General features: G+C 73.8%; 38 protein-coding genes and 1 pseudogene. 13 read left to right on the top strand and 26 right to left on the bottom strand.

Annotated features, from left to right (window positions below):
• The 11 genes from ABD299_RS19180 to ABD299_RS19130 all read right to left on the bottom strand — a co-directional run.
• On the bottom strand, positions 1 to 774 hold a 774-nt coding region (locus ABD299_RS19180), incomplete at its 3' end, for an S-adenosylmethionine synthetase N-terminal domain-containing protein (RefSeq protein WP_344264044.1).
• Between the two features lies 1 nt (position 775).
• On the bottom strand, positions 776 to 1,018 hold the full coding sequence (locus ABD299_RS19175) for an acyl carrier protein (protein WP_344264042.1): 243 nt from the start codon (positions 1,016 to 1,018) through the stop codon (positions 776 to 778).
• Between the two features lie 13 nt (positions 1,019 to 1,031).
• Positions 1,032 to 1,448 carry a holo-ACP synthase gene (locus ABD299_RS19170; RefSeq protein WP_344264040.1) on the bottom strand — a complete coding sequence of 139 codons (417 nt, stop codon included), beginning with the start codon at positions 1,446 to 1,448 and terminating at the stop codon, positions 1,032 to 1,034.
• Positions 1,449 to 1,500: 52 nt separating this feature from the next.
• Positions 1,501 to 2,349 carry a class-II aminoacyl-tRNA synthetase family protein gene (locus ABD299_RS19165; RefSeq protein WP_344264038.1) on the bottom strand — a complete coding sequence of 283 codons (849 nt, stop codon included), beginning with the start codon at positions 2,347 to 2,349 and terminating at the stop codon, positions 1,501 to 1,503.
• Between the two features lie 51 nt (positions 2,350 to 2,400).
• Positions 2,401 to 3,291, bottom strand: a complete 891-nt coding sequence (locus ABD299_RS19160) for a diiron oxygenase (protein WP_344264036.1) — start codon at positions 3,289 to 3,291, stop codon at positions 2,401 to 2,403.
• 37 nt (positions 3,292 to 3,328) lie between these two features.
• Positions 3,329 to 4,378, bottom strand: a complete 1,050-nt coding sequence (locus tag ABD299_RS19155) for a class I SAM-dependent methyltransferase (protein ID WP_344264034.1) — start codon at positions 4,376 to 4,378, stop codon at positions 3,329 to 3,331.
• Positions 4,375 to 5,214 carry a class I SAM-dependent methyltransferase gene (locus tag ABD299_RS19150; protein ID WP_344264032.1) on the bottom strand — a complete coding sequence of 280 codons (840 nt, stop codon included), beginning with the start codon at positions 5,212 to 5,214 and terminating at the stop codon, positions 4,375 to 4,377. The genes ABD299_RS19155 and ABD299_RS19150 overlap by 4 nt, the downstream gene beginning before the upstream one ends.
• A 45-nt stretch (positions 5,215 to 5,259) precedes the next feature.
• On the bottom strand, positions 5,260 to 5,757 hold the full coding sequence (locus ABD299_RS19145) for a MaoC family dehydratase (RefSeq protein ID WP_344264030.1): 498 nt from the start codon (positions 5,755 to 5,757) through the stop codon (positions 5,260 to 5,262).
• A 100-nt stretch (positions 5,758 to 5,857) separates the two neighbouring features.
• Positions 5,858 to 7,033 (bottom strand): trans-sulfuration enzyme family protein, encoded by a 1,176-nt coding sequence (locus tag ABD299_RS19140; protein ID WP_344264028.1) that lies wholly within the window; start codon positions 7,031 to 7,033, stop codon positions 5,858 to 5,860.
• 182 nt (positions 7,034 to 7,215) lie between these two features.
• On the bottom strand, positions 7,216 to 8,673 hold the full coding sequence (locus tag ABD299_RS19135; RefSeq protein WP_344264026.1) for an MFS transporter: 1,458 nt from the start codon (positions 8,671 to 8,673) through the stop codon (positions 7,216 to 7,218).
• 126 nt (positions 8,674 to 8,799) lie between these two features.
• Complete coding sequence (locus ABD299_RS19130) at positions 8,800 to 8,964, bottom strand: hypothetical protein (protein WP_344264024.1); 165 nt, start codon at positions 8,962 to 8,964, stop codon at positions 8,800 to 8,802.
• 106 nt (positions 8,965 to 9,070) lie between these two features.
• Here ABD299_RS19130 and ABD299_RS19125 point away from each other — a divergent pair, with 106 nt between their 5' ends.
• Positions 9,071 to 9,934: a universal stress protein gene (locus ABD299_RS19125; protein WP_344264022.1), complete on the top strand. Its 864-nt coding sequence runs from the start codon at positions 9,071 to 9,073 to the stop codon at positions 9,932 to 9,934.
• Positions 9,935 to 10,022: 88 nt separating this feature from the next.
• Complete coding sequence (locus ABD299_RS19120) at positions 10,023 to 11,687, top strand: cation:proton antiporter (protein WP_344264020.1); 1,665 nt, start codon at positions 10,023 to 10,025, stop codon at positions 11,685 to 11,687.
• Positions 11,688 to 11,719: 32 nt separating this feature from the next.
• On the opposite strand, the gene ABD299_RS19115 is transcribed toward ABD299_RS19120, so the two are convergent.
• The 4 genes from ABD299_RS19115 to ABD299_RS19100 all read right to left on the bottom strand — a co-directional run bounded on the left by ABD299_RS19115 (position 11,720) and on the right by ABD299_RS19100 (position 14,682).
• Positions 11,720 to 12,355, bottom strand: a complete 636-nt coding sequence (locus ABD299_RS19115) for a class I SAM-dependent methyltransferase (RefSeq protein WP_344264018.1) — start codon at positions 12,353 to 12,355, stop codon at positions 11,720 to 11,722.
• 79 nt (positions 12,356 to 12,434) lie between these two features.
• Positions 12,435 to 12,803 carry a thioredoxin gene (gene trxA, locus ABD299_RS19110; protein WP_344264016.1) on the bottom strand — a complete coding sequence of 123 codons (369 nt, stop codon included), beginning with the start codon at positions 12,801 to 12,803 and terminating at the stop codon, positions 12,435 to 12,437.
• 132 nt (positions 12,804 to 12,935) lie between these two features.
• Positions 12,936 to 14,309: an MBL fold metallo-hydrolase gene (locus ABD299_RS19105; protein WP_344264014.1), complete on the bottom strand. Its 1,374-nt coding sequence runs from the start codon at positions 14,307 to 14,309 to the stop codon at positions 12,936 to 12,938.
• Between the two features lie 46 nt (positions 14,310 to 14,355).
• Positions 14,356 to 14,682 carry a rhodanese-like domain-containing protein gene (locus ABD299_RS19100; RefSeq protein WP_344264012.1) on the bottom strand — a complete coding sequence of 109 codons (327 nt, stop codon included), beginning with the start codon at positions 14,680 to 14,682 and terminating at the stop codon, positions 14,356 to 14,358.
• Positions 14,683 to 14,967: 285 nt separating this feature from the next.
• On the opposite strand from ABD299_RS19100, the gene ABD299_RS19095 reads away from it, so the two are divergent.
• Together ABD299_RS19095 and ABD299_RS19090 are read left to right on the top strand one after the other, a co-directional pair.
• Entirely contained in the window at positions 14,968 to 16,308 is a 1,341-nt protein-coding gene (locus ABD299_RS19095; RefSeq protein WP_344264010.1) for an NfeD family protein, read from the top strand.
• Positions 16,305 to 17,150 (top strand): slipin family protein, encoded by an 846-nt coding sequence (locus ABD299_RS19090; protein ID WP_344264008.1) that lies wholly within the window; start codon positions 16,305 to 16,307, stop codon positions 17,148 to 17,150. Before ABD299_RS19095 ends, ABD299_RS19090 begins: the two co-directional genes overlap by 4 nt.
• A gap of 15 nt (positions 17,151 to 17,165) precedes the next feature.
• On the opposite strand, the gene ABD299_RS19085 is transcribed toward ABD299_RS19090, so the two are convergent.
• Genes ABD299_RS19085 through ABD299_RS19075 form a run of 3 tightly spaced genes read right to left on the bottom strand, consistent with a single transcriptional unit; the run spans position 17,166 to position 19,363 of the window.
• A complete protein-coding gene (locus tag ABD299_RS19085; protein ID WP_344264006.1) occupies positions 17,166 to 18,005 on the bottom strand; it encodes a class II fructose-bisphosphate aldolase in 840 nt (279 codons plus the stop codon).
• 5 nt (positions 18,006 to 18,010) lie between these two features.
• A complete protein-coding gene (locus ABD299_RS19080) occupies positions 18,011 to 18,901 on the bottom strand; it encodes an SIS domain-containing protein (RefSeq protein WP_344264004.1) in 891 nt (296 codons plus the stop codon).
• Between the two features lie 57 nt (positions 18,902 to 18,958).
• Entirely contained in the window at positions 18,959 to 19,363 is a 405-nt protein-coding gene (locus tag ABD299_RS19075; protein ID WP_344264002.1) for a VOC family protein, read from the bottom strand.
• 133 nt (positions 19,364 to 19,496) lie between these two features.
• On the opposite strand from ABD299_RS19075, the gene ABD299_RS19070 reads away from it, so the two are divergent.
• From ABD299_RS19070 to ABD299_RS19060, 3 genes and pseudogenes are all read left to right on the top strand, one after another.
• Positions 19,497 to 19,976 (top strand): cation:proton antiporter regulatory subunit, encoded by a 480-nt coding sequence (locus tag ABD299_RS19070; RefSeq protein WP_344264054.1) that lies wholly within the window; start codon positions 19,497 to 19,499, stop codon positions 19,974 to 19,976.
• A 2-nt stretch (positions 19,977 to 19,978) separates the two neighbouring features.
• Positions 19,979 to 21,070: pseudogene (locus ABD299_RS19065) on the top strand (cation:proton antiporter); the annotation flags it as partial.
• Positions 21,071 to 21,235: 165 nt separating this feature from the next.
• On the top strand, positions 21,236 to 22,657 hold the full coding sequence (locus ABD299_RS19060; RefSeq protein WP_344264052.1) for an FGGY family carbohydrate kinase: 1,422 nt from the start codon (positions 21,236 to 21,238) through the stop codon (positions 22,655 to 22,657).
• A 13-nt stretch (positions 22,658 to 22,670) separates the two neighbouring features.
• Here ABD299_RS19060 and ABD299_RS19055 read toward each other — a convergent pair whose 3' ends face one another.
• The 7 genes from ABD299_RS19055 to ABD299_RS19025 all read right to left on the bottom strand — a co-directional run bounded on the left by ABD299_RS19055 (position 22,671) and on the right by ABD299_RS19025 (position 33,180).
• The gene (locus ABD299_RS19055; protein ID WP_344264000.1) at positions 22,671 to 23,492 is read right to left on the bottom strand and encodes an alpha/beta hydrolase; all 822 of its coding nucleotides are present in this window, start codon (positions 23,490 to 23,492) and stop codon (positions 22,671 to 22,673) included.
• 42 nt (positions 23,493 to 23,534) lie between these two features.
• The gene (locus ABD299_RS19050) at positions 23,535 to 24,560 is read right to left on the bottom strand and encodes an RNA polymerase sigma factor (protein ID WP_425581373.1); all 1,026 of its coding nucleotides are present in this window, start codon (positions 24,558 to 24,560) and stop codon (positions 23,535 to 23,537) included.
• A 205-nt stretch (positions 24,561 to 24,765) separates the two neighbouring features.
• A complete protein-coding gene (gene dnaG, locus ABD299_RS19045; RefSeq protein ID WP_344263996.1) occupies positions 24,766 to 26,697 on the bottom strand; it encodes a DNA primase in 1,932 nt (643 codons plus the stop codon).
• Positions 26,698 to 26,768: 71 nt separating this feature from the next.
• Complete coding sequence (locus ABD299_RS19040; RefSeq protein ID WP_425581371.1) at positions 26,769 to 28,016, bottom strand: PucR family transcriptional regulator; 1,248 nt, start codon at positions 28,014 to 28,016, stop codon at positions 26,769 to 26,771.
• Positions 28,017 to 28,158: 142 nt separating this feature from the next.
• Positions 28,159 to 30,915, bottom strand: a complete 2,757-nt coding sequence (locus tag ABD299_RS19035) for a helix-turn-helix transcriptional regulator (RefSeq protein WP_344263993.1) — start codon at positions 30,913 to 30,915, stop codon at positions 28,159 to 28,161.
• Between the two features lie 176 nt (positions 30,916 to 31,091).
• Positions 31,092 to 32,378: a deoxyguanosinetriphosphate triphosphohydrolase gene (locus ABD299_RS19030; RefSeq protein WP_344263991.1), complete on the bottom strand. Its 1,287-nt coding sequence runs from the start codon at positions 32,376 to 32,378 to the stop codon at positions 31,092 to 31,094.
• Between the two features lie 49 nt (positions 32,379 to 32,427).
• Positions 32,428 to 33,180 carry a sirohydrochlorin chelatase gene (locus ABD299_RS19025; RefSeq protein ID WP_344263989.1) on the bottom strand — a complete coding sequence of 251 codons (753 nt, stop codon included), beginning with the start codon at positions 33,178 to 33,180 and terminating at the stop codon, positions 32,428 to 32,430.
• A gap of 162 nt (positions 33,181 to 33,342) precedes the next feature.
• Here ABD299_RS19025 and ABD299_RS19020 point away from each other — a divergent pair, with 162 nt between their 5' ends.
• Positions 33,343 to 35,529, top strand: a complete 2,187-nt coding sequence (locus ABD299_RS19020; RefSeq protein WP_344263987.1) for a molybdopterin oxidoreductase family protein — start codon at positions 33,343 to 33,345, stop codon at positions 35,527 to 35,529.
• A 115-nt stretch (positions 35,530 to 35,644) separates the two neighbouring features.
• Here the strand turns inward: ABD299_RS19020 and ABD299_RS19015 are convergent, their stop codons facing one another.
• Entirely contained in the window at positions 35,645 to 36,142 is a 498-nt protein-coding gene (locus ABD299_RS19015; protein ID WP_344264050.1) for a gluconokinase, read from the bottom strand.
• Between the two features lie 130 nt (positions 36,143 to 36,272).
• Here ABD299_RS19015 and ABD299_RS19010 point away from each other — a divergent pair, with 130 nt between their 5' ends.
• The 5 genes from ABD299_RS19010 to ABD299_RS18990 all read left to right on the top strand — a co-directional run bounded on the left by ABD299_RS19010 (position 36,273) and on the right by ABD299_RS18990 (position 42,578).
• Complete coding sequence (locus ABD299_RS19010) at positions 36,273 to 37,022, top strand: FadR/GntR family transcriptional regulator (RefSeq protein ID WP_344263985.1); 750 nt, start codon at positions 36,273 to 36,275, stop codon at positions 37,020 to 37,022.
• A gap of 114 nt (positions 37,023 to 37,136) precedes the next feature.
• A complete protein-coding gene (locus ABD299_RS19005; protein WP_344263983.1) occupies positions 37,137 to 38,471 on the top strand; it encodes an NAD(P)/FAD-dependent oxidoreductase in 1,335 nt (444 codons plus the stop codon).
• 1 nt (position 38,472) lies between these two features.
• A complete protein-coding gene (gene nirB, locus ABD299_RS19000; protein WP_344263981.1) occupies positions 38,473 to 41,121 on the top strand; it encodes a nitrite reductase large subunit NirB in 2,649 nt (882 codons plus the stop codon).
• Positions 41,121 to 41,513, top strand: coding sequence for a nitrite reductase small subunit NirD (gene nirD / locus ABD299_RS18995; protein ID WP_344263979.1), 393 nt, complete (start codon positions 41,121 to 41,123; stop codon positions 41,511 to 41,513). The genes nirB and nirD overlap by 1 nt, the downstream gene beginning before the upstream one ends.
• A gap of 186 nt (positions 41,514 to 41,699) precedes the next feature.
• Entirely contained in the window at positions 41,700 to 42,578 is an 879-nt protein-coding gene (locus ABD299_RS18990; RefSeq protein WP_344263978.1) for a universal stress protein, read from the top strand.
• Positions 42,579 to 42,610 lie beyond the last annotated feature (32 nt).

The following is a 42,610-nucleotide window of genomic DNA, read 5'->3' as shown; positions in this document are numbered from 1 at the left end:
GTCCCCCATCGGCCCGCCCACCTCGAACCGCCCGGTCGGGTTCACCAGCAGCCGGTACCCCTCGGTGTCCAGCTTGACGCCGGAGTCCAGCAGTTCCCGGATCTCCCGTTCGACCACGAACTCACGGATGTCCGGGGCCAGCAGAGTCTCCAGACCGATGTCGGGAGCGTGCTGGCTGGAGACCACGACGGTGTCCAGGCGGACGGCCCTGTCCCCGTCGTACTCCACCGTCACCTGCGTCTTGCCGTCCGGCCGCAGGTAGGGGATGGTGCCGTCCTTGCGGACCGCGGTCAGCCGGCGGGCCAGACGGTGTGCGAAGTGCACCGGCAGCGGCATGAGTTCGGGGGTGTCGTCACAGGCGTAGCCGAACATCAGGCCCTGGTCCCCGGCGCCCTGCCGGTCGAGTTCGTCCTCCTCGCCCTCGACTCGGCTCTCGTAGGCGGTGTCGACGCCCTGGGCGATGTCCGGGGACTGTGCCCCGATCGACACCGACACCCCGCAGGAGGCGCCGTCGAACCCCTTCTGCGAGGAGTCGTAGCCGATCTCCAGGATGCTGTCCCTGACCAGCGCGGCGATGGGGGCGTAGGCGGTCGTGGTGACCTCGCCGGCGATGTGCACCTGGCCGGTGGTGATCAGAGTCTCCACGGCCACCCGGGAGCCGGGGTCCTCGCGCAGCAGGGCGTCCAGGACGGTGTCACTGATCCGGTCCGCGATCTTGTCCGGGTGGCCTTCGGTGACCGACTCGGAGGTGAACAGCCTTCCTGTTGCGGCCATGTCACCTCACCTCTGCCCGGAAGTAGTTGTCCTCGATGGCCTTCAGGGAGCGGATGGCGTCGACCTCCAGGGTCTCCATCTCGATGGGCCGTCCGCTGATCTGCTCCAGGTGGAAAACGAATTCGACGAAGGACAGCGAGTCGATCAGCCGGTGCTCGATGAGATCGAGTTCGGCGGGGATGTCGTCGCGGTCCGGGTGACGCTTGAGAATCCAGTCCTTGATCTGCTGGATACCGTCGGCCATGGCAGGCTCCTCACTACTGAGTGTCGGGTCGGGAAGGGGGTGACGGTGGCCCGGTGGGCGGTCCGGGGGCACCGAGGACGGGAGCGGCCACGGCGACCGCGTAGTCCACGTCGTGGCTGATGCTGACGGTGATCTCGGCGATGCCCGCCTCGGCGGCCATGCGGTCTGCCGAGCCGCGCAGTTCGATCAGCGGCCAGCCGCCGGTGGAGCGGCGGATGACGATGTCGCGCCAGGGCAGGACCCGGTCCCGCACCCGGAAGGTCTTGAACACCGCCTCCTTGGCCGCTATCCGGCCGCAGAGGATCAGCACGTCGAGTCCGGTGGAGTTTCGGCAGTCGGCCAGTTCGGCTGGGGTGAGCATCCGCCCGAAGAAGGTCTCGCCGTGATCGTCGAGGAGCCCTCTGACCCGGGTCGCGGACACGATGTCCATGCCGAGATTCGCCCAGACCGGACCGCTGGCCGCGGTGGGTCGGGCCGGCACCTCAGTGCACCGACCTGGCCCGCACGACGGCGGTGGCCGCCTCGTCCCAGCCTCCGTGCCGGCGGACGAGGGCCGAGAGCCAGCGCTCCAGGCCGAAGGCGACACAGCTGGTGAAGGCCGGCCCGCCGGTGGACTCCAGGGTGATGGAGCACCGGTCGCCGAAGAAGTTGCGGTGGGTGTTGACGGAGGCGATGGCCAGGTCCTCGAACAGGAACTCGTGCTTGACCGGGACGAGTCGTTGCAGGACCGCCTTGGCTCCGCCCTTGTCGTAGAAGGGGTCGCAGGCCGCCTCCCGGCGCAGCGGCAGGTCGAGTGCGGCGGCGAACGCGGTGATCCGTTCGGTGAAGGTCCGCAGGTGCTCGTCAGCGTGTTCCTTGCTGCCGATGGCGACGATCTCCCGCATCCGGAAGGAGAGCTGGCGCCGCAGCCCCTCGTACCGGGCTTCCTGCCGGAAGCACCAGGAACACACGGTCACCAGGGTGTCGCCGGGCAGCCGGCGGTTCCGGTTCTCCAGATACACCGCGTAGCAGGCGGCGGACGGCAGTCCCAGCGCGGCCGGCAGGAGCGCGTCGCACGGAAAGCAGCCTGTGTCGCAGCAGAACGGCGAACTGCTGGTGCGTTCCAGGTCGAGCGGCGCTGCCACCACCGCCTGGTGGGGGAAGTTCTCGTAGTAGTCGAGCCGGGCCAGATCGGCTGCCGGCAGCAGCGGCGGCATGGTCACCGCGTCGGCTCCGGCCTCCACTCCCCAGCTTTCGAAGGTGTCGTCGAGGAGCCGCATGAGGGCGGTCGCCTCGGAGCCTAGAGCGTGCAGACCCGCCGCCGGTGTCAGGATGTCGGTCGTGGCGGACATGTTCTGGTGCCACCTCGCAATGGTGGTCGGAGGGTGAGGGGCGGACGGTGCTCAGACGACGGGCAGTTCCTCGTCGGAGAAGATGCCGGTGCGGCGGAAGAAGGCGAGCGGCTTGCGGATGATGCGCCGCTCGATGGGGCGTCGCAGTTCGTCGGCCACCAGGGAGTTGCGCAGCCCCAGAGGGTCGGGGACCCCCGCGTCGCGGTAGACATGCGGGTTGTAGAGCGAGTTGACGCTGAAGACCACGTACCGCTTGAGGTAGGCCTCGACCTCCCGGCAGCGCTCCTCGTCGATGCGCTCCCGCATCCGGTCGTGCAGCAGGGTGACCAGTTCGCGGCCGAAGGCGATGTGCCGGGACTCGTCCTGGTGATGGATGCGGTTGACCTGGCGCACGGTGTCGCACAGCGACGCGTCCTGCGCCATGCGGCTGTTGTAGTGGTCGACCAGTTCCTCGAAGAAGAGGATGCGGGCGAAGACCAGGAAGTTCTCCACCTCGGGTTCCCAGTCGGACTCGGCGCGCATGGCCGTGGAGGAGTAGATCTTGCCTCCGTAGCGGCGGCAGAACTCCGCGAAGAACCACATGTGCTCGTTCTCCTCACCGATGAAGTGGTGGAAGAAGTCCGAGGGCACCTCGAAGCCGGGCATGTGGATGCGGTTGACGACCTCGATGAGCAGTTCCCTGATGCCGTGCACGTTCAGGCTGTAGAAGTTGATGCTCTCCCACTTGGAGAGCCGGATGAGGGTCTCCTCCCCGAGTTCCTCGAAGTGCCGCGTGCCGTAGGGCGTCAGGAGCTCCGGGCTCATCCACAGGCGGTTCTCGTCCAGCCGGTCCGGCCAGTCGAACTGCTGGTACGGGTTGTAGTAGTCCTCGATCGACTTGGTGCTGAGCCGGTCGAGGACCTCTTTGAAGCGGTCGGTGACGGGCAGGGCTGCGACGGGCATGGACGTGTCCTCCTGGTGCTCGTGGCGGGGCGGGGAGTCAGGGCCGGACCTCGTAGACGGCGTTGACGGGGGTCTCGGTGGCACGCCTCCACCTGCTGAAGCCGGCTTCCTTGGCGATGCCTCCGAAGGCCTGCTCCCCGGAGTGATTGCCCAGGGCGTGCGGCCCGCGCTGGGCGACGGCGACGGGGAGGCACATGACGGCCGACAGGCTCATGAACATGCGCGCGGCCGGGCCGGCGCCGCCGGTGACGTGCTCGGGGCCGGCGTTGGTCTCGACGAGCATCCAGGTGCCGTCGGGGTCCAGGGAGCCGCGCACGTGCCGGGCCGCCGCGACCGGGTCGCCCATGTCGTGCAGGCAGTTGAAGAAGGTCACCAGGTCGTAGTCCTGGCCGGGGAAGTCGTCGGCGGAGGCGACCTCGAAGACCACCCGGTCGCCGTGGCCGGCGTCCTCGGCCAGCCTGCGGGCGATGCCGATGGCCTCCTCGGAGTAGTCGTAGCCGTGGATGACCGCCTGCGGAAACGCCTCGGCCATGAGCAGGGTGGTGTGGCCCACTCCGCAGCCCACGTCGGCGACCTTGCCGCCGGCCCGCAGCTTGTCGGTCACCCCGTGCAGGGCCGGCAGCCACTCCGGTATCAGCTTGTGCCGGTAGATGGGCTGGAAGAAGCTGCCCATGCCGGTGTCCAGGGCCGCGTCGTGCTCGGCCCAGCCCACCCCCTCGCCGGTCCGGTAGGCCTCGACGAGCAGGTCCTCGGTGGCGTAGAGGGCCTTGAGGGCGGTGAAGAAGCCGGCGCTGTAGGTGAGCGAGCCGGGGTCGGCGAGAACCGCGGCATGAGCCTCGGGGAGCCGGTAGGCGTCGGCCAGCGGGTCGCGCTCGACGTAGTCGGCGCTGAGCTGGGCGTGCAGCCATTCCTGGGCGTAGCGCTCGGCGATACCGGTGTGTCCGGCAAGCTCGGCCGGCGTGAGTGGCCCGTGCGCTGCGAGGGCCCGGTAGAGGCCGAGCCGCTCGCCGAGCGCCACGGTCAGACCGCGGACCGCGGCTGCCGCGTCGCCGATCACCTGCTGATGGAAGTCCGTGGGGTCGGTCATCGCACTGTCTCCTCGTCGCTGGGCATGTCACAGGTGAACAGGAAGGAGCGCGGCACCCGCGGCACGGAGCGCGGCTGCACGTCGTAGGGCCAGCGGCCGAAGTCCGCGCCGGGGTCGCCGGGCTGCCTGACCTCCCGCACCTGCCAGCCGCACTCGGTCAGGAGGTCCTCGGGTTCTTCGGTGCCGAACAGCCAGGGATTGCCGTCCTCCTCCAGGGCGCGCAGGAAGGGACGGGAGAGCGGGTTGTGCAGGGCCGTGCGGCTGATGACGTCCCCGGCGAGCACCGATCGGGGGGCGCTGTGCTGGGCGAGGGTGGCCAGCAGCGCGCGGACGGCCGGCTCGGGGAGGAAGAACAGCAGCCCTTCCACGACCCAGAGGGTGGCTTCCTCGCTGCGCCAGCCGGCCTCCTTCAGGGAGCCGGTCCATTCCCCGGTGAGGTCCACGGGCACGGGGTGGCGGCTGCGGCCGGCCGGGACGGGTGTCCCGTCCAGGAGCGATTCCTTCGCCTCCAGGAGGGCGGGGCGGTCCAGTTCGTAGACGGTGGTGCCGTCCGGCAGCGGCAGCCGGAAGCAGCGGGTGTCCATCCCCGCGGCGATCATGACGACCTGCCGGATCTCCCGCTCGCGGAGGGCGGCCAGCATCGCGCGGTCCAGATAGGTGGTGCGGATGGCCAGGAACGGCACGGTTCCGGCTCCGGCATACCGGTCCAGCAGGTCGAATCCGGTGCCGGCGGCGACGGTGCGGGCGTAGGGATCGTGGAAGAGCCGGTCGGCCCGCTCGCTCTCCAGAGCACGGGCCGCGGCGGTCCACTGGGCAGTACGGGATACAGCCTCCACGGGAGGTTCCCTTCGGTCGGGGGCTCTGCGGTGGGTGGCCGGCACTCAGCCGCGGGCGGCGTGCACCGGGTCCTGGCCGGCGGGCATCGACACGGAGGCCGAGGCCGGCCGGCGCCGGAAGATGCTGTGCAGGATCATGCTGAAGACGACCGTGCCCCCGTCATCGGTCAGCGTGCACCGCGGGCGCACGATGCCGGTGCCGGGGCTGGTCAGTGACGGCCCGGAGCCGAGAATCTCGACGCGCGCGGTGAGGACGTCGCCGGGGCGCACCGGGCGGTGGTAGCGGATCTCGTCCACTCCCGGCGAACCGGTGCAGTGGCTGTAGGCCAGCAGGCCTTCGACGTAGCGGCGCATGAACAGCGAGGCGGTGTGCCAGCCGCTGGCGATGAGCCCGCCGTAGGGCGTCTCACGGGCCAGGCCGGGGTCGGTGTGGAACACCTGCGGATCGAAGCGCCGGCCGAACTCGACGACTTCCCGCTCGGAGACGGTGACTGTTCCCAGGTCGTGCACGTCGCCGGTCCGGAAGTCCTCGAAGTAGCGCATGGCTCCCCCTTCGCCTCAGGGTTCGATCGGACCATCATGCTTGTCATACACCAAGGTATTGGCGAGCCATTTTTTTTGTCAACCCAAATCTACTGCGAGTTCAGGACAGCTTCAGGGCGTTCTCGATGTCGGACCACAGGTCCTGCGGGTGCTCGATGCCCACGGCGATCCGTACCGTGCCCTCACCGATCCCCGCGGCCCGCAGCTCCGCCGCGTCCAGCTCCCGGTGCGACGTGCTCGCCGGGTGGGCGACCAGCGTCTCCACACCCCCCAGCGACAGGGCGAGCTGAGCGACGCGGACCGACTCCACGAAGCGGCGGCCGGCCTCCCGTCCCCCCGCCAGGTCGAAGGAGAGCATCCCGCCGCCCCCGGACAGCACCCGCCGGGCCGTCTCGTGGGAAGGATGGTGCGGCAGCAGCGGCCACCGCACGGCCGTGACCTCCGGATGCCCGGACAGCCGTCCGGCCAGCAGACCCGCGTTCTCGCAGTGCTGACGCATCCGCAGCGGCAGCGTCTGGATGCCCCTCAGCGTCAGCCAGGCCGCGATCGGGGCGGCGGTGGACCCCAGCTCCACAGCCCGCTGCCACACCTCGCCGTGCAGTTCCCGGTCGGCGAAGACCACCACCCCGCCGATCACGTCGGAGTGCCCTGCCAGGTACTTGGTGGCCGAGTGCACCACGATGTCCGCGCCGAACTCGATGGGACGGCACAGCACTGGAGAGGCGAGGGAGTTGTCCACCACCGAGACCACGCCCGCCTCGCCTGCCACGGTCATCAGGCCGGGCAGGTCCGGCACCTGGGCGGTCGGATTGGCAATCGTCTCCAGCAGCAGCAGACGGGTCTCCGGCAGCAGCACACCGGCCAGCTCCGCCGGGTCGTCGCCGGAGATCCGGTCGACCTCCACGCCGAACCGCTCCTGAAGATCCCGGAGTACGGCGTGAGTACCCCCGTAGAGACAGCGCTGGGCCACCACGTGGTCGCCGGGTCGCAGCAGGGAGAGGAGCACGGCGCTGATGGCTCCCATACCGGAGCCCGTCGCCAGGGCCGCGGCGCCCCCCTCCAGGCCGGCCACCGCCGCCTCCAGCGCCGCCACCGTCGGGTTGCCGCGCCGGCTGTAGACGAATTCGCCCTCGGGACCGGCCATCGCGCGGGCCAGCGCGTCGGCCGAGTCGAAGGCGAAGGCGGAGGACTGGTGGACGGGGGTGCTCAGCGGCCTGCCGGAGGCCGGGGACGCCGGCCTTCCGGCGTGCACGGCGCGGGTCTGCGGATGAAGCATGGGTCACCTCGTTCGTCTCGTTGGTGGACGCGGGAAGCGGCGCACAGGCGGGCCGCCCCGGCGCCGGGGCGGCCCGGAACGGCGAAGGGGCCGCCCGCGCCGGTGAACGGCGCGGGACGGCCCCCAGGTGGTACAGCGGTCCGGTCGGGCTCAGTCGCGCGGAGCTCGGGGCAGCCCACGGGTCATACGCCGACCTGCTCACCCCGGGTGCCGGGGGTGCCGGACCCCTCGGCGGGCCCGCCCGCCGGTGCGGGCCGGTCGCCGCGCATGAACACAGCCGTGAGGACGGCTCCGGCGAACGCGATCCCGGCGGCACCGAGGAAGCCGGCACCGAAGCCCTCGGTCAGTGCGGGGAGATCACCGAGCTGCGAGGCACCCATGGTGGTGGCCACGGCGGTCATGGCCGCCAGCCCCAGCGCGGAACCCACCTGGTAGGTGGTGTTGACGATGCCGGAGGCCAGACCCGCCTGCTCCGGCGGAGCCGCGGACATGGCCGCCATCAGGCCTGGGATGTAGGCCAGCGCCATGCCCAGGGCGGCCACCAGCGAGGCGGGCAGCACATCGACGACGAAGGTGCCGGTCGGCTCGACCCGCGACAGCCACACCAGGCCCAGCGCCAGCACGGCGAGTCCGCCGGTCAGCAGGTTCTTTGTGCCGAAACGGCCCATCAGCCGGGCGGTGATGCCCACCATCACGACCATCAGGAGCGTGGTCATGGGGAGCAGCGCGGCACCGGCGGCGAAGGCACCGTAGCCGAGCACCTGCTGCAGGTAGAGGTTGAGGAAGTACCACATCGGGATCCACGCCGCACCCAGCAGGACCATGGCCAGGTTGGCCGAGGCCAGCCGGGGGGTGCGCCAGATGCTCAGCGGCATGAGAGGAACCTTGATGGTCCGCTGGATGATCAGGAACAGACCCAGCAGGAGCACGGCACCGCCCAGTCCGAGCACGGTCTGCGCCGAACCCCAGCCGATCGCCTCGTCCTCGGTGCGGACCACGGTGAACACCGCAAGCGCCAGACCGCCGGTGACGGCCACGGCCCCGAGCCAGTCCACCGAACCGCGGCGGCTGTCGACGGCGGGCAGCAGGCCGGTGAAGAGCAGCGTGGCGATGCCGATCGGCAGATAGATCCAGAAGATCCACGGCCAGCTCATCCACTCGGTGAACACGCCGCCGAGGAAGACACCGGCGGTGCCGCCGGCGGGTGCGGCCGCGCCGTAGACGGCCATCGCCTTGCCGAGTTCCCTCGGGTCGTGGCTGAACAGCATCATCAGCAGGGTCATCGCGGCCGGTGCGATGAAGGCACCGCCGACGCCCTGGACCGCGCGCCCCAGGATCTCCGCACCGGGGCTCGTCGCCACCGCGGCGATCACCGAACCGGCCATGAGCACGATCCATCCGGCGGTGAACACCTTCCGGGCGCCGAGCAGATCGGACAGCCGGCCACCCAGGAGCAGCAGGCCGCCGAAGGCGATCACATAGGCGTTGATGACCCACTGGAGATCGCCCTGCGTGAAGCCGAGATCTCGCTGCATCTCCGGCAGCGCCACGCCGACGATCGACACATCCATGATGACCATGAACTGAGCGGTGGCCAGGACCATGAGGCCCCACCAGCGCCGGGGATTGACGGTTGACATCTCTCTTCCTTCCCACAATACCCCTGGGGGGTATACCATGCCGGGAAACATAGCATACCCCTGGGGGGTACGTAAGGGTGCCGCCTCACCTCCTCCCCGAATGGATGAAAACCGGCCCGCCGGCGATTACCTGCCGCGGCAGCGGCCGGAGAGCTCGACCCGCAACTGCAGGCAGACCCCCAGCACGCGGCGCAGCAGCGTGATGTCGACGGCCCCGGACGCCGGACGGCACAGCGGCGCGCACGCGCGGCCGGCCTGAGAGGACGTCAGGTCCTTGGTGAACGAAACCATGCCGAGCCTATACCCGGCGGGGGTATAGGCCATGCGTGGGCCGCCGCGGTGGGCGGCAGGTCCCCCGATAGGGTTGGCGGGTTCGAGCCGAGCGGAACGGAACGGGATGACATCGAGCGACACGGCGCCCCCGCGGCACATCCTGGTGGCCACGGACCTGTCCGCACAGTCGGGCCCGGCCGTCGCCAGGGCCGCCCGGCTCGCCGCGCGGCACGGCGCACGGCTGACCGCGGTGTTCGTGGCGGAGCGCGGCACCGATCCGGAGCTGACCGCCTACGCCGCCCGGCGGCTGCGCGAGCACGCCGAGGAGCACGCCACCGGCCTCGGCGCCGCTCCCGCGGAGACGGTGGTGACCGAGGGGCGGACCGCCGCCCGGATCCTGGCCGAGGCCGAGGAACGCGGCGCCGGTCTCCTCGTGGTGGGCGCCCACGGCGCGCACCGGCTGCCCGAGGCCCTGGTCGGCAGCACCGCCCAGAACCTGGTCAGGGCGAGCCACTGCCCGGTCCTGGTCGTCAGGGGCCCGGCCACGGGCGAGTACCGCACGGTGCTGCTGGCCGTCGACACCTCCCGGATCTCCCTGGACGCCGCACGCACCGGGAGCGCGCTCACTCCCGGCGCACGCCACGTCCTGGCGCACGCCGACATCGTGCCCGGCGAGCACCTCATGGTGATGCGCGGTGCCGGCGAGGAGGCCCTCACCGAGCTGCGGAGGGTGAGTACCCGGCGGGCCCGGGCCGCCATCGGCGAACTGGCCGCCGCGCTGGACCCCGCCCCGGCGGAGATCGTGGTGGAGTCCGGGCGGCCGGAGAGCGCGCTGCCCGCCCTGAGCGCCGGGCACGGCGCCGATCTTGTGGTGGTGGGCACCGGCACGCACTCGAAGCTGGGATACGTGCTGCTGGGCAGCGTGGCGGAGCACGTGATCCGGGAAGCCCCGGCGGACGTTCTCGTGGTCCGGGGGACGCGGGCATGATCCACAGCCCGCCCGCTCCGGCCCGGACGGCCGCCCGTCCGCCCCGCCCCCCGTTCGTCCGTCCCTCGTCCTGATCGGCGGAAACCCCATGGACCTGCACGACTTCCCGCTCATCGCCGCCGTCCTGGCCATCTCCGCGCTGGCCGGGCTGCTGGCCACCCGGCTGCGCCAGCCGCTGATCGTCGCCTTCATCGGCGTGGGCATCCTGGTCGGGCCGACCGGCCTGGGCTGGGTCACGGCCGACGGCACCATCGAACTGCTCGCCCGGCTGGGCATCGCCATCCTGCTGTTCCTGGTCGGCCTCCGCCTGGACCTGCACCTGATCCGGACCACCGGGCCGATCGCCCTGGCCACCGGCCTGGGCCAGGTCGTCTTCACCTCGGGCGTCGGCTATCTCATCGCGCGGGCCCTGGGCATGGACAACGTGACCGCCCTCTACGTCGCGATCGCCCTGACCTTCTCCTCGACGATCATCATCGTGAAACTGCTGTCGGACAAGCGGGAGCTGGAGACGCTGCACGGGCGCATCGCCATCGGTTTCCTCATCGTGCAGGACATCGTTGTCGTGCTGGTGATGATCGCGCTGACCGCCTTCGGGCAGCCGACGGGCGAGAGCCTGGGCCACGACATCGCGCTGACCGCCGTGAAGGGCGTCGGCCTGCTGGCAGGCATCGCCGTCCTCATGAAGTGGGTGCTGCCGTGGCTGCTCCCGCACATCGCCCGCTCCCAGGAACTGCTGGTGCTCTTCGGGGTGGCCTACGCGGTGGCCGTCGCGGCGCTGAGCGAGTGGCTCGGGTTCAGTTCCGAGGTGGGGGCGTTCCTGGCCGGTATCTCGCTGGCCACCACGCACTACCGCGACGCCCTGGGGGCCCGCCTGGTCAGCCTGCGCGACTTCCTGCTGCTGTTCTTCTTCCTGGAGCTCGGCGCCGGCCTGGAGTTCGCCGACGCGGCCCGGCAGCTCACCGACGCCGCAGTGCTGTCGGCGTTCGTCCTGATCGGCAACCCGCTGATCGTCGTCGTGATCATGGTGGCGATGCGCTACCCCGCCCGGATCGGATTCCTCTCCGGGCTCACGGTCGCGCAGATCTCCGAGTTCTCGCTCATCCTGGCCGCCCTGGGGCTCAGTCTGGGGCACATCACCAACGCCACGGTCAGCCTGATCACGGTCGTCGGGCTGATCACCATCGGCGGCTCGACCTACCTGATCCTGTACTCGCACCAGATCTACGCCCGGATCGGACACTGGATGTCGCGATTCGACCGGGCCGGCAGCGAGCGGCCGGACGAGGACGGCGCGGACCGCGACGTGGACGTGATCCTCTACGGTCTGGGCCGGTTCGGCGGGCACGTGGCCGACCGGCTGGCCCGCGGCGGCCACCGGGTGCTGGCCGTCGACTTCGACCCCCACCTGGTGACGAACAACGAACGGCCCGGGGTCACCGCGGTGTTCGGCAGCGCGGAGGACGCCCACTTCCTGGAGGCGCTGCCGCTGGGCCGGGCCCGGTGCGTGGTCAGCACGGTCCCCCTGCTGGAGACGAACAAGGCCCTGCTGCACGGCCTGCGGGAGCACGGCTTCACCGGCCGGGTGGCCCTGACCGCGCACACCGCGCGGGACGCCGAACAGCTGCGGGCCACGGGCGCGGACACCGTCCTGGAGCCCTTCGCCACCGCCGCCACCTCCACCGTCGAGACACTGGAGGACCTGATGCGCCGGGAACCGGCCGCCGGGGAGAACTCCTCCGGAAGCCGGTAACCGTTCGCCGGCGGGGGCGGGCCAGGGGGAGGTCAGCTCTTCCCGCCCGGCGGCCGGCGCAGCCGCGCCACGGCGTCGACGGCCTCGCCCGCCGTCCGGCCGGGGCCGGCGGCGACCGGGCGCCGCAGCCGCCCGGCGCTTTCGGTCTCCAGACCGGTGCCCGCCACGTCGGCGAGGACGTCGTCGGAGGTGAACAGCACCCGGGGGTCCTGCGGGCCGCCGGTTCCCTCGGTGAGGTTGGCCATGTCGTGGCCGATGACCAGCAGGGTGCCGCCGGGAGCGACGGCCTCCGCGGCCCGGCGCAGCACGGGCCGCCGCTCGCCCGCCGGAAGGTGCAGATAGGCGATCACGACCAGGTCGTACGCACCTCGCGGGGGCCGGTGGGACAGCACATCGGCCCGCACCCAGGTGAGCCGGCCGGCCGCCTCGCCGGGCAGCGCGGCGGCCAGTTCCCGGCCGCGGTCCAGGGCGACGGACGAGAAGTCCACCACGTCCACCCACCAGCCCCGGCCGGCCAGCCACAGGGCGTTGCGGCCCTCGCCGGCGGCGAGATCCAGGGCCCGCCCGGGCGGCAGGTCCGCGGTCTCGCGGGCGATCCAGGCGTTGGGTTCTCGCCCCCAGACCAGTTCGGTGGCGGTGTACCGCTCGTCCCACGCTCCGCTGTCCATGTGTCCTCCGTTTTCCGCGGTTTCCGCTGTCACTGGCCCGGACGGCTGCCGGCGGTCACCGGCAGCCGTCCGGTTGCGCTCACTTCGCCGCCGACTGCGCGGCCAGCTGCCTGCGGACATCCTCCATGTCGACCGCACGGATCTTGCCGATCAGCTCGTCCAGCGCCGGTGCGGGCAGCGCCCCGGGCTGGGCGTAGAGCACGACGTTGTCCCGGATCGCCATCAGCGTGGGGATCGAGGAGATCTGGAAGGCGGCGGCCAGTTCCTGCTGAGCCTGGGTGTCGACCTTGCCGAAGACGATGTCCGGGTTGTTCTCCGCCGCCTTCTCGAAGATGGGGGCGAACATCCGGCACGGCCCGCACCAGGCGGCCCAGAAGTCGATGAGGACGGTCTTGTCGCCGGAGACGATCTCATCGAAGTTGTCCTTGGTCAGCTCTACCGATGCCATGGGCGTTCCCTTCTCTATACCCCTACGGGTATAGCAACCGCATCCGGGCCGGAAGTGTTCCCGGACGGCCCCGCGCCTTCTCCCGGTCTCCCCGTCGAGGGCGCGGCCCGCCCGGGACCGTGCGTCCCGGTGTCACGCGGCGGCGGACTCCAGGACGGCTCCGGCCTGCGCGGCGTTGGCGAACTCGTCGTTGACGGCGACCACGTCGCGGCCGTTCGCGGCCAGCAGGGAGGCGGCCGCGGTCGCCCGGTAGCCGGACCCGCAGTGCACCCAGACCCGGCCGGGCGGCACCTCGTCCATCCGGCGCAGCAGCTGGTGCAACGGGATGTGCACGGCGCCCAGCAGGTGACTCTCGGACCATTCCAGGTCGCGGCGGACATCGAGCACCACCATGCCCTCGTCCCGCCCCTCTGTCCGGGCCTCGACGAGGTCACCGAAGGAGGCGGTGGGCAGGACGCCCGGCGGGCGCCCGCCGGTCCACTCCTCCGGAGTTCCGGTGGCGCCGCCCGCCGACCGGTCGATGCCGATGCGGGCCAGCTCGCGCTGCGCCTCCTCGATCTGCTCCGGGGTCTCGCCCAGCAGGGTCAGCGGGGTGCCCCAGGGGATGATCCAGCCGAGGTAGGTGGCGAAGCTGCCGTCGAGGCCGAAGGAGAGCGAGCCGGGCAGATGTCCGGCCGCGAAGGCGGTGCGGGAGCGCAGGTCCACCACCCACTCCCCCGCCTCGATGCGGGAGCGCAGCTCGGCCGGGTCGGCCGGTTCCGGCGGTGTGAGATCGGGGGCACCCGGGCCCGCGAGATTCGCGGGGGCCATGTGCGCGTAGTAGGCGGGATAGGCGTCGAGGCCCGCCAGCAGGTCGGCGACGAAGTCGGCCTCGCTGCTGGTCAGCACCGGGTTGACCCGCTTCTCGTGGGCGATGGTCGAGCTGACCCCCTCGGCCTGGGTGGAGGAGCAGAAGCTGCCGAAGCCGTGAGTGGGGAAGATCTCCGCGTCCTCCGGGATCTCACCGGCCAGCCGGTGGGCGGACCGGTACTGGGCCCGGACCAGGGTGTCGGTGTGCTCGGGGCCGAGCAGGTCGGGACGGCCGGTGGACCCGAAGAGCAGCGACCCCCCGGTGAACACCCCCACCGGGCGGCCGTCCGCCCGGAGCTCGTAGGAGAGGTGGGTGTGGGTGTGGCCCGGGGTGGCGATGGCCCGGACGGCGAGGACCGGCGAGACGTCGACGATCTCGCCGTCCGAGACGGGCATCCGCTCGAAGTCGACCGGGTCCTCCGCGTTGACGTGGTAGGCGGCGCCGGTCTCCTGCGCCAGCGCGTGCCCTCCGGTCACGTAGTCGTTGTGGATGTGGGTCTCGAAGACGTGGCCGATGCGGACCCCGGCCTCCCGGGCCGCCTCCAGCACCCTGTCGATGTCCCGCTGCGGGTCCACGACCAGCGCCGTGGTGCCGTCGTGGACGAGGTAGCTGCGGTCGCCGAGCGTGGATGTGTCGATCGGTTGGACGGTGTACATGATGTCGGGCCCTCCTTGCTGTGTGCCTGGCGGGCGGCATCCGGGCTCAGGAGACGTTCTGGCTCCGCCCGGTCTCCAGCGGCCGGCCGGACCGGGCCCAGGCGCCGGTCCCGCCGGCCACCGAGTGCGCGTCCACCCCTTGGGAGCGCATCCAGTCGGTCGCGCTCCTGCTGCGGTTGCCGCTGGCGCAGATGACGTAGACCGGACGGCCCCTGGGCAGCTCGGGGATACCGGCCGGAACGGTGGCCAGCGGCATCAGAACCGCCCCCGGGACGTGTCCGGAGGTGTATTCGCCCACCTCGCGCACATCCACGACGAAAGCGCCCTCGGCGTGAGCGGCGGCGAACGTGGTCAGATCGACTTCGGGTGTCATGTCCCAAACCTTCCCTTTATACCCCCGGGGGTATGCTCCCCCTTCCGAAGATAAGGACCGCGCCGCGCGATGGCAAACACGCGCGGGATCTGCGCCTCCGGGCGGGTGCCCGGCGCCGCGGGGCATACACCGCACAACGGCGCCGAAGCGGGCACCGGCTCACCTTCACGCGGAGCCGGCGCACCTTCCGGCACACAAGGGGCGTGGCGGGGTTTCAACACCGCCCCGGCGAGGCAACCGTCACTTTCCCGGCATCACGGCCATTCGGGGTGACGAGCGGAGCACATGAACGCCACGACATCCACCGGACCGCCGCTGCGACGACTGCTCACCGGGCTGCTCGCGGTGGCCTGGCTGGTGCTTGTCCCGGCCGGTGCGATGGCCCAGCAGCCGACGGTGCTGCTCGCCCGCGTCGACGGCACCATCACCCCGGTGATCAGCGACTACCTCGCCGAGGGCGTGGACCGGGCCGCGGAGGAGGGACACGCCGCCCTGCTGGTGGAGATGGACACCCCCGGCGGGCTGGACACCTCGATGCGCGAGATCGTCCAGGAGTTCCTGGACGCCCCGGTACCGGTCGTGGTGCATGTGACCCCGCCGGGGGGCCGTGCGGCATCCGCCGGGGCGCTGATCACCTTCTCCTCGCACGTCGCGGCGATGGCGCCGGGCACCACCATCGGCGCCGCGACCCCGGTGGACATGGAGGCCGGCGAGGCGGCCGACGAGAAGATCATCAATGACACCGCCGCCTACGCCGCGTCGGTCGCCGCCGAACGGGGCCGCAACGTGGAGTTCGCCGAGCAGACCGTGCGCGAGGCCCGCTCCGCCACCGCCCGGGAGGCCGTGGACATCGGCGCGGCCGATCTCCTGGCCGAGAGCAGGGAGAGCCTGCTGTCGGACATCGACGGCCGCGAGGTCACCCTCGCCACCGGCGAAACGGTCGCACTGGACACCGCCGACGCCCGGGTGGTGAGCCATGACATGGGCTTCCTCCAGAGTCTCCGGCAGCTCCTGGCCGACCCGAACCTGGCCTTCCTCTTCCTGTCCCTCGGCACCCTGGCGATCATCTTCGAGTTCGCCTCCCCGGGCATGGGCCTGGGCGGGGCCATCGGCGCGGTCCTGATCGTCCTCGGCTTCTTCTCCCTGGCCGTCCTGCCCGTGCACGCCGCCGGTCTGGCCCTGCTGGTGCTGGCCGGAGCGCTGTTCCTCGGCGAGGTGTTCACCCCCGGCGTGGGGGTGTTCGCCGCCGGGGGCTCGATCGCCCTGCTGTTCAGCGGCCTGTTCCTGTTCGAGGGACAGATGGAGGTCGACCCGGTGGTGCTGATCCCCACCGTGGTGGTCATCGGGCTGGGAGCGGTGCTCGCCGGCCGGCTCGCCTGGCGCGCCCGGCGCTCCCGGCCGGTCAGCGGCTACGAGGCGTTCCTCGGGCGGGAACTCACCGTGGACACCGCCGAGGGCGACAGTGGCCAGGCCCGGTTCGAGGGCGCCTGGTGGCGCGTCCGCAGCGGCGACGGCGAACCGCTTCGTCCCGGCACCACCGCCCGCGTCGTCGCCGTGGACGGCATCACCCTGATCGTCGAGACCCTCCCCGCGGCGGACGCGGGAGGAGAAGAGGAGCAACCGTGAACAACTCCGTGATCGCCTGGGTCCTGCTGGGCCTGGTGCTGGTGATCCTGCTCGCCGCGGCGGTCCGCATCGCCAAGGAGTACGAACGCGGCGTGACATTCCGCCTGGGCCGGGTGATCGGCGCCAAGGGACCGGGGCTCTTCTTCATCATCCCGGTCGTGGACAAGGTGGTGAAGGTCTCGCTGCGGACCGTGACCATGGACATCCCCGCCCAGGACATCATCACCAAGGACAACGTCACCATCCGGGTCAACGCCGTGACGTACTTCAACGTCGTGGAACCGGTGCGCTCGGTGGTCGCCATCGAGAACCACATCCAGGGCACCTCCCAGATCGCCCAGACCACCCTGCGCAGCGTCCTCGGCCAGACCGACCTGGACGAGTTGCTGGCCAGGCGCGACGACATCAACCAGCGGCTGCAGGAGACCATCGACAAGGTCACCGACCCGTGGGGGGTGAAGGTGACCCTGGTGGAGGTGAAGGACGTCGAGCTGCCGGAGTCGATGCGCCGGGCGATGGCCCGGCAGGCCGAGTCCGAGCGGGACCGGCGGGCGAAGGTGATCCACGCCCACGGCGAGTTCGAGGCGGCGGACACGCTCGGCCGCGCCGCGGAGGTGCTGGAGGTCCACCCGGCGGCCATGCAGCTGCGGCTGCTGTCCACCCTCACCGAAGTCGCCGGCGAGCGGAACTCCACGCTGATCTTCCCGCTGCCGATGGAGGTCCTGCGGCTCGTCGATCACCTCGGCGCCCGCGCGGCGGGCCAGGCGGCCCCCGAGGGCGCGGCCCCCGGCCCGGCCGGCGCCGGAGGCGAACAGGACGAGCGTCCGCCGAAGGCCGCCTGAGCACCGCCCCCGGTGTCAGGAGGCGGGGGCCAGAACCGTCAGGAGCCGGGCCACCTCGGCGGCGACCGCCTCCCGGGCGGGGGCGAACCAGCGGCGCGGGTCCATCAGCGCCGGGTCGGCCGCCAGGGCGGAGCGGACCGTCCCGGTGAGCACCCGGTTGAGGTGCGTGGCGATATTGATCTTGAGCATGCCGTGCCGCACCGCCGAGGCCAGCCCGGCGTCCGGAACCCCCGAGGAGCCGTGCAGCACCAGGGGAACCGGCAGGCGGGCGGCCAGCTCGGCGATCAGCCGGTCGTCCAGCACCGCGTCCCGGGTGGCCATGGCGTGCGAGGAGCCGACCGCGACGGCCAGCGCGTCCACCCCGGTGGCGCGGACGAAGTCCGCGGCCTCCCCCGGGTCGGTGCGCACGCCCGGGGCGTGCACGCCGTCCTTGCCGCCGATCTCGCCCAGTTCGGCCTCCACCCACACCCCCTGTTCGTGGCACCAGGCGGCCAGCTCGGCCGTGCGGCCGGTGTTCTCCCGGTACGGCAGCGCGGAGGCGTCCACCATCACCGACCGCACCCCCAGCTCCACGGCCTGCCGGACCAGTGCGGGACGGGTGGCGTGGTCCAGGTGCACCACCGCCTCGGCCTCCATCTCCTCGGCCAGGCGCAGCAGCGCCAGCAGCAGCGGGCCGGGGGAGCCGTGGTAGTCCACGGTGTTCTCGGAGACCTGGAGCACCACCGGCAGACCCGCCCGGCGCGCGCCCTCGGTGATCGCCTCGGCGTGTTCGAGCTGGACGACGTTGAACGCCCCCAGCCCGCGGCCCGCCCGGCGGGCGGCGGCGGCCACCGCCCGCATCGGCACCAGTGGCACGGCGTTCAGCCGAGGACGACGGAGCGGGACAGGTGCCGCGGGGCGTCCGGGTCCAGGCCGGCCGCCCGCGCCCGCACCAGGCACAGCCGGTGCACTCGCACCAGCTCGGCCATCGGATCCACGCCCGGGGCGTGCTCGAAGTGGGCGCCCGTCGCCCGGACCTGATCGGCGAGCCCGTCCGGCACCTCTCCGAGCGCCCACGTGACCCGGCCCGGCCCTGCGATGCTGATGGGGCCGTGCCGGTACTCCGTGGCCGGATAGCTCTCGGCCCACGCCTGCGCGGACTCGCGCAGTTTCAGGGCCGCCTCGGCCGCCAGCCCGCAGGTCCACCCCCGGCCGAGGAAGGTCACCTGTCCGGCCGTGGCCGCCGGACCGAGGCTCTCGGGACCGGCGGCCAGTGCGGCCGCCGCGTCGGCGGCGGCCGGGGCGATGTCCTCCCCCAGCGAGGCGCGCAGCAGCGCCAGGGCGGTGGTCGCGAAGCGGCTCTGGACGACGGACCGCTCGTCCGCCTCCGGCAGGGCGATCGTCGCGGCGAGTGCCGTGGCCGGGGCATCCGGGACAGCCGTGATCACCGTGCGGGGCACGCCGTCGGCGGCCCGAAGGGCACGCAGCACCTCGGTGGTGGTGCCGGAGCGCGTCAGGGCCAGGACCCGGTCGTAGCCCCGGGCCAGCCGGTGCTCGCCGGCCGGCCAGGCGTCGGTCAGCCCCTGGCCGGCGTCCTCCCGCAGGGCGGCGTAGCACTGCGCCATGAAGAAGGAGGTGCCGCAGCCCGTCACCGCCACCCGCTCCCCCGGCCGCGGCAGCAGCTCCCGGTGGACGGCGGCCCGGGCCGCCCCCGTGTGCCAGTCCCGGGGCTGGGTGGCGATCTCCCGGGCCAGATGGCTGTCGTCGCTCATGCCCGCAGCGTCCTGTGACGGAGCGGGACTGTCAATATCCCCGCTGGTCCGGGCAGTTCACTCGTCCTCTCCGGCGCCGGGCAACTCCGCGGCCACCAGCACATTGCCGTACAGGTCGGCGAAGTGAAGCGAACGGCCGGCGCTCCCCTCCTGCTCCGCCCACACCCGCACCCCGCGCTCCCGGAGCCGGGCGCCCACCGCGGCGGCGTCGGAGGTGTAGAGCACCAGCAGCGGCTGCCCGCCGCTCTGCCGGCCCACCAGCGCGCGCTCCCGCTCACCGCCGGGCTCCATCAGCCACAGCCCGGCGCTGTCGCCGGGCAGGCCGATGTGGAGGTAGCGGTAGCCGCCGGTGGTCTCGTCGTGCAGGACCCGGAAGCCGAGCACGTCCCGGTAGAACGCCAGGGCGGCGTCCTGGTCGTCGGCGAGCAGGACCGTGCGGGCGAGGGAGGAGAAGCCGTTCATGCGGGCGACCCCAGCGCCGGCCGCTGACAGCGCCGCCTGCCGGGAAGGCGCGGCGGACCTGCCGCGTTATGCTCACCGCGACCCGCGCCGGGCGATCCCGGGCGGAACCGGTCCGGACCCCCTGGAGGCCATCGTGGGCACCCGCCGCACCCCGCTGCCCGGCGTCGGCACGCAGTACGACATGGAGACCCGGGCCGGCGGCCACATCTCCGTGGTCGCGCACGAGGACGGCCGGCGCTTCATCGGCTTCTACGAGGCCGACGACCCGGACGCCTGCCGCGCCACTGTTCCGCTGGAGCCCGAGGAGGCGGGACGGCTCGCCGCCCTGATACTGCCCGAACCCGAGGCGGGCGGACTTCCCGACGGCGTGCCCGGGCTCGACCTGGTGACCGAGCGCATCCCGCTGGGAGCCGACTCCCCCTACCGCGGCCGACCGCTGGGCGACACCCGCGCCCGGACCCGCACCGGGGCGTCCATCGTGGCCGTGCTGCGCCGCACCGGGGCCCACCCCTCCCCCACCCCGGCCTTCCGGCTGGAGACCGGGGACACACTGCTCGTGGTCGGCACCCGGGAGGGTGTGCGGGACCTCGCCGAGATCATCTCCGGAGCCTGACCGTGCACGACACGACGATACTGCTCATCGAACTGGGGGCCGTCGTCCTGGGCCTCGGCCTGGTCGGGCGGCTGGCGGGACGCTTCGGCCTGTCCCCGATCCCGCTGTACCTGCTGGGCGGGCTCGCCTTCGGCAACGGCGGGCTGCTGCCGCTGAGCGCCAGCGAGGACTTCTTCCACATCGGCGCCGAGATCGGCGTGATCCTCCTGCTGCTCATGCTGGGTCTGGAGTACAGCGCCTCGGAGCTGGTGGACAACCTCAAGAAGCAGTACCCGTCGGGCCTGGTCGACTTCGTGCTCAACGCGACGCCCGGCGCGGTGGCCGCGCTGCTGCTCGGCTGGGGGCCGGCCGGGGCCCTGGCGCTGGCCGGCGTCACCTACATCTCCTCCTCCGGTGTCATCTCCAAGGTCCTCACCGACCTCAAGCGGCTCGGCAACCGCGAGACCCCCGTGGTGCTCAGCGTCCTGGTGATCGAGGACCTCGCCATGGCCGTCTACCTGCCGGTCCTGACGACCGTGCTGGCCGGGATCGGGCTGGCCGGCGGCAGCGTCACGCTGGCGGTGGCGCTGGGCACCGCCGGGCTCGCGCTCTACGTGGCCCTGCGCCACGGCCGGCTGCTGAGCAGGGCGGTCTCCTCGGACAACCCCGAGATGCTGCTGCTGGTGGTGCTGGGCCTGACCCTCCTGGTGGCCGGCATCGCCGAACGCCTCCAGGTCTCCGCCGGGGTGGGCGCGTTCCTCGTCGGCATCGCCCTGTCCGGGGAGGTCGCGCATCACGCGCGTCGCCTGCTGACCCCCATGCGGGACCTGTTCGCCGCCGTGTTCTTCGTGTTCTTCGGCCTGTCCACCGCTCCCGGCGACATCCCGGCGGTGCTGGTGCCCGCCCTGCTGCTGGCCGTCGTGACGACCTTCACCAAGATCGGCACCGGCTGGTACGCCGCGCGGCGGGCCGGCATCGGCCCCCGCGGCAGGTTCCGGGCCGGCGGGGCGCTGGTCGCCCGGGGCGAGTTCTCCATCGTCATCGCCGGGCTGGCCACCGGCGTGGAGCCGCGGATCGCCCCGCTGGCCACCGCCTACGTGCTGATCATGGTGATCGCCGGCACCTTCGCCGCCCGCTGGACCGAGCCCGCCGCGCGGCGGTNGTTTCCGGGCCGGCCGCGCGCCCGGCGGCTCCGCGCGGAGCGAGGACCGGGGGAAGGTGGCCGTGCGCCGCTGACCCGCCTCCGCCCGGCGGGGCCCGGAATGAGGCATGATCGGCTCATGGGGATAGTCGCCGGTCTGGACAGCTCGTCCGCATACACCCGCATCGTCGTCTGTGACGCCGGTACCGGAGAGGTCATCCGGCACGGCCACGCCGGACACCCGGACGGCGAGGCCGCGCCGGAGTCCTGGCTGCTCTCCCTCGGGGAGGCGGCGGACGGCGGCCTGCTGGAGGGCGTGGCCGCCATCGGCGTCGCCGCCGAGCCGCACGGCCTGGTGGCCCTGGACGGCGCGGGACGCCCCGTGCTCCCCGCGCCGGGCGGGGGCGACGACCGGGCGCTGTCCGCCATCGCCGGGCTCATCGACGGCCTGGGCGGGCGGCAGGCGTGGGCGGAGGCCGTCGGCCTGGTGCCGCAGTCCGGTCACCCCGTCACCTGGCTGCGCCGGCTGCGCAACGAGCAGCCCGAAGCGGCCCGGCGCACCGCCGAAGTGCTCCAGCCGCAGGACTGGCTGGTCTGGCAGCTGCTGGGCCGCCCCGAGCGGCGCACCACCGACCGCGGCGGCGCGTCGGGGACCGGCTACTGGTCGGCGATCGCCGAGTCCTGGCGCCCGGACCTCGCCGAACTGGCCCTGGGCCACCCCGTGTCGCTCCCCGAGGTGCTCGCCCCGGCCCAGCCGGCCGGGCACACCCCGGAAGGGCTGCTCATCTCCGCCGGCACGGGGGACACCATGGCCGCCGCGTTCGGGCTGGGCGTCGGCCTCGGCGATGCCGTGATCTCGCTGGGCGCCTCCGGCTCGGTGTGCGCGGTGCACCACGAGGCGCTGGCGGACACCAGCGGCACCATCACCTCCTACGCCGACGCCACCGGCATGCACCTGCCGGTGGTGCGGACGCTGAACGCCACCCGGGTGCTGCGGGGCACCGCGGATCTGCTCGGCTGCGACCTGGCCGGGCTGTCCGAACTCGCGCTGCGGTCCACCCCCGGCGCCCACGGGCTGGTGCTGCTGCCCTATCTCGCCGGGGAGCGCACCCCCGACCTGCCGCACACCGCCGGCACCCTGTCGGGGCTGCGCCGGGAGAGCATGAAACCGGAGCACCTGGCACGGGCCGCCTTCGAGGGCATGCTGTGCGGGCTGGCCGACGCCGCCGGGGTGCTGCGCGGCCGGGGCGTGCGGATCGAACGGGTCTTCCTGCTGGGCCCCGCCGCCGGCCTCCCGGCGGTGCGGTCGCTGGCCCCCGCCCTGCTGGGCGCGCAGGTCATCGTCCCCGTCCCGGCCGACTACACGGCGCTGGGCGCGGCCCGGCAGGCGGCCTGGGCGCTGGGCGCCGAGCAGGGCACCGCCTCCCCCGAGGCACCGCCGCAGTGGCGGCCCGCCGAGGGGCAGAGCTTCCACGCCGGTGACGAGCTCGCCGTCGGCGCCGCGGTCCACCAGCAGTACGCCGCCGTCCGCGAACAGCTCCACCCCGGCGCCTTCGGCTGAGCGGTCCGTGTCCTCAGACGGCCTCGCGCAGGAAGGTGTCGACCGCGTCGAGGAACTCCCGGCCGGACAGCAGCGCCGCGTCGTTGTGACCGGCGCCGGCGATCTCGGCGTACCGGCCGTCGTGGTTCTCGGCGACCTCGCGGGACAGGCCGGTGGGCACGATCGAGTCGTCGTCGCCCGCGACCACCAGCAGCGGGCCGTCGTAGCGGGCCAGCCGGGCGCCGGTCTCGAAGCGGTCGCGCAGCAGCAGGCCCACCGGCAGGAACCGGTAGTGGGTGCGGGCCACATCGGCCAGCTCCGGGAAGGGCGAGCGCAGCACGAGGGCCGCCGGCGGCTGCCGGGCCGCGACGGCCGCGGCCACCCCCGAACCCACCGACTCCCCCAGCAGCACGATGCGGTCCGGGTCGGTGTCCGGGCGGGAGGCCGCGTAGTCGACAGCGGCCGTCAGATCCGCGATCAGCCCCTCCTCGCCGGGGCTCCCGGGGTTGCCTCCGTAGCCGCGGTAGTCGGTCAGCAGCACCGAGTGGCCCCGTTCCGCCAGCCCTTCGGCCAGCGGCAGGCGGTTGGCGCGGTTCCCGGCGTTGCCGTTGGCCACGACGACGGTGGTGACCGGCTCGCCCCGGGCGGGAAGGAACCAGCCGCTGAGCTCCAGCCCGTCGCCGGTGCGGTAGCCGACCTCCTCCAGGCCCGGCGTGCCGGGCGGTGCGGGAGCGGAGGTGTCCGGCAGGTAGATCAGCCTGCTCTGGAAGGCCCAGGCCAGCACGACCAGGAGCAGCCACAGCGCGGCGAGTACCGCCAGCACCTTGACGACAGCGGCGACCGGGAAGGGACCCATGCCCCCGAGCCTAGAGGCGCTGCCCCGCAATGCGTCCGCGCGTCACTCCAGGTACCCCCGGAGATGCTGGGCGTAGGCGTGGCCGCGCAGCCTGGCGAGGGTCTTGTGCTCGATCTGGCGGATGCGTTCGCGCGTGACACCGAAGAGCCGGCCGATCTCCTCCAGAGTCCTGGGGCGCCCGTCGGCCAGGCCGTAGCGGAGTTCCACGACCCGGCGCTCCCGGTCGCCGAGGGTTGACAGCACGGCCTCCAGCTGCTCGCGCAGCAGCAGGAAGGCGGCGGACTCGACGGGTGAGGGCACGTCGGCGTCCTCGATGAGGTCCCCGAGGCTGAGGTCGTCCTCCTCCCCCACCGGCGACTGCAGGGAGACCGGGTCCTGGGCCAGCCGGAGGATCTCGTCGACCCGGGCGGGGGTCAGGCCGGCCCGCTCGGCGATCTGAGCGGTCGTCGGCTCCTGGCCGCACTCCTGGAGCAGGCCGCGCTGGGCCCGCACCACGCGGTTGATCAGCTCGACCACGTGTACCGGGACGCGGATGGTGCGGGCCTGGTCGGCGATGGCCCGCGACATGGCCTGCCGGATCCACCAGGTGGCGTAGGTGGAGAACTTGAAGCCGCGGGTGTAGTCGAACTTCTCCACCGCGCGGATCAGTCCCAGGTTGCCCTCCTGCACCAGGTCGAGCATGGTCAGTCCGCGCCCGGCGTAGCGCTTGGCCACGGAGACCACCAGGCGGAGATTGGCCTCCACCAGCCGGCGCTTGGCCAGCCGGCCGCGCACCACCAGCCGGTCGAGGTCCAGGACGAGCCGGTCGTCGAGGCCGGTGGAGGTGGACAGCTTCTCCTCCGCGAAGAGCCCGGCCTCGATGCGCCGGGCGAGTTCCACCTCGTCGGAGGCGGACAGCAGCGGGATGCGGCCGATCTCCCGCAGGTACTGCCGCAGAAGATCCTCCGGGGCTCCGCCGCCCCCGCTCTCCCCGGAGCGCGGGGCCGAACGGCGTCGCGCCGGGCCGGGTGGCGGTGACTGGCGGGGCACCCGTTCCAGGGGGACCGGCCGCAGTGGAGCGGCGGGCACGGTGACGGCCGCGCTGGTGAGGGACCGGGTCTGCACTGGGCGACCTCCATCGGACGGCGCGGGCGGGGCGGGCACCACCCCGGTCCGGAGCGGGCGCGCCACGGCCACGAGAAACCTGTGTCCGCCTTCCGGACAGCGGGTCACAGGCTGCGGGTTACCGGTGGTATTCCCCACCGGCGCGGTGCGACACCCCGCGCACGGGGGGTTACAGGGCCGCCGCGCCCTTCTCGCGCAGCGCGCGGCCGTACTGCTGGAGCACCCACAGCTCCTGCCGCACCGCGGTGGCGTCGTCCGTCCGCCCCTGGGCCTCCAGCCGCCGCGCGGTGCCCTCCATCTCGGTGATGCGCTGGTCGACCGCGGCCAGCCGGACCCGGACCAGCTGCTCCCCGGCGTAGGCGGCGTCCGGCTCCCGGGGGGTGCGCAGCGGCTCCACGGCCAGCTCGGTGACCAGGGCGCGGACGGTGTCGTCCGGGGCCGCGTCCCGGACCCGGGCCAGGTACTCCTCCCCGGCCCCGGTGGTGCCGCCGGCCGCCGTGATCACCTGACGGACCACGACGTAGGGGGCGGCGGTGAACTCGTCGTCACCGTAGGCGTCGAAGGCGGGCGAGACGAGCCCGGGGTACTGCAGGGCGAGCTTGAGCAGCTCCCGTTCGACCCGGTGGGCGGGGCTGCGCAGGTGCAGGGCGGGCCCCCGGGGTCCGGCGGCGGGAGCGGCGGCCCGCGGCGCCGGGGCGGACTCGTGGCGCGCCGGCCCCCGGGGCCGCGGCCCTCCGGGCCCGGACGGCTCCCGCCGCTCCCGTTCCCGGCGGGCCACGCGGCCCACCCGGCGGACGACGAACGTCTCGTCGAGGATGCCGAGCAGCCCGGCGAGCCGGACGGCGTACTCGTGCTGGAGGGAGCCGTCCTTGATCCGGGCGACGATGGGGGCGGCGTGCTCCAGGGCGGCCGACCGGCCCTCGGCGGTGTCCAGGTTGTGATGCCGCAGGACCGAGCGGATGGCGAAGTCGAACAGCGGGGCGGGGGCCTCGACCAGCTCCCGGACGGCCTCGTCGCCCTGTGCCAGGCGCAGGTCGCAGGGGTCCATGCCGCCGGGGGTGATCGCGATGGAGGTGCGGGCGGCGAACTTCTGGTCGTCCTCGAAGGCACGCAGCGCGGCCTTCTGCCCGGCGGCGTCGCCGTCGAAGGTGAAGACCACTTCTCCGGCGCTGTGCGAGCTGGAGCTGTCCATCAGCAGCCGCCGCAGGATCTTGATGTGCTCGGCGCCGAAGGAGGTTCCGCAGGTGGCGATGGCGGTGGTGACACCGGCCAGGTGGCAGGCCATGACGTCGGTGTAGCCCTCGACGACGACGGCCCGGTTGTGCTTGGCGATGTCCCGTTTGGCCAGGTCGATGCCGTAGAGCACCTGGGACTTGCGGTAGAGCGGGGTCTCCGGGGTGTTGAGGTACTTCGGTCCGTTGTCGTCCTCGCGGAGCTTGCGGGCGCCGAAGCCGATGGTCTCCCCGGTGATGTCCCTGATGGGCCAGATCAGCCGGCCGCGGAACCGGTCGATGGGGCCGCGGCGGCCCTCCTGGGCGATGCCGGAGAGCACGAGCTCCTTGTCGGTGAAGCCCCTGCCGCGCAGGAACCGCACCAGGTGGTCCCAGCCCGCCGGGGCGTAGCCGACCCCGAAGCGGGCGGCGGCGGTCCCGTCGAAGCCGCGGTCGGCCAGGAACCGGCGCCCGGTCTCCGCCTCGGGGCTCTCCAGCTGCTCGGCGTAGTACTGGGCGGCCGCCTTGTGCGCCTCGACGAGCCGGGTGCGTTCGCCCTGCTGACGGCCGGGACGGTAGCCGCCCTGTTCGTAGCGCAGGGTGATGCCGGCCTGGGAGGCCAGCCGTTCCACCGCCTCGGAGAAGGACAGGTGCTCCAGCTTCATCACGAAGTCGAGGGTGTCCCCGCCCTCCTGGCAGCCGAAGCAGTGGTAGAGGCCCTTGCTGGGGCTGACGTGGAAGGACGGGGACTTCTCGTCGTGGAACGGGCACAGGCCCTTGAGCTGGCCGCCGCCGGCGCCGCGCAGCTGGAGGTACTCCGAGACCACGGCGTCGATGGGGACCGCGTCCCGCACCGCCTTCACGTCGTCGTCGTTGATCCTTCCCGCCACGCCGGAATTCTACGGCCCGGTGCGGACACACCGGCGTCCGCACCGGGCGGTGCCTGCCGCGGCGGCCGGTGTCACAGGCCCAGGAGCTTCCTCGCGGTGAGGGCGAGGGACAGTTCGGCGGTCTCCAGCGGCCGGCCCAGTGAGCGGCCGGTGAGCCGCTCGTACCGGCGCAGCCGGTTGAGCACGGTGTTGCGGTGGCAGGACAGCCGCTCCCCGGCGCGCTGCGCGGAGGCGTCGCACTCCAGCCAGGCGGTGAGGGTGTCCAGCATCAGATCGCGGTCGGCCGGTTCCAGGCGCAGCAGGGGGCCGAGCACCCGTTCGGTGAGGACGGCGCTGAGCTCCGGCGAGGAGACCACCAGCGCGGCCGGGAGGTGGTCGTGCAGCAGTGCGACCTCGCCGTCCGCCGGGCAGCTCAGCAGGGCCTTCTCGGCCAGGGTGCGGGCCTGGCCGATGGATGCCAGGCCGTCGACCGCGGGGCTGAGCCCCACCCGGACCCCGAGGCCGGGGGCCGGCGGGGTGAGGTCACGGGCGAGTTGTTCCGGTCCGCCCTCGCCCAGCAGCACGATGCCCAGGTCGGTCCCGTCGGCCGGCTGCCACAGGAGCCGGACGGCGGCGTTGCTGCGGGGCACCCCGTGCCCGGTGCGCACGACGGCGCGGGCCGGACCCGAGACGGCCGCCACCGCGTACCGGGCCCGTTCGGGCAGGTCGAGGGCCGCCGCGATCTCCGGCAGCTCGGATATCCGGACCGTGCCCTTCAGGAGTGCTTCGGTCATCAGCCGCAACTTGTTCTCCCGCCGCCAGCTGAGCTCCCGTTCGGTGCGGCGGTAGGCCTCCGTGGCGACCGAGCAGTGCTCATCGACGAAGTTCCAGACATCCCCGGCGACGTGCACGAGCAGGCGCATGCCGTCGGGGTCGCGGCGGGCGGCGGTGTCCAGCAGGCTCTGCCAGACGGCGCCGCCGCCGAGCCGGAAGGCGTGCAGCACGGCGTCCAGCGGCAGTCCCTGTTCGGCCCGGTCGGTGCCGATGCGCCACGAGTAGCGCCGGGCCGACTCCCGCATCTCCCGGGGGCGCACCAGGCAGCCCACGTTGTAGTGCAGGGAGCGGTGCACCTCCTGCCACAGCGCGTCGGGGTCGACGGACCGCTCGCGATAGGCGGGCTCGTTCTTGCGGATGAGGGCCACGACCTCGTCGGTGAGCTGCGGCAGCCGGTCCAGGAGGTGGCCTGCGGTGCGACGCAGGACAGCCTTGGCCTCCGACTCCGAGCCCGAGCCCGAGGGAACGGCCTCTCGTGCCTCTCGCGCTTTCAACACTGGATACATCACGGTCCTCCACCTGTGCGGGCGGTAAGGGCGGCTCGCTCCAGCATTCTTGATGCGCGAACTGGACTTTTCCAGAGATGTTGCCGTAGTGGGATCTAATGCATACCGTCCAGTCGGTCGATGTCATGGTCACAGGGCCGCCTCACCCCTCACCGGCGGAGGCCAGGAAACGGGTCAGCTCCACTCGCGAGCGGATCCCGAGAGTGGTGAAGACGTTCCGCAGATGGTGGTCGATGGTGCGCGGGCTCACCGAGAGCCGGGCGGCGACCTCCCGGTTGGTCGCCCCCTCCGCCACGCAGCGGGCGATGCGCAGCTGCTGCGGGGTGAGGACGGCCAGCGCGTCCGGAACGGCCGGCGCCGCGGCCTCCCCGGCCGGCCGCAGCTCGGCGCGGGTCCGCTCGGCCCAGGCGGTAGCCCTGCTGCGCTCGAAGGCCAGCAGCGCCTCGCGCAGCACGCTGCGCGCCTCCCCCGGTCTGCGCCGCCGGCGCAGGGCCATCCCGTGCAGCAGCAGAGTCCGCCCGCGCTCGTAGTCCCCCTCGACCCGGGTGTGCTCGGCGAGCGCGGCGGCGAACAGATCCGCGGACGCGTCCGGCTCGGCCAGCAGCGCACGGCAGCGCAGCAGCTGGGCGGGGGCCCTCGGGTCGGCGGTGACGCCGGTCCACCAGGCGAAGTCCACCAGGGCGGGGCGGGCCTGGTCCGGATCCCCGGCCAGCACGGAGGCCTCGACGAAGCAGGGAATGGCCAGCATCCGCAGCGCGAAGTGCCCCTGCCCCGGTGCCGGGGCCGAGCTGACCAACGGACCGAGACGGGCGGCAGCCGCACCGGCGCGGCCCAGCCCCAGGTCGCAGCGCGCCAGGCTCCACTGGGCGAGGGTGGCCGCGACGCCCAGCCCGTGCGGACCGGCGGCGGCGTCCGCGCGGCGGGCGTGCCGCACGCAGCCGTCCTCGTCGCCCTCGATCGCGGCGGCCATGGCCAGCACGGCGTGCAGGTGGGAGGCGCAGTTGCGCTGCCCGGTGCGCTCGGCCAGTGCCAGCCCGGCCAGCGCGTGGGCCCGGGCCCGGGTGTGGTTGCCGGTGCGCAGTTCGCTGTAGGCCAGGTGCTCCAGGGCCCTGGGGACGAGGACGGCCGGCCCGCGGGTGCGGGCGGCGGCGGCCGCCCTGGTGCCGATCTCCCGCGCGGCGGTGACATCTCCCAGGACCAGGGCCGCGCCACTGGCCAGCATCAGCATCCGGGGGGAGCGCTCGTGCACCGCCAGTCCGATCGCGCGCCGCAGCGGGGCCGCGGCCTGGTCCAGGCGTCCGCGCAGCACGGTGGCCATTCCCGCGGCGTACGCCGTCGGCAGGTCCTGGCCGACCGGAGGGATCCGCTCGGCCCGGGACGCCAGGTCCTCGATCGCCCCCCGGTAGCCGCGCGGGTCGCCGGCCGCCCAGGACGCCTCGGCGGCGCCCAGCAGTGCCTGGGCCGCCAGGTCCGGGGCGTGCTCCTGGAGCATCGCGGCGGCCTCCATCAGCACCTCGCGGGCGTCGGTGACGATGCCGGTGCTCAGTTCGAGGGTGCCGCGCAGCAGCTCGGTCCGGCCGCGCTCGGTGTCCGGCGCGGGCAGCTCCCGGGCGCGGTCCAGCAGGACGCGGGCGCGCTGGGGGCGTCCGGAGCACCAGGTGTGCTCGGCCGCCGCGGTCAGTCGGACGACGCGCGTCCGGTCGTCGTCGGCGAGTCCGGCGGCGCGCAGCAGCGCGTCGGCCAGCTCGGCGTGGCCGTCCCGGGTGCCGGGGTGGCGGCGGGCCGCCTCGTCGGCGAGGACGTCGCCGAGCGAAGGGTCGGGCCCCGGGCAGGCCGCCGCCAGGTGGCGCAGCCGCAGGAGCCGGTGGCCGCGGCCGGACAGGGCGCGGGCCAGCAGCCGGTGAGCCGTCCGACGCCCGTCGGGCGGCTGCTGCCAGTAGGCGGCACGGCGCAGCAGGGGGTGGACGAACCGGAGGGTGTCGCCCTCGCGGCGGACCGCTCCGGCGGTCTCGGCCGGGTCCAGTGCGGCCGGGTCCAGGCCGGCCGCCGCGGCGGCGCCGGCCAGCACGTCGAGCTGCGCGGTGCCCGCGAGTTCGGTGGCGGCCGCGGCGAGCAGCAGCAACGCCCGGGTGCTCCGGGGCAGTTGTGCCAGCCGGGCAGCCGCCGCCCGGTCCCGGGCCTCCCCGACCGGCAGCGGGTCGGGCAGCGGCTCGGTGCCGGCCAGCTGCCGCGGGGTGAGGTGGTGGACGAATTCGGTGAGCAGGCCCGGGTTGCCCTCCCCGGCGTGGAGCAGGGCCTCCCGGACGGCGGGGTCGGTGCCCGGGGGCAGCAGCCGGTCCAGCAGGGCGGCGGCGGCCGGCCCGTCCAGTGGCCGCAGGGTGACGACGGGCAGCCCGGCGAACCGTGGCTCCGCGCCCCCGTCCCGGGGCAGCCCCGCGAGCACGGCCACGGGCAGTGGCTGCCCGAGCCGGCGGGCGGCGAAGCCGAGCGCCTCGCGGGAGGCGGCGTCCAGCCGGTGCGCGTCGTCCACGCACACCAGCACCGGCCGGCCGGCCGAGGCCAGCCGGTGGAGCAGGGCGAGGAAACCGGCCAGCACGGGCCCGCTCCCGCCGGGCGGGGCGGCGCCCAGCTCCAGGGCGGCGCTCAGGGCGGCGGAGCGCGGGCGGTCGGCAACCGGTCTGAGCAGCGCGTGCAGTCCGCTGTAGGGGATGCCCGTCTCGGCGGCCACCCCGCGGGCGCGCAGGACCAGTCCGTCCCGGAAGCTGTCGGCGGCGCGAGCCAGCAGTGTGCTGGTGCCCAGGCCCGGTTCCGCCCGGACCACCAGCGCGCCTCCGTGGCCGGCACGGGTGCGTTCGAGCAGTGCCGTGACGGCCTTGTGTGCCGTGCTCCCACTGTTCATCCGCAGAAGCCCTCCATGACAGGGACGTGACACCTTCGTCGGTCCGCCCCCGTTGGTCGGCATACGCCACCACCGTGGAAAGCGGTTGTCCATTCTTCGCGTCCGGATTCGCTGCGGCTGCCCAGCCGGTACGGCCGGGGCATGTGCGGCTGCACAGCCACCGGTGTCCGCGAGGCTCACACCCGGCGGGCGGTGAGGCGCGCGTGCAGGGAGCGTGCGGAGGCGTCGGTGAGCGCGGCGATCTGGTCCACGACGACCCGCAGCCGCGCCGTGTCGTCACCGGCGGCGGCGAACAGGCTGCGGTACTGGGGGTCGAGGCCGTCCGGGGCGCGGCGGCCCAGCTCCCCGCCGAGTCCGGCGAGCAGTTCCCGCTGCCGGGAGCGCAGCCGCTCCTGGTCCGGGCGCTGCATGACGTAGACGTCGGCGACCGCCTTGAGAACGGCGCACTCCAGCCGGGCGCCGCGCGGGACGATCAGCTCGGCCGCGTATCGGCCCAGCGGGCCCGATCCGTACCGCACCCGGGTGGCACCCTCGGCGGCCAGGCAGAAGCGGCCGATGAGCTGGCTGGTGGCGTTCTTCAGCCGGGCCTGGGCGGTGGCGGTGCCGTCGTAGCCGTGCGGCCACCACTCCTGGTCCAGCAGCCGGTCGAGCGCGGCGGCCAGCTCGGCCGGCCCGGCGCCGGCGGGGGCGTAGCGGCGGGCCGCGACCGCGAAGATCTCCAGCCGCTCGGGCTCGGCCAGCAGCATGTTGGGGTCCAGATGGCCGGCGTGCAGGCCGTCCTCCACGTCGTGCACCGAGTAGGCGACGTCGTCGGACCAGTCCATCACCTGTGCCTCGAAGCAGCGCCGCCCCTCGGGCGCGCCCTGCCGCATCCAGTCGAAGACCGGCAGGTCGTCGGGGTAGACACCGAACTTCACGGAGCCGGGGCCGTCCGGGTGGCCGCCGCGCGGCCACGGGTACTTGGTGGCCGCGTCCAGGGTGGCCCGCGCCAGGTTCAGGCCCACCGGCTCCTGACCGCGGAATCGTTTGGGCTCCAGCCGGGAGATCAGCCGCAGCGACTGTGCGTTGCCCTCGAACCCCCCGCACGGCGCCGCCAGCTCGTCCAGCGCCCGTTCCCCGTTGTGCCCGAAGGGAGGGTGGCCCAGATCGTGCGCCAGGCAGGCCGCCTCGACCAGGTCCGCGTCGCAGCCGAAGGCCGCGCCCAGCTCCCGGCCCACTTGGGCGCACTCCAGGGAGTGGGTCAGACGGGTGCGGGGACTGGCGTCCCAGACGTGCCCCGGGCCGGCCGGCTCAGGGGTGACCACCTGGGTCTTGCCCGCCAGCCTGCGCAGGGCCGCGGAGTGCAGCACCCGCGCCCGGTCGCGCTGGAACGTGGTGCGGCCGGGGCGCTTGTCCGGCTCGGGGTCGAAGCGCTCGGCGTCGCTGTCCCGGTACCCCGGAAACCTGTCGTTCCGTGCGTCCATGCACCGACCGTAACCGGACCGGGCGGCCACCGGCGCGCCGGCCGGGCCGTCACCGGGCGCCGGCCGGCACCCGCCCGGCGCACAGGGGCGCGGTGACGCCCAGCGCCTGGTCGTAGCGGTGCAGCAGCAGCCGGGCCAGGGCCGGGTGGGCGCCCAGCGGAGCGGACACCACGCCCGGGGCGGCCGCCGCGCAGCGCGTGGCGAAATACCCGGGCGCCACGAAGCAGGAGGCCACGGCGATCTCCCGGTGCCCGCGGGCCCGCAGCCGCTCCACCGCCTCCGGCACGGCCGGGCCGCCCGCGGAGGCGTAGCCGGGCAGCACCGGCACCCCGCCGAGCCGGGCCGACAGCAGGTCGGCGGTGTGACGGGTCCCGGCGGCCGACTCCGGGTCGCGGGAGCCCGCGGCGGCCAGCACCAACGCGCCGCCCGGCGCGCCCGCCCGGAGGCCGGCCTCCAGCAGGCGCCGGTACAGCGCCTCGACGAGCAGCGGGTGCGGGCCCAGGCAGGCCGCGGTGACGGGCTCCGTCAGATGGGGGGCGCCGCTGAGCTGCGCCGGGATGTCCTGCTTGACGTGGTAGCCACGGCTGAACAGCAGCGGCACCAGCACCACGCGGCCGCGCAGCCCGGCCAGGGTCCGGCTCAGCAGCGGACGGTCGGTCTCCAGGTGGCCGAGCGCGACCGGGAGCCCCGGGCGCAGCGCGCGGACCAGCCGTACCAGGGCCTCCACGGTGTGCCGGGCCCGCGGGTCCGGCGAGCCGTGGGCGACGGCGACCAGGGTGGGGGCAGAGGTATCGACGGCCATGCGCCCAGCCTGCGCCGTCGGTGTTGCCGCCGTGTTGCCCGCGCGTCACCAGGTGCGGGCCGGGGCGCTCACCACCGCCTTCCGGCCGCGCTGAGGGGAGCGCACCGGCACCGTAACACCGGGCGGACCCGGCCCGTAACACGACGGCAGCACGCTGGAGGCATGAGCGCTGACCCGGCCGGGACCTCCGTCCCGACGCACTGCCCGTACTGCGCCCTCCAGTGCGGGATGAATCTGCGCCCCGCGCCGGAGACGGCAGGCGGGGTGGCGGTGGAGGAGCGCGCCGCGTTCCCGGTGAACCGGGGAGCGCTGTGCGGCAAGGGACGGACCGCGCCGCAGGTGCTGGCCATCGGAAGCCGGCTGACCACGCCCCTGGTGCGCGGCGCCTCCGGCGAGCTGGAGCCGGCCGGCTGGGAGGAGGCGCTGGACCGGGTGGCGGCGGGGCTGTCGGCCACCCGGACGGCGCACGGCCCCGACGCGGTGGGGGTCTTCGGCGGCGGCGGGCTCACCAACGAGAAGGCCTACGCACTGGGCAAGTTCACCCGGCTGGTGCTGGGCAGCTCGCAGATCGACTACAACGGCCGGTTCTGCATGTCCTCGGCCGCGGCGGCCGGCACCAGGGCGTTCGGGGTGGACCGCGGGCTGCCGTTCCCCCTGGCGGACATCCCGAGCACCGGCTGCGTCATCCTGGTGGGCTCCAACCCGGCCGAGACGATGCCGCCCGCCCTGCGGTACTTCACCGGACTGCGGGAGAACGGCGGCAGGCTGATCGTGGTGGACCCGCGGCGCACCCGCACGGCGGAACACGCCGACCTGCATCTCGCCCCGCGCCCGGGCACCGACCTGGCCCTGGCCCTGGGCCTGCTGCACCTGGTGGTGGCCGAGGGCCGGACGGACGAGGAGTTCATCGCCGCGCGCACCACCGGCTGGCCCGAGGCGCGGGCGGCGGCCATGGCGCACTGGCCGGAGCTGGTGGAGAGGATCACCGGGGTGCCGGTGCCCCTGCTGCGGGAGTGCGTGCGGATGTTCTGCGACGCCCCGTCGTCGATGGTGCTCACCGCCCGGGGGCCGGAGCAGCAGTCCAAGGGCACCGACACCGTGGGGGCCTGGATCAACCTGTGCCTGGCCACCGGCCGGGCCGGACGGCCGCTGTCCGGGTACGGCTGCCTGACCGGCCAGGGAAACGGCCAGGGCGGCCGGGAGCACGGGCAGAAGGCCGACCAGCTGCCCGGCTACCGGATGCTGGCCGACCCGGCGGCCCGCGCGCACGTGGCGGGTGTGTGGGGCGTGGACCCGGCGGTCCTGCCGGGACCGGGCCGCAGCGCCTACGAACTGCTGGACGCCCTGGGCCGGGACACCCCCGACGGGGTGCGGGCCCTGCTGCTGCTCGCCTCCAACCCGGTGGTGTCGGCCCCCCGCGCCGCCCACGTCGAGGAGCGGATGCGGGCACTGGACTTCCTGGCGGTGTGCGACGTGGTGCTCTCCGAGAGCGCCCGGCTGGCGGACGTCGTACTGCCGGTGACCCAGTGGGCGGAGGAGACCGGGACCCTGACCAGCCTGGAGGGACGGGTGCTGCTGCGCCGCAAGGCCGTGGACCCGCCGCCCGGCTGCCGCGGCGACCTGCGGGTGCTGCACGACCTGGCGGCCCGCCTGGGCTGGGAGAAGGGCTTCCCCACCGACCCCGAGGAGGTGTTCGAGGAGCTGCGCCGCGCCTCCGCCGGCGGGAAAGCCGACTACTCGGGCATCACCTACCGGCGGATCGCCGAGGAGGACGGGGTGTTCTGGCCCTGCCCGGCGACCGCGGAGGGCGGGGACCGGGGAGCCGGGCCGCACCCGGGCACCCCGCGTCTGTTCCTGGACCGCTTCGCGACCCCGGACGGGCGGGCCCGGTTCAGCCCGGCCGTGCACCGGCCGGCGGCCGAGGAGACCGACGCCGAGTACCCGCTGCTGCTCACCACGGGCCGCGTGCTGGCGCAGTACCAGTCCGGCGCGCAGACCCGGCGGGTGGCGGAGCTGAACGCCGCCGCGCCCGGCCCGTTCGTCGAGCTCCACCCGCGGCTCGCGGAGCGGCTGGGCGCCGCGGAGGGCGACCTGCTGTCGGTGGTCTCCCGCCGGGGCAGGGCCATGGCACCCGCCAGGATCACCACCGGGATCCGGGCGGACACGGTGTTCATGCCCTTCCACTGGCCCGGCGCGGGCCGGGCCAACTCGCTCACCAACCCGGCGCTCGACCCGGTCTCGCGGATGCCGGAGTTCAAGCTCTGCGCGGTGCGGGTGGAACGCGCGGAGACGGCCGGTGACGGCGACCCGGCGGACGGCGCGGGCCGCGCGGCCCCCCGGCCCGGGTGAGGGCCCGGGCGGGGTTCGGTCGTGCCCGGCACGCTCACCGCCGCTCGGAATGCCGGGCACCGGCAGCACGATCCGCCTTCCGGCCCACAGCCCGGACAGGTGGTGAGGGGAGGTTTCAGGCCGGAGGGGGCGCGAGGAGCCCGAGACGGCCGAGTGCCTCGCCGGTGATCTCCTCCGGGGCTCCGGTCAGGGCGACGGTGACGCCGTCCTCGTCACCGGCCAGCGGCTCCAGGTCGGCGAACTGGGACTCCAGCAGCGAGGCGGGCATGAAGTGCCCGCTGCGGCCCGCCAGGCGTTCCGCGACGGCCTGCGGGGTTCCGTCGAGGAAGACGAAGCGGACCCGGCAGCGGGCTCCGCGCAGCAGGTCGCGGTAGGAACGCTTGAGCGCCGAGCAGGCGAGGACCGTGGAGCGTCCGCCGTCGGCACGTGCGCTCATCCGGTCGCGCAGCGCGGTCAGCCACGGCAGCCGGTCGTGGTCGGTCAGCGGAACGCCCCGGGCCATCCGGGCGACGTTCTGCGGAGGATGGAAATCATCGGCCTCGTCCATCTCCCAGCCCAGGCGCTCGGCGGCCAGCCGGGCCACGGTGCTCTTGCCGCACCCGGAGACGCCCATCACCACCAGACCGGTGGGTGCTGCGGTGGGTGTCACGAGGCCCCTTCCGAAAGGTATGACCATTGCCGCGGCAAGGTAACACCGTTCTCCGGCTCCGGGAAAGGGACCGCTCCCGGGATACCCTTCCGGAGTGGGGTCTCAGGCGGGAAACCGGAGCGCGGGGGAGGACGACGGCACCGGTGCACGGCACCAGGCGGTCCTCGACACCCTCGGCCTGGAGATCACGGGCGGCGCGCTGCCCGCCGGTCACGTCCTGACGCTGGAAGGCATCCAGGAGCGTTTCAGGGTCTCGCGCACCGTGGCCCGCGAGGCCATGCGGCTGCTGGAGTCCCTGGGGCTGGTCGCGTCCCGGCGCCGGGTCGGCATCACCGTCCTGGCCCCCGCCTCCTGGAACGTCTTCGATCCCCGGGTGATCTGGTGGCGGCTGTCCGGTGCGGACCGGGAGAACCAGCTGCGCTCGCTCACCGAGCTGCGGGCCGCCGTCGAGCCCCCCGCCGCCGGAGCAGCCGCACGCAACGCTTCCGCGGAACAGCGCGCACTCGCCGAGCGGCTCGCCGCCCGGATGCGGACACTGGGCGAGGCCGGCCGGCTCGGCCCGTTCCTCGACACGGACATCGCCTTCCACACCCTGCTGCTCCGGGCCGGCGGCAACGAGATGTTCAGCGGCCTGGCCGACGTCGTCGCCGTGGTGCTGCGTGCCCGGACCGCCCTCGGGCTCATGCCGCCGCAGCCCCGGCCCCACGCGCTGGATCTGCACGAGGCCGTGGCCCGCGCGGTCGCCTCCGGCCGGGCCGCGGAAGCGGAAGCGGCCATGCGGGAACTGCTGGCCGAGGTGCGCAACGCGGTCGTGCCGCCCGGACCGCCCGGACCGCCCGTCTGACGCCCGCGGGCGCACCGGTCTCACAGCCCGGCGCCCGGACCGCTGAGGTCAGTGTTCCCTGGGGGAAACGACGGTGATGCGGACGGGTAACAGCCCCCGCGCACGCTCGAAGGCATGACATCGAGACCGCGGGTGGTGATCGTCGGGGGCGGCATGGCCGGTGCCCGGCTGGCACAGCAGCTCGGGGCGCGGCAGGGCGGCCCCGAGGTGACCGTGCTCGGCGAGGAACCGCATGCCGCGTACAACCGGGTGCTGCTGGCCGAGGTCCTGGCGGGGCAGTACCCGCCGCATGTCATCGCCCTGCCCGCACCGCCGGACGGCACCGTGCGGTGGCGCGGCGGGGTGCGCGTGGTGCGCATCGACCGGGCGGAGCGGCGGGTGGTCTGCGACGACGGCGCCCTGGTGCCCTACGACGCCCTGGTCCTGGCCACCGGCTCCAACCCGGTGCTGCCGCCGTTCCACGGCCTGTTCGCCGAGGACGGTCACGAACTTCCCCGGGGTGTCCACGCGTTCCGGACCATGGACGACTGCCTGGCGCTGACCGCCGCGGCCGGTCCCGGCTGCCGGGCCGTGGTGATCGGCGGCGGCCTGCTCGGCGTCTCGGCGGCCCGGGCCCTGGCCCGGCGGGGGGCGGGTGTCGTGCTCGCCCAGCAGGGCGAGCGGCTGATGGAACGGCAGCTCGACGCGTCCGCCGCCGCCCTGCTGCGCGGCCACCTGGAGGACCTCGGCGTGGAGGTCCACACGGAGTGCCGGGTGCGCGGGCTGACCACCGAGCCCGCGCCCGGCTCCGGGGAGCGGCGGGTGCGGGCGGTGGAGCTGTCGGCGGGCTTCCCCCGCACCGGAGCGGGTGGCGGCATCCGGCTCGACGCCGACCTGGTGGTCCTCGCCTGCGGGGTGCGCCCGCGGACCGGCCTGGCCCGCGCGGCCGGGCTGGAGGTGGCGCGCGGCATCGTCGTCGACGACCGGCTGGCCACCGGCGACCCGCGGATCTTCGCCCTCGGCGACTGCGCCGAGCACGCCGGGGTGGTCTACGGGCTGGCCGGGGCCGCCCAGGAGCAGGCCGACGTGCTGGCCCGGGTGCTGGACGGCGGCCCGGCCGGCCGGGACCCGGCGGCGCCCGGACCCGGCCCCCGCTACACCGGCACCCGCGCCGTGACCCGGCTGACGCTGGGCGTCCCGGCGGCCGCCGGAGCGGCCGGACCGGCCTCGCCCCTGGACCTCGCGGCGTTCGGCGAGACGGTCCCGCGGCCCGGGGACGACGTCGTGGAGCTCGCCGACGCCACCCGCGGCGCCTACCGCAAGATCGTCGTCCGCGGCGACCGGCTCCGCGGCGGCATCCTCCTGGGCGACCTCGGAGGTGTCGGCACACTGGCCCGCACCTGGGAGGACGACGAGACGCTGCCCGGAAGCCCCCTGCTGCACCTGCTCACCCACGACGGAGGGACCTGAGATGTCCACCGAAACGACCCCCACCCCCGCCGCGGGCGGCCCCGAGCGACCGGTGATCGTGCTGGTCGGCCACGGCATGGTCGGGCAGCGCTTCCTGGAGGAGCTCGCCGGCCGCGAGGTCACCGAGCGGGCCCGCGTGATCGTGCTCTGCGAGGAGCCCCGCCCCGCCTACGACCGGGTGCAGCTGACCTCCTACTTCTCCGGCACCGGCCCGGACGAGCTGTCCGTCGTCCCGGACGGCTTCATGGCACGGCACGGCATCGAACTGCACGTGGGCGACCCGGCCGTGAGCGTGGACCGCGAGGCGGGCACCGTCACCTCGCGCGCGGGCCACGTCATCCGGTACGACACCCTGGTGCTGGCCACCGGCTCCTACCCGTTCGTCCCGCCGGTGCCAGGCAAGGACAGCACCGGCTGCTTCGTCTACCGGACCGTCGAGGACCTGCTGGCCATCGAGGAGTACGCGGCGGGCTGCCGCACCGGAGTGGTCGTCGGCGGCGGGCTGCTGGGACTGGAGGCCGCCGGCGCGCTGCGCGGCCTGGGCCTGGCCACCCACATCGTGGAGTTCAACCCCCGGCTGATGGCCCTGCAGGTCGACGAGGGCGGCGGGGCCGCCCTGCGCCGCACCGTGGAGGAGATGGGCCTGCTGGTGCACACCGGCGTGGCCGGCCAGGAGATCACCGCGAACGCCTCCGGCGCGGTCACCGGCATGGCGCTGTCCGACGGCTCGCGGCTCCCCGCCGACCTGGTGGTCTTCTCCGCGGGCGTGCGGCCCCGGGACGAGCTGGCCCGGCAGGCCGGTCTGGCGACCGGTGAACGCGGCGGCATCGCCGTGGACGAGCGGTGCCGCACCTCGGACCCCGCGGTGTACGCGATCGGCGAGTGCGCGCTGACGGCCGACGGCAAGGTCTACGGGCTGGTCGCCCCCGGCTACGAGATGGCGGCCACCGCGGCGGAGGCCATCGCCGCGGAGCGGGGCCCGGACGCGGCGGGTGCGCCGGAGCGGGTCTTCACCGGGGCCGACACCTCCACCAAGCTGAAGCTGCTGGGCGTGGACGTGGCCTCGTTCGGCGACGCGCACGGCACCGCCGAGGGCTGCATGGACGTCGTCTACGCCGACTCCCGCGCGGGCGTCTACAAGAAGCTGGTGATCGGCGCGGACGGCACCCTGCTCGGCGGGGTGCTGGTCGGCGACGCCGACTCCTACGGCATGCTGCGCCCGCTGACCGGCACGGTGCCGCCCGCCGCGCCCGAGCAGCTGGTGCTCCCGGCCGGCCTGGCCCCCGCCGCCGCGCTCGGCCCGTCCTCACTGCCGGACGACGCGGTGGTGTGCAGCTGCCACAACGTCACCAAGGGGGCGGTGCGGGCAGCGGTCACCGAGCACAAGTGCACCGACGTGCCGCAGGTGAAGTCCTGCACCAGGGCCGGCACCGGCTGCGGAAGCTGCGTGAAGGTGCTGGGCCGGCTGGTGAACACCGAGCTGGAGGCCAACGGCGTCACGGTCGACAAGGGGCTGTGCGGCTGCTTCGCCCACACCCGCCAGGAGCTCTACGAGATCGTGCGGGCGCTGCGGGTCTCCTCCTTCCGCGAGCTGCTGGACGGCCACGGGCGGCCCGGGGCCCGCGGCGGCGAGGGCTGCGAGATCTGCAAGCCCGCCGTCGCCTCGGTCATCGCCTCGCTGGCGCCGGCGATCGGCACCTCGGGCTATGTACTGGACGGCGAGCAGGCGGCGCTGCAGGACACCAACGACCACTTCCTGGCCAACCTGCAGCGCAACGGCTCGTACTCGATCGTCCCCCGGGTCCCCGGCGGCGAGATCACCCCGGAGAAGCTGATCGTGATCGGCGAGGTGGCCCGGGACTTCGGCCTCTACACCAAGATCACCGGAGGTCAGCGCATCGACCTGTTCGGCGCCCGGGTCGACCAGCTGCCGGCCATCTGGTCCCGGCTGGTCGCGGCGGGCTTCGAGTCCGGACACGCCTACGGCAAGGCGCTGCGCACGGTGAAGTCCTGCGTGGGATCGACGTGGTGCCGCTACGGCGTGCAGGACAGCGTCCGGATGGCCATCGACCTGGAGCTGCGCTACCGGGGGCTGCGGGCCCCGCACAAGCTGAAGTCGGCCGTCTCCGGCTGCGCCCGGGAGTGCGCGGAGGCCATGGGCAAGGACTTCGGGGTGATCGCCACCGCCGCGGGCTGGAACCTGTACGTCGGCGGGAACGGCGGGGCCACGCCGCGCCACGCGGACCTGCTGGCCCAGGACCTGTCGGACGAGGAGCTGGTCCGCCTGATCGACCGCTTCCTGATGTTCTACATCCGCACCGCCGACCGCCTGGAGCGGACCTCGGTGTGGCTGGAGCGCATCGAGGGCGGCCTGGACCACGTGCGCGATGTCGTGGTGCACGACTCGCTGGGGATCTGCGGGGAGCTGGAGGCCCTGATGACCGCGCACGTCGCCCACTACCGCGACGAGTGGGCCGAGACGCTGGCGGACCCGGAGAAGCTGAGCCGCTTCGTGTCGTTCGTCAACGCGCCCGGGGTCCCCGACCCCTCGGTGCGCTTCACCCCCGAGCGCGACCAGGTCAAGCCCGACCTGACCATTCTCTCCGGTCCGGACATCCCGGTCCGGACCCTCGAAGGGAGCACCAGCTGATGACCACCGTGACCGAGACCCGGCTGCCGGCGGATCCGGCGGCGCGCACAGCGCAGCAGCGGCCGACCGGCCTGGTCGAGATCGAGACACAGGGGCGGTGGACCGCCGTGTGCGCGGCCGGCGACCTCACGCCGGGCCGGGGGGTTGCCGTGCTGCTGCCCGACGGCGGGCAGGCGGCGGTCTTCGCGGACCGTTCGGGCCGGACGTACGCGATCGGCAACCGCGACCCGTTCACCGGCGCCTGCGTGCTCTCCCGCGGGCTGCTGGGCACCGCCTCCGGGCGCCCGTACGTGGCGTCTCCGCTGCTCAAGCAGCGTTTCGACCTGATCGACGGCCGGTGCCTGGACGACGAGGGGCACCGGGTGCCGGTCTGGCCGGTACGCACCGTCTGAGCGGCCGGCCCGCATCCCGTCCGGTGCCCGGGGCGTGCATCGGCCGGCAGCGGGAACCCGGGACCGGGTGGCCGCGCGTGTCGGGACCTTAGGCCCCTGTGCCCTGGGGTGCCGGTGGCCGAATCTATGACCAGGACGAGGGCAGCGAGCAGACGCGGTCCGGTCCACCGGACGAGGAGGAACACCATGAAGCGCCCCGTGATCGTCGGATTTGACGGCTCGAAGGAAAGCCAGGCGGCCCTGGACTGGGCGGCCCGGGAGGCCAAGCTGCGCGACCTGCCGCTGCACCTGGTGCACGCCTGGATCGCCGACCCGCTGCAGACCGCCATCACCATGGACAACTCCGGCGCCAAGCGGCTGATGGAGGAGGCCGAGGCCGCGCTGGCCGAGTCCCACCCGGGACTGCCGGTCACCACCGAGCTGCTGCCGGCCGTCGCCACGGCCAGCCTGCCCGAGCAGGCCGAGCACGCCGAGTTCCTGGTCCTCGGCTCCCGCGGACTGGGGCCGATCGCGGGATTCCTGCTGGGATCGGTCGCCCTGCAGGTCCTGGCCCGGGCCAAGCACCCGGTGGTGCTGGTGCGGACCGAGGAGACCCGCCGGGCCCAGGGCATCGGCGCTCCCACCGGGGACGACGTGCTGGTGGGTGTCGACGAGTTCGGCGAGCCGGCGGCGAAGGTGCTGGAGTTCGCCTTCGCGGCGGCCGCGGCGCGCGGCGCCGGGGTGCGGGCGGTCCACGTGTGGAAGCTGCCCACGCTCTTCCGCTCCGAGGAGGCCTCCATCCAGCAGGCCTTCGCCGAGGAGGGCAGCATGCGCGCCGAGCTGCAGGCGAGCCTTGCCGAGGCCGTGAAGCCCTGGCGGGAGCAGTACCCGGACGTGCCGGTGGCGGAGAACGTCCAGTACGGCAACGCCTCGCAGATCCTGCTGACGGAGGCCGCCTCCCGCACCGGGCTGGTGGTCGTCGGCCGGCGCACCGAGCGTCCCGCGCTGGCCCCGAGGATCGGCCCGGTCGCCCACGCTGTGGTGCACCACGCCGAGACCCCAGTCGCCGTCGTCCCGCATCACTGAACCGGTGAGCCGGCGGACCCCGCCGGGCGGCC

The sequence above is a fragment of the Streptomyces sodiiphilus genome (genome assembly GCF_039529215.1).
GTDB lineage: Bacteria > Actinomycetota > Actinomycetes > Streptomycetales > Streptomycetaceae > Streptomyces > Streptomyces sodiiphilus.
Note: the sequence above shows the minus strand (reverse complement) of the source record. Positions and strands in the feature narration are given on the sequence as shown.

Bases quoted from the DNA above. Each gene is read 5' to 3' on its own strand.
- nirB (WP_344263981.1), top strand. From the start codon at position 38,473: ATGTCCACCGAAACGACCCCCACCCCCGCCGCGGGCGGCCCCGAGCGA.
- ABD299_RS19100 (WP_344264012.1), bottom strand. From the start codon at position 14,682: ATGACACCCGAAGTCGATCTGACCACGTTCGCCGCCGCTCACGCCGAG.
- ABD299_RS19115 (WP_344264018.1), bottom strand. From the start codon at position 12,355: ATGGACAGCGGAGCGTGGGACGAGCGGTACACCGCCACCGAACTGGTC.
- ABD299_RS19145 (WP_344264030.1), bottom strand. From the start codon at position 5,757: ATGCGCTACTTCGAGGACTTCCGGACCGGCGACGTGCACGACCTGGGA.
- ABD299_RS19105 (WP_344264014.1), bottom strand. From the start codon at position 14,309: ATGTACACCGTCCAACCGATCGACACATCCACGCTCGGCGACCGCAGC.
- ABD299_RS19170 (WP_344264040.1), bottom strand. From the start codon at position 1,448: ATGGACATCGTGTCCGCGACCCGGGTCAGAGGGCTCCTCGACGATCAC.
- ABD299_RS19165 (WP_344264038.1), bottom strand. From the start codon at position 2,349: ATGTCCGCCACGACCGACATCCTGACACCGGCGGCGGGTCTGCACGCT.
- ABD299_RS19130 (WP_344264024.1), bottom strand. From the start codon at position 8,964: ATGGTTTCGTTCACCAAGGACCTGACGTCCTCTCAGGCCGGCCGCGCG.
- ABD299_RS19080 (WP_344264004.1), bottom strand. From the start codon at position 18,901: ATGAGCGACGACAGCCATCTGGCCCGGGAGATCGCCACCCAGCCCCGG.
- ABD299_RS19030 (WP_344263991.1), bottom strand. From the start codon at position 32,378: ATGGACGCACGGAACGACAGGTTTCCGGGGTACCGGGACAGCGACGCC.
- ABD299_RS19095 (WP_344264010.1), top strand. From the start codon at position 14,968: ATGAACGCCACGACATCCACCGGACCGCCGCTGCGACGACTGCTCACC.
- ABD299_RS19160 (WP_344264036.1), bottom strand. From the start codon at position 3,291: ATGCCCGTCGCAGCCCTGCCCGTCACCGACCGCTTCAAAGAGGTCCTC.
- ABD299_RS19175 (WP_344264042.1), bottom strand. From the start codon at position 1,018: ATGGCCGACGGTATCCAGCAGATCAAGGACTGGATTCTCAAGCGTCAC.
- ABD299_RS19135 (WP_344264026.1), bottom strand. From the start codon at position 8,673: ATGTCAACCGTCAATCCCCGGCGCTGGTGGGGCCTCATGGTCCTGGCC.
- ABD299_RS19075 (WP_344264002.1), bottom strand. From the start codon at position 19,363: ATGAACGGCTTCTCCTCCCTCGCCCGCACGGTCCTGCTCGCCGACGAC.
- trxA (WP_344264016.1), bottom strand. From the start codon at position 12,803: ATGGCATCGGTAGAGCTGACCAAGGACAACTTCGATGAGATCGTCTCC.
- ABD299_RS19055 (WP_344264000.1), bottom strand. From the start codon at position 23,492: ATGGGTCCCTTCCCGGTCGCCGCTGTCGTCAAGGTGCTGGCGGTACTC.
- ABD299_RS19120 (WP_344264020.1), top strand. From the start codon at position 10,023: ATGGACCTGCACGACTTCCCGCTCATCGCCGCCGTCCTGGCCATCTCC.
- ABD299_RS19035 (WP_344263993.1), bottom strand. From the start codon at position 30,915: ATGAACAGTGGGAGCACGGCACACAAGGCCGTCACGGCACTGCTCGAA.
- ABD299_RS19060 (WP_344264052.1), top strand. From the start codon at position 21,236: ATGGGGATAGTCGCCGGTCTGGACAGCTCGTCCGCATACACCCGCATC.
- nirD (WP_344263979.1), top strand. From the start codon at position 41,121: ATGACCACCGTGACCGAGACCCGGCTGCCGGCGGATCCGGCGGCGCGC.
- ABD299_RS19040 (WP_425581371.1), bottom strand. From the start codon at position 28,016: ATGTATCCAGTGTTGAAAGCGCGAGAGGCACGAGAGGCCGTTCCCTCG.
- ABD299_RS19155 (WP_344264034.1), bottom strand. From the start codon at position 4,378: ATGACCGACCCCACGGACTTCCATCAGCAGGTGATCGGCGACGCGGCA.
- ABD299_RS19140 (WP_344264028.1), bottom strand. From the start codon at position 7,033: ATGCTTCATCCGCAGACCCGCGCCGTGCACGCCGGAAGGCCGGCGTCC.
- ABD299_RS19020 (WP_344263987.1), top strand. From the start codon at position 33,343: ATGAGCGCTGACCCGGCCGGGACCTCCGTCCCGACGCACTGCCCGTAC.
- ABD299_RS19025 (WP_344263989.1), bottom strand. From the start codon at position 33,180: ATGGCCGTCGATACCTCTGCCCCCACCCTGGTCGCCGTCGCCCACGGC.
- ABD299_RS19005 (WP_344263983.1), top strand. From the start codon at position 37,137: ATGACATCGAGACCGCGGGTGGTGATCGTCGGGGGCGGCATGGCCGGT.
- ABD299_RS19015 (WP_344264050.1), bottom strand. From the start codon at position 36,142: ATGGGCGTCTCCGGGTGCGGCAAGAGCACCGTGGCCCGGCTGGCCGCC.
- ABD299_RS18990 (WP_344263978.1), top strand. From the start codon at position 41,700: ATGAAGCGCCCCGTGATCGTCGGATTTGACGGCTCGAAGGAAAGCCAG.
- ABD299_RS19125 (WP_344264022.1), top strand. From the start codon at position 9,071: ATGACATCGAGCGACACGGCGCCCCCGCGGCACATCCTGGTGGCCACG.